Here is a 55,939-nt window from a genome sequence, read left to right as displayed (position 1 = left end):
CCGCCGGCGAGAACGCGGGCGGGGTCGCGGTGAGGCTCGCCCCGGCCGCGATCAGCCACCACGCCGCGAGCCCGGCGACGCCGCCGATGAGGTGGCTCCCGACGATCCGGGTGGCCCGCTCACGCTCGCTCCGGCGGTCGAACGCGAGCAGGAACGCCGACGGCCCGAGGCTCGGGAAGACGAACGGCTGGCCGGTCCCCCACGCGATCGCGCCGAGGACGGTGAAGAGGAGCCCGGCGTACAGACTGGTTCCGACGCGGCGTCGCATGACCTGCCGGTCGGGCGTGAGCCCACAAAGCGCCGGCGGTTCGCCGTCGAGTGGCCGGCGCGCGCGATTCTTTTGGCGACAGATATCGTTGGGCCGGTTATCACCTGAGTTTGACTGCCGAATCTGATCTCGTCTGACTGTCGAACAGCGATGAAAACCGGCCTCAGTCCAGCCCGCCGATGTGCTCCGCGAGCCGTAGCGACAGCGCCGCGATGGTCAGTGTCGGGTTCATCGCCCCCGCCGTGACGAAGACGCTCGACGAGGAAATGAACAGATTGTCGAGATCGTGCGTCCGCAACTGCGGGTTCACCACGCTCTCGGTCGGGTCCTCGCCCATCCGTGTGGTTCCCATGTGGTGCGACGCGTAGCCGGGATTCTCGGGATCAGTCGTCTCGATGTCCGTCGCGCCCATCGATTCGAGGATGCGCGTGCCGATGTCGATGGCGCGTTCCAGCGTTTCGACCTCTCTCTTTCCGACGTCCAGCGCCACATCCGGGACGGGGTTGCCGTGGTCGTCCGTCTGGCTTTCGTCCAGCGCCACGCGGTTGCGCTCTCGCGGGAGCATCTCGACGAGCGCGCTTATCGTCAGCCGCCAGCCGTCCCACTCGGGACCGCCCTTGACCGACAAGTCATCGCCTGCGAGCGGATCGGCGATGTTTCCGGCGAGGCTGTCGAACCCGCTGAGCACGTCGGTTGGCTCGGTCTGACTCCCCTGCTTGAACTCCAGTTTGATGCTTCCGGGCGTCGTTTCCTCGTGGTCGTAGAACTGGTGAGATTCGAGCGGCCACCAGAAGATGGGTTCCTGACCGTCGGGCTTCGGTATCGTCCCCCGGACGCTTGCGATGGGATGTTCCATGAAGTAACTGCCCACCAGACCGCTGGAATTCGCCAGTCCGTCGGGGTACGCCTCCGAAGTCGAGGACAGGAGAAGGCGCGGGATCTCTACCCCGCCACCCGCTAGCACGAAGTACCGGGCCTCCTGACGGAGTTCCATCGCGTCGGGCGTGTTGTATACCGCGGCTTCGACGGTCTCCCCCGCGTCGTCGTGTTTAAGCGATTGAACGGGTGCGCGGTCGACGACGCGCGCGCCGGCCTCCTCCGCCTTCCGGACGTGCACGTCGCCGCTGTACTTCGCGCCCGAGGGACAGACCGGGATGCAGGTGCTGTAGCCAATGCACGGACTGCGGCCGTCGTACGCCTCGGAGTTCCGGGCCTGCGGAGCCGAGTGTAGCGTTATCCCGAGGTTCGAACACGCTTCGACGTAGCGCGAGTCGGCCGGTCCCGTGGGGAACGGCGGGAGCGGATGGTCCAGTTCACGCGGCGGGGAGAACGGGTTGTCGTCGCCGCCCGCGACGCCCAGTTCCGTCTCCGCCGCGGCGAAGTACGGGCGCAGGTCGTCGTACCCGAGGGGCCAGTCGCTCGCGAGGCCGTACCGCGAGCGCATCGCGAAGTCCTTCTCGTGGAGGCGCGGGGTGTACCCCGCCCAGTGGAGCGTCGTACCGCCGACGCCCTTGACGCGCCTGTGATTGAGGTCGTAGTCCTTCGGCCCCGAAGAGGTGAACGCGTCGCGTTCGCCGCCCATGTCCCAGACGGACCGTGCGCTGTCGGGACGGAGCGCACGCTCCATTCGATCGATTCGCGAATCGAACTCGAACCGGGGTCCCGCTTCGAGGACGACCACGTCGAGTCCCGCCGTCGCCAGCGAGTGCGCGAGGAGTCCGCCGGCGACGCCGGCACCCACGACGCAGACGTCCGCCCGCGGCGACGGAGAGCGATCGACCTGAGTCGGTCGTCCGTCGTCCGCGCTCATGGTTCCCCCGTGTGGGAAGCGAACCCGCCGGGGAAGCCGACCGGGTTGCCGATACCGAACGGTTCGGTCCCGGCGGGGCGGGTCAAAAGCGCGTACAGGACGGAGTTGACGAGGTGATAGCGGACGCGTTCGGCCAGCGTCCCCTCCGGTCTCGACTGAACTCGGTTCACCCCGAGCGCCGCCAGCAGACGTTCGCCCTGCGCGCGGGAGAGCGCGCCGAACGACGCACCGAAGTGGCGGCGCGAGCGGCTGTCGAGCTCGGACAGGGCCGTGACGAGCCCGCGAATCCGGCTCTGGTTCAGTCTGACGACGTAGGCCGAAATCACGTGTTCGACGTCTTCGGGAGCCGCCGGGTGGACGATATCGGCGACGGTGAGCAGGCCGTCCATTCCGGCGTCGGAGAGCGGGCCGTCGCTCGTCGTCCGGTCGAGCAGCTTGTAGACGCCGAGACCGCTCACGGAACTCGCGCCGACCAGACCGAGGAGGGCTCGCCGTCTGGTCAGTCTCATCGGGCGGGGACCTCCGATCGCTCCGACGGCCAGACCAAGAGTATCACGAGCACCGACAGGAGCACCGCGCCCAAAAGCACCTGCAGCCGACCCGCGCCGGGGCCGAACAGCGTCGGCTGTCGCAACAGCAGGACGAACTCTAGGTCGCGGCTCGTGAACGGACCCGCGGGGATCTTCTCGAACGTCCGGTAGCCGACGCTCGCCACCGTCCCGACGACGACCCATCCGACCGTTACGGCGGCGACTCGGCGGCGGTCGGGCTGTCGGTCGAATCGCCGTCGCGGGGTGGCTGTGACACCGAGCGCCGACGCGCCGGCGGACCCGGCCCGCCCGAACAGCCCGGCCAGCGGGAGCGCGAACGGGGCGCTCAGGAGGACGAACTCGGCGAACGCCGCGGGCGCGGCGACGAAGAACGGCGTTCGGTGGACGAGCTCGCCGCCCCATCCGGAGATGGCCGCCGCGCCGGCCGCCGCGAGGGCGACGACGAGAACGAATCGACCGAGACCGATTCGCTCGCGGACGGACGAGACGGAGACGCGAGGAGCGTCGGCGTCGAACCCCCGGAGGAGTGTGCACGTTGCGTAGCCCAAATACAGGTGTGCACCCGCGCCGACGAGGGTTCCCGGTCCGAGCGAACCCGTCGCCGCATCGCTCAGCACGCACCCGAGTGGAATCCCCCACAGCGCCGCAGGCCCGACCGCCAACAGCACCGGAACCGGGAGCGCAGCGGTCAATTCGACGACCGAGAACGCCGGAACCGACACGACTCCGGAGAGTGCCCGCTCTCCCAGCGTGACGAGGAGGTAGAGCGCACCGACGGCAGCGACCAGTGGAGGGGAACCGCGATCGGAGAGGAGCCCCCGAGCGATCCCGTCGTTTCGCATACCGGGAATGGTACTTCACATGTCAAAAAGGTTTGTAGGGTCCCGCGCTACCGATCGCGATACGCGAACCCGAACGCCTAATTACGCCCGCGCCGCCCGTGGTGACATGTTCGCGACGCTGCCGGACGCCCTCCGCCTGTTCGTCGTCCCCGTCTTCGCGTGGGCGGCCCTGCGGGACGTCCGGACTCGACGCCTCCCGAACCGGCTGTGGCCGCCGCTGTACGCGTTCGGAGCGCTGCTTTTGATCTGGGAGACCGCCCGGCTGTGGCCCCTCGCGGGGCTCGACGGGCGGCTGTTCCTCGTTCAGGCCGCGATCAGCCTGCTGTTCGTCGCCCCGCTGGGCTACGCGTTCTGGTACCTCGGCGCGTTCGGCGGCGCCGACGCGAAGGCGCTGATCGCGATCGCGGTCCTCTTTCCCACCTTCCCGGAGTACGCCGTCGCCGGAGCGGAACTCCCGCTCGTCGAGACCCAGATCGGCGTGTTCTCGCTGACGGTGCTCACGAACACGGTCCTGCTCGCGCTCGCGTACCCGCTCGCGCTCGCCGGGATCAACCTCGTCCGCGGGGAGCGCTCGGCGACGATGTTCCTCGCGCGGCCGGTGGCGACCGACTCGCTGCCGGACCGCCACGGGCGCCTGTTCGAGGACGACGCGGGGACGACCCGGAACGGCCTCGATCTGGACGCGCTCCGGATGTACCTGCGCTGGCGCGGGCTGACCCTCGCGGACCTGCGCGCGAACCCGGACCGCCTCCGCGACCCCGACAGCGTCGGCGAGACGCACGACCCGACCGACGGCGGAACCCACGTCGGACCGCGGACGGACGGGGGGGTCGTGACCGGGGGCGGCGGCGAAGGAGACGCCGACCGCTCCGGTGCCGACCATCCCGACGGCCCGTGGGCCGCCGAGCGGTTCTTGGAGGAGATCGACCACGGCGCGTACGGCACCGACGCCGAGACACTCCGCGGCGGACTTGCGGTCGTCGCCCGGAAGGACCGCGTGCTGGTGTCCCCGGGGATGCCGTTCGTCGTCCCGATGGCAGTCGGGCTGATCGTCTCGCTGACCTTCGGTGACGCGCTGTTCGCGGTGCTGGGGGTGGTCGGGTTGGTTTAAGAGGGGTTTGTTGAACCCCTCAACGGGAGACATGTCCGAACCGGTTCCGGTCGGTAAAGGGCGAAGCGCATACCGCTCACGACCGCAGGTGCCGGGAAACCAACTGGAATCCCCCTATCACCACCACCACCCAGAAACAGACCGCAGCGACAACTGCCAACATACCACTATCATCCTGTGCAATCAGTACCAGCATACCACCTCCAGCGATGGCCATAGCTACGCTACTTAGGATAATGCGTCTATCCGATTCACCTGAACCCGCCATACAATAGTATTAGATAAGCCACCAATAACTCTTGTTCAGTACGCAGCCCCCAACGAACGGCTGATGCTGCGTTCGGTCTGATGTGTGGGATCCCGACACAGCACTTTACGAGGGAACTCGGTCCGCCCGAGACGCCCAGCGCGGATTCAGCTCCCGGCGCGGAGGTCGCCGACCGTGAGCACCCGGGTTCCAACGGGCCGTTTCACGAACTCGCCGACCTCCCGGCCGAGCAGCTCGCTGACCCCGCGCTGCGCGGCGATGTCGAGAAGCCGCTGGTCGATCAGCCCGTCGACGACGACCGTGTGCGGGGCGGTCTCGGCGCTTTCGACCGCACTGAAGGCGTCGTCGGCGTCGACCTCCGCGAGGACGCCGCGGTCGTCGCCGAGCAGCCGGGCGCGGTCGCTGCCGGCGTCGACGACCTCCTGTACGTGTTCCTCGATGGAACGCGGCACGTCGTCGAGGGGGGCGTCGGCCGCCCTCCCGTCCTCGCGCTCCGTCTCGGCGTCGGGCTCCGTATCCGCCGTGTCCGCGTCGGCGGACTCGGAATCGTCGAAGCCGCCCTCGGCGGTGTCGTCGGCCTCGGCGGTATCGTCGCTGTCGGCCTCGGGACTCTCACCGACCTCCTCTGTGTCGATCGCCGCGGGCGACGGCGCATCCTCGACCGCCTCCACGAGTCCGCCCGCCGCCGCACCGCGAGCCTCGTCGGCGACGACGCCGGCGTCGCCGTCGTCGCCGGGCTGATCGGCCTCGGTCGCGGTTTCGGAACCGTCCCCGTCAGCGGGCTCGGACGCCCCGCCGGGGAGGCCGGTGCCGTCGCCGTCGAGGGGCGCGTCCCCCGAGTCGTCCGCGGCCGCCTCGCGGAGGTTCGGCTCGTCGGCGAGGCTGCTGTACGGCACCTTTCCGCGCAGCGCCTCGAAGACGCCGTTGCGGTCGAGGTCCTCGACCGACTCGCCGGGCGGCGCGAACGCGACGTAGTCCACGTCGCCCACCTGCGCGAGCTCGCGGAGGATGAGTTCGCCGCCGCGATCGCCGTCGAGGAACGCGGTGACGGTGCGGCCGGCGGTGAGGTCCGCGACCGCGTCGGGGACGTTCGTCCCCTCGACGGCGACCGCGTTCTTGATGCCGCAGTCGAGCAGCGTCAGCACGTCCGCGCGCCCCTCGACGACGATGACGGCGTCGGAGTCGCCGACGCGGGGGCCGGCGGGGAGCCCCTCGTAGTCGACGATCCCCTCGACGCGGGCGGCCTCCCGGACCTCTTCGAGGATGTCGTCGCTCGCGAGGTTGGTCTCCTCGAAGCCGCCGGCGACGAGTTCCTTGGCGCGCTCGACGACCTCGCGGCGCTTCGCCGCCCGCACGTCCTCGATGCTCGTTACCTCGACGGAAGCGTGGCAGGGGCCGATGCGGTCGATCGTCTCCAGCGCGGCGGCGAGGATCGCGGTCTCGACCTTGTCGAGGCTCGACGCGACCGTGACCTCGCCGAACGACTGGCCGTTCTCGGACTCGACGGCGACGTCGATCCGGCCGACCCGCGAGGACTCTTGGAGATCTCGCAGGTCCAGCTCGTCGCCGAGGAGCCCCTCGGTCTGGCCGAACACCGCGCCGACGACGTCGCTCCGCTCGACGACGCCGTCGGCCGCGATGGTGGCGTGGATGAGGTATTTTTCGGTGTCTTTCATGATGGGTGAATGGTGATGATCGGGCGGAGCCGGCCGCCCGTGCGTCGTTGTGGCCGTCGGCGAAAATAGTTATCGCACGCGCCTGCGTCGCCTCCGTTTGAAGAAAAATTCTCTTCGGTAGTCACAATCGAACCACACCGACACTATTTAGTCGCCGAATTCCAACATCGTTCCACATGAGTCGATCACGGAGAGATTTCGTGTGGATACCGACGTTCGCGGTCCTCGTCGCCTTCGCGGTGCCGTGGCCGCTGTGGGGAGTCGATCGGGTCGTCGCCGGGCTGCCGGTGTGGATCTGGTGGCATGTGGCGTGGCTCGGGCTGTGTGCCGTCCTGTTCTCGCGGTTCGTCCGCAGCGGCGCGTGGGAGCGCGGCATGGGTCGCCGCCCGGAATCGGAATCCGGTTCGACGCCCGGGGGTGACCGGCCGTGACGCTCGGCCTGTCGCTCGGGGTCGTCGTCGGCTACCTCCTGTTCGCGCTCGCGGTCGGGCTCGTCGCCTACCGCGTCTCCGAAGCCACCGCCGAGGACTACTACCTCGCGAACCGGTCGATCGGGACGGTCGTGCTGCTGTTCACCACGTTCGCGACCCTGCTCTCGGCGTTCACCTTCTTCGGTGGCCCGAACCTCGCGTTCGCCGCCGGTCCGGAGTGGCTGATCGTGATGGGGACCCTCGACGGGGTGCTGTTCGCGGTGCTGTGGTACGCGATCGGCTACAAGCAGTGGCTGATCGGCGACCGACACGGGTACGTCACGCTCGGGGAGATGCTCGGGGACCGGTTCGGCTCCGTGGGCCTGCGCGCGCTCGTCGCCGGTGTGAGCCTCCTCTGGCTGTTCCCGTACGTGATGCTCCAGCAGATGGGCGCGGGCGAGGCGCTCGTGGGGCTCACCGGCGGCGCGGTCCCCTACTGGGGCGGCGCGGCGCTGGTCACCGCCTTCATGATCCTCTACGTCGTCCTCGCCGGGATGCGGGGCGTGGCGTGGACCGACACGGTACAGGGGCTGTTCATGCTCTCGGTGGTCTGGATCGCCGCCGCGTGGGTGGTCTCGGCGGTCGGCGGCGTCGGCGCGGCCACCGGCGCCATGCTCGATGCCCGACCCGAGTTCGGGGGCTTCGGCGGCGGGACCTACACGCCCGGCTTCATCATTTCCACCGCGATCACCATCGCGTTCGGCGTGACGATGTTCCCGCAGATCAACCAGCGCTTCTTCGTCGCGAAGTCGGGCGAGACGCTGAAGCGGTCGTTCGTGCTGTGGCCCGTGTTAGTCCTCCTCCTCTTCCTCCCCGCGTTCATGCTGGGCGCGTGGGCGGTCGGGATGCCCGTGGAGGTGCCCGCGGGCGCCAACGTGCTCCCGGTCGTGTTGAACGAGTACACGCCGGCGTGGTTCGCGGCGCTCGTGATCGCGGGCGCCATAGCCGCGATGATGTCCTCCTCGGACTCGATGCTGCTCTCCGGGTCGTCGTACTTCACCCGCGACGTGTACCGACCCCTCGTCAACGCCGACGCCTCCGAGCGCCGCGAGGCGTGGATCGCCCGGATCGGCGTCGCGGCGTTCGCGCTCGCCGCGTTCGTCGCGAGCCTCTTCCGTCCCGGGACGCTGATCGAGGTCGGCGACACCGCCTTCTCCGGGTTCGCGCTGCTCGCGCTCCCGGTGATCTGCGCGCTCTACTGGGATCGGACAACGCGCACCGGCATGATCGTCGGCGTGTTCGTGCCGCAGGTCGCGTACCTCGCCGTGGTGCTGTCCGCGGTCGTCGGCGTCGTGCCGACGCTGCCCCGCACCGTCGCCGGCGGCTGGGACGTGGCGCTCGGGCTGATGGCGCTGTCGGCGCTTCTCACCGTGACCGTCTCGCTGCTCACGGTCCCGACCGAGGAGAGCGACGCCTCGCGGTTCGCGGTCGTAAGTGACTAATCGCACCTGTGTCGGGGCGTTACCGTTCCGCGGTTCGTGTCTCGTCGCCGACGCCACGGCGACCCACGCCCGAACGGTCCACGGCGGCGACCGGATCGACCCGGAGACCTCCCACCGCGTCGCGCTCGCGCACCTCGACGGCGAGTTCGCGACGGTCGTCGAGAGCGGCGATCTCCTTCGCAACTGACCGAAAGCTCATATCCCTCCTCGAAGAACCCCCACCGTGTTCCACCCCGGACAGGACGCGGTCCGACTGATCGGCGACGGTCCGACTGATCGGCGACGGTCCGACTGATCGGCGACGGTCCGACTGATCGGCGACGGTCCGACTGATCGGCGACGGCGACGTGGTCGGGTCGGTCCGCGTCGCCGACCTCGACTGAGTCCGCCGACCACGTCGTAGTCATCGACTCGGCTGCGTCCGCCGACCGCGAGCGTGGAGACGTCCGCGCGTCGACCGGCGATCGGACCCGCACGCTTTTGCGCCCGGCCGCCGTAGCTCCGGTATGCAACGCGGCCGTCGGAAGCCGGACTGGCTGAAGTCGCGTCCGCCGTCCGGCGCCCGGTTCACGGAGATCAAGGAGCGCCTTCGCGAGCGCGACCTCCACACGGTGTGTGAAGAGGCCAACTGCCCCAACATGGGCGAGTGCTGGTCGGGGGGTGCGAACGCGCCCCCGAACGGCGAGGCGGCGGACGCCGCCGAGGGCGGCCCCGGTACCGCGACGTTCATGCTGATGGGCGACCGCTGCTCGCGCGGGTGTAACTTCTGTGACGTGGAGACGGGCGGGATGGAGCCGCTGGACCCGGACGAGCCGGCGAACGTCGCGGACGCGGTCGTCGAGATCGGACTCGACTACGTCGTGCTCACGTCGGTCGACCGCGACGACCTCGCCGACGGCGGGTCGGCGCACTTCGCGGAGACGATCCGCGAGATCAAGCGGCGAGACCCTGAGATCCTCGTCGAGACCCTCATTCCCGACTTCCGGGGCGATCCCGATGCGATCGACCGGATCGTCGACGCCGGACCGGACGTGATCGCTCACAACGTCGAGACGGTCGAGCGGCTCCAGTGGCCGGTTCGGGACCGACGGGCCAATTACGAGCAGTCGCTCGCGGTACTCGACCGCGTCGACCGCGAGTCGGACATCTACACCAAGACGAGCCTCATGCTCGGCGTCGGCGAGTACGACCACGAGGTGTACCGCACCCTCGGCGACCTCCGCGAGGTGGGCGTCGACGTGGTCACGTTCGGGCAGTACCTCCAGCCCTCGCGCTCGCACCTCGACGTGTTCGAGTACGTCCACCCCGACGCCTTCGAGACGTGGCGCGCGGTCGCCGAGGCGGAGTTCGACTTCCTCTACTGCGCCTCTGGGCCGATGGTCCGATCGTCGTACAAGGCCGGGGAGCTGTTCGTCGAGGCGCTGCTCCGGGAGGGGCGAGCCCCCGAGGAGGCCCGGCGACACGCGCGGGCCGCGGGCGGCGACTAGTGGCAGATCGGAAGTGACAGATCGGAATACACCGCGCTTCGACAGCTGTCAGGCGTTTTCGAGGTATCGACTTTTGTCGAAACAGCGAGTTATTTACCTCTCCATGTCCGAACGTGCGTCAGTGAGACGCACACATGGGTACAACTGAATCGTCGATCGTCGACTCGGCGCGGGCTAGGCCGGGGCTTCTCCTCGTTTCGGTCCTCGGCGGCCTGCTGCTCGTCGACCTCGTCGCGAAGCTCCTCGGGGTCTCGATCGGTCCCGTCGGCGGGGCGGTCTCGTTCGATCGGCTCGGCTCGAACCTCTGGAACGGGATCGTGATCGGACTCGTGATCGGGCTCGCCGGGATCGGGCTCTCGATGACGTACAGCATCCTCTCGTTCGCGAACTTCTCGCACGGCGACCTGCTCAGCACCGGGGCGTTCACCGGCTGGGGCGTCGCGTTCCTGATCGCCGGCTTCGGCGAGATCCCGGTTCGGGCGCTGTTGACGGTTCGGGACGCCGGGGGCGCGACCGCCGGCGACATCGGGGCACACGTCCTCTCGACGCCCGTCGCGATACTGGTCGGACTGCTCGCGGCGTTCGCGATCACCGCCGTCGTCGCGCTGGCGCTCGACCGCGCGTTCTACAAGCCGATGCGGGACCGCGACGGCATCTCGATCCTCATCGCGTCGATCGGCGCCGCGCTGATCGTCCGATACGTGATCCAGTTCGTCTACGGCTCCGATCGGCGCGGCGTCACGGCGAGCATCGACGCCTCGAACCTGGCGTTCGGCCCGCTCGGGCTCTCCGTCAACGCCCACGAGCTGACCATCGTCGTCGCCGCAATCGGGCTCATGCTGGCGATGCACTTCATGCTCCAGCACACGAAGCTCGGGACCGCGATGCGGGCGATGGCCGACAACAAGGACCTCGCGCTCGTCACCGGCATCCCGGCCGAGCGCGTCGTCACCGCCACGTGGATAATCGGCGGCGGGCTGGCGGGCGCCTCGGGGTACCTCTACGTGCTGCTCCGCGGAACGATCCAGTTCGACTTCGGCTGGCTGCTCCTCCTCCTCATCTTCGCGGCCGTGATCCTCGGCGGGATCGGCTCTGTGTACGGCGCGATCGCCGGCGGGCTCGTCATCGGGGTCGTCTTCACCACCTCGACGGTCTGGATTCCGTCCGACTTCAACGAGGCCGCCGCCTTCGCCGTGATGATCACCATGCTCCTGTTGCGCCCCGAGGGGCTCTTCGGAGGTGTGACGACCGCATGACCGGCGCCTCGTCACCGTCGGACGACGGGGACGCGCCGGATGGGGGGCCGACCCCGGAGAGCGCGACCGCCGCCCTCATCGACGCCGCGCGCCGCAGCGACCTCGGGATCGTGCTCGGAACGCTGCTTCTCGTGTACCTCGCCGCGACCCTTCTCACCTTCACCAGCGGCCTCAACAGCGTCGTCGGGCTGATGCGGACCCTGACGTTCCTCGGACTCGTCTACGCGCTCGCCGCGCTCGCGCTGAACCTCCAGTGGGGGTACGCCGGGCTGTTCAACATCGGCGTCGCCGGGTTCATGGCGCTCGGCGTCTACACGATGGGGATCGTCGTCCGATCCCCCGACCCGGCGTTCGGTCCGCCCGGGTTCGGGCTCCCGCTCCCTGTCGGCATCGTCGCCGGCATGCTGGTGGCCGCGGTCGTCGGCCTGCTGGCGGCGCTTCCGGCGCTCCGGCTCAAGGCCGACTACCTCGCGATCGTCACGCTCGGCATCTCGGAGATCATCCGGCTGTTCCTCCAGTCGAGCGCGTTCGACACGTTCCTCAGGGAGACGCTCGGCGTCGGCACCGGCGGCGGTCGCGGGATGGGGATGCCGCAGAATCCGATCCGCGGGCTGTTCCTCGTCGACGGACAGGCCGGGATGCCGACGCCCCTCGGCGACCTCGTCTTCGGCGTCCTCGGGGAGGGCGGGCTCGGGATCTCCAACACGATCCTCATCGACTGGGGGTACATCGCCGTGCTCGCCGTCTTCGTGATCGGCTTTTACGCCCTGCTCGAACGGCTCGGCCGGTCGCCGTTCGGCCGGACGCTCAAGGCCATCCGGGAAGACGAACTGGTCGCCGACTCGCTCGGGAAGAACGTGGACCTGATCAAGGTGAAGGTGTTCGGCATCGGCTGCGCACTGATGGGGCTCGCCGGGATTCTCTGGTTCGGCAGTCAGGGCAACGTCTCGCCGACGCCGCAGTTCATGCCCGTCCTGACGTTCTACGTCTTCATCGCCGTCATCATCGGCGGGTCCGGATCGAACACCGGCGCCGTCCTCGGCGGGATCGTCTTCGCGACGGTGCTGTTCGAGGGGCCGCGTCGCGTCGGGGCGTCGCTGCGCGACGTCATCGACGCCGAGACGCCGCCATCGTTCGGGGACGCGCTCGCCACGTTCGACCCGACCGCGTTCCTCGCGTACGCGACCGACAACATCGCGCCGCTCCAGTTCGTCTTCCTCGGGCTCATCCTGGTGTTCATCATGCACCGGCGCCCGGACGGGATACTCGGCGACCGGATCGAGACGGCCGCGGCCGTCGATCTCTCCGAGCGGCCCAGCGGGGGTGAGACCGATGAGTAGCGACATTCCGGACGCGTCCGACGTCGCCGACGCGGCGGACGCGGCGGACGAGGTCGACGCGTCCGACGCGGTCACCGACGAGCCCGAGGCGAACGACAGCGCCGTCGAGGAGGCGGCGAAGCACACGCCGTCCGGGGCGCCGCCGCTCCGCGTCGAGGGGCTCGTCAAACGCTTCGGCGGCGTCACCGCCGTCGACGGCGCCACCTTCGAGGTCGAACAGGGGTCGCTCACCGGGCTGATCGGCCCCAACGGCGCCGGCAAGTCGACCACGTTCAACTGCATCACCGGCGTCCACGAGCCGACGGCGGGATCGGTGTACTTCAACGGCGAGGACGTTACCGGGCTGAAGCCGTACCAGATGGCGCGGAAGGGGCTCGTTCGCACCTTCCAGATCGCCCGCGAACTGGAGGAGATGACCGTGCTGGAGAACCTGATGCTCGCGCCGAAGGGCCAGATCGGCGAGTCGGCGATCCGGGCGGTCACGCCCGGACTCCGCGGCGAGGTGATCGAACAGGAGGAGTCGATCCGCGAGCGTGCCTGGGAGACGCTCGACTTCTTCGAGATCGACCACCTCGCGACCGAACACGCCGGCAACCTCTCCGGGGGCCAGCGGAAGCTCCTGGAGATGGCGCGGGCGCTCATGACCGACCCGGAGGTGGTCCTGCTCGACGAGCCGCTCGCGGGGGTCAACCCGACGCTGGAGGAGAAGCTCCTCGACCGCGTCCACCGGCTGCGCGAGGACGGCTACACCTTCCTCCTCGTCGAACACGACATGGACGTCATCATGAACAACTGCGAACACGTCATCGTCATGCACCAGGGCAGCGTTCTCGCCGAGGGGACCGGCGACGAGATACGGAACGACGAACGGGTCATCGAGGCCTACCTGGGGGAGGACGTATGAGCGCCGAATCCGCGGCGGACGCGGCGACGGCGGAGGGGGAGGGGAAGGGGGAGTCAGCCGACGGCGACGCGGGAACGGCCCACACGCTCGACGGCGACGCGATCCTCCGGATCCGCGACCTCGACGCCGGGTACGGCGACCTCCAGATCCTCGACGATGTCGACCTCGACGTGGCCGACGGGGAGTACGTCACCATCGTCGGGCCCAACGGCGCCGGCAAGTCCACCGTGATGAAGACCGTGTTCGGGCTCACGACGCACATGGACGGCACCGTCGAGTTCGAGGGCGAGCCCATCCACGGGCTCGCGCCCGAGCAGATCATCCGCGAGGGGATCGGGTTCGTCCCGCAGACGGACAACGTGTTCCCGGGGTTGAGCGTGCGAGAGAACTTGGAGATGGGCGCGTACATCCTTGACGAAGTCCCCGAAGACCAGATCGAGGCTATCTACGACCGCTTCCCGATCCTCCGGGAGCGCAAAGACCAGAAGGCCGGGACGCTCTCCGGCGGCCAGCGGCAGATGGTCGCGATGGGGCGGGCGCTCATGCTCGACCCCGACCTGCTGCTGCTCGACGAGCCGTCGGCGGGGCTCGCGCCCGACCTCGTCGACGACATGTTCGACCGGATCGACCGGATCAACGACTCTGGCACGGCGGTACTCATGGTCGAGCAGAACGCCAAGGAGGCGCTGCGGCGCTGCGACCGCGGATACGTCCTCGTCAACGGCGAGAACCGGTACACCGACCGCGGCGAGGTGCTGCTCGGCGACGAGGACGTGCGGCAGGACTTCCTCGGCGGGTAGCCGGCTCGCCTTTTTCGCCGCAGAGCTCACCGGCGAGCGCCGCGGCTCACGCGCGACAGAAAAATCGGAAAACGAACCGAGCCGAACCGCCAACTCTCCTACTGGTTCAGCACGCTCGACCACTGGCTGGTGTACGTCGCCTGTGCGGGCTCGAAGGAGACGCGTTCCCCGATCGTCCCGCCGTTCTCCTCGAAGGCGGCCACGTACTGTTCTTCGAGCGACTGGCCGTAGGCGTCGTTGAGGTACAGCGTCCCCGAGGACTCGGCGCCGACCATGTCGCCCCTCGCGAGTTCGGCCATCGCCGGTCCCTGTAGGAGGTCGGAGGGCGCGGTTCGGAAGATGTAGCCGTTGTCGTCCAGGTCCGTCACGTCCGGGCTCGTCGAGGACGGCGAGACGCCGACGACTCCGTTGGGGATCAACACTTGGTCGGCCACCTGGATGTTGACGTTCGAGGAGGCCGGCCCGACGACGGCGCCGAAGCCGGCGTCGACGAGCGCGTTCGCGCCCGAGATGCCCGCCTGCGGGTCGGTCTGCGTGTCCTCGACGCGGGTGTTCACCGTGACGTTTAGGTCGGCATCGTTGATCTGCGTCGCCGCGAGCAGCGCGCCGTCGCGGATCGGAACACCGAGGGGGCCGAGGTCACCGGTCTCCGGCATCAGCACGCCGATCTGCGCCTCGAACTCGTCGACGCCGACTGGGTCCGCCGCCGTCGCGTTCAGGTCCTCGTCCGAGAGCTCGTTGCCGAACTCCAGGGTGTCGAGCGTGACGATATCGCCGTCTTGGAAGTCCTGCACGTCGTACGCCGCGGTAGCGATGTCGCCGTTGACGTCGAAGTCGACGCTCGACGACGCCCCGACGTAGTGGACGGGGTCGCCCGCGGCGACGGTCTCGACCGCCTCGGGGAGGTTCTCCGGACCGAACTCCTCGCCGCCGGGGTTCGCGACGGTCCGGATGCGGTCGCGGATGGCCTGTCCGTCGTTCTCGCCCGCGGCGGTCGCCGCGAGGATCTCGACCGCCATCGCGTCGTAGGCCTGCGCTGTGAACACGCCCGGCGCGCTGTCGTACTCCTCCTCGTACGAGCTGGTGAAGAACTCCGCTCCCGGACCGCCCGCGGACGGCGCGGTCCCGATGACGTTGTTCATGTCGTTGTCGACCTCGCCGGGGAGGTCGCCGTCGATCAGACCGTCGGGCACGATGATGTCGAGTTCGGGCACGTCGCTGGCGAAATCGGAGTAGAAGTCGCGGAACAGCTGAATGCCGGACTCCGGGAAGCCGACGACCATCACGGCGTCGGGCGCGCTGCCGCCGTCGCTGCCGTCGGACCCGCCGCTGCCGTCGGAGCCGTCTCCTCCGTCGCTGCCGTCGGACCCGTCGCTTCCGTCGCCGCCGTCGCTTCCGTCGCCGCCGTCACCGTTCTCGGTCGAACAGCCGGCGAGTGCCGCGATGCCGGCGACTCCGGCGCCCTTGAGTACGTCGCGTCGCTGTATACTTCGCTTCATTCTGTTACGCCATACCATACGTGTGTTTATAAGTGTATCCACGCCCACAAATACCACAGCGGATCGATCGATCTCCGCTTCAGGGAGCGTGACCCGTTCGAGACGCCGGCCGTCGGCGTCCGGGCCGATCACGGATCGGCTCGAAACCGGCGTTCGTTATGGAAATCAGTCATGTCTCGGTGCCGGGCGCGGCGAGCGGTCCGCCACGCACGGACGGGCGTCAGTACCCCTGCGCGTTCCCGTCCTTCCGCGGCTCGGTCGCTGCCGAGAGGACGCCGTCGCGGGACCGCGCGATCTGCGCGCCGCCGAACATGGCCGGCGGGAGCGTCAACACGTCGTGTCCCTTCCGGGCCAGTTTCGCGGCGGTTTCCCCGTCCGCGTGGGGTTCGAGCGCCAGCTCGCCGCTCTCCCGGTAGCGCCACCGCGGCTCGTCGAGCGCCCGCTGGAGCGGCATCCCGTAGTCGACGAGGTTCGAGACCACCTGCACGTGCCCCTGCGGTTGCATGTACCCGCCCATCACGCCGAAGGCGGCCCAGTCGTCCTCGCCGAACCGGATGAGTCCGGGGATCAGGGTGTGGAACGGTCGCTTCCGCGGTTCGAGTCGGTTCGGGTGATCGGGGTCGAGCGAGAACGACGCGCCGCGGTTCTGGAGGGCGATCCCCGTCTCGCCCGCGACGAGCCCGGAGCCGAACCCGGCGAACCGCGAGTTGATGTACGAGACGACGTTCCCCTCCTCGTCGGCGACCGTCAGCAGGACGGTGTCGGCGTCCTCCGCGTTGGCGTCCGGAACGCCGAAGCTCACGTCGTGGTTGGCGGTCTCGCCGATCTCGGCCGCCCGGCGCTCCGCCCAGTCCGCGGACGCGAGCGGCGGGATCTCCTCGTAGGACGGGTCGGTGATGTAGCGGTGGCCGTCGTGGAAGGCTACCTTCAGCGCCTCCGCGAAGTAGTGGACGCGCTCGGGGGCGTCGTAGTCGTACTCGCCGGCGCCCACCTCGGCCGCGACGTTGAGCGCCTCCAGCGCGATGAGCCCTTGGTTGTTCGGCGGGAGTTCGTACACCTCCGCGCCGTTGTACGTCGTCGAGACCGGGTCCGACCACTCGACCTCGAAGCCCGCCAGATCCTCCATCGTCAAGAACCCGCCCGCCGCCCGAACCTCCGCGGCGACCGCCTCGGCGATCTCGCCCTCGTAGACGGCGTCCGCCCCCTCCTCGGCGATCAGCTCCATCGACTCGCCGAGCCGGGGGAGCGTCACCCGCTGGCCGACGGCGGGCGACTCGCCGCCGAAAAGGTACGCCTCGCGGGCGTGGTCGCTCTCGAACAGCTCCTCGCCGTGGGTCCACGCGTCCGCGATCACCTCGCTGACCGGGTACCCCTCCGTCGCGTAGCGGATCGCCGGCCGCAGGAGGCGGTCGAGGCCGAATTTCCCGAACCGCTCGGCGGTCGCTTCCCACCCGCGTGCGGTTCCCGGAACCGTCACCGTCTGCGCCCCCGTTATCGGCATCTCGACCGCGCTCGGGTCGTCCTCATCGACGTCATCGTCGGCCGCGAGCGCCTCCCGGACGTTCTCGATCGTCGCGTCGGCGGGCGCGCCGCCGCAAGCGCGCATGGCGCCGACCTCTCCGTCGGCGGTGCGGTATAACGCGAACACGTCGCCGCCCAATCCCGTCGACGTGGGCTCGACGACGTTGAGCGCGGCGGCGGTCGCCACCGCGGCGTCGAACGCGTTCCCCCCGTCGCGCAACACCTCGATCCCCGCCTCGCTCGCGAGCGGCTGGCTCGCGGCGACCACGCCGCGCTGTCCGTACACCGTCGACCGCCGGGAGCCGAACCGGTCCACGTCTGGGTCCATGGTTGCGCGTCCGCCGGAGCGGGGTTAAACGTCCCCCCGGACGGGTCCGGTGTTCCCGAGGAACGCGAACGGGTGAGAAGCGAGAGTCGACCCGGACGCGGCGGCTCCCACGCACCACACCCCGGAGCGCGACGCGGACGACGCGTACCCGATCGACGAGCCTCCCGCTGTTTCGCGCTACTGGCGGTGCGTCCGTCTTTCCGGGTTGTCGGCCGAATGCCCGAGGTTTGATCGAGGCACTTCACGCGAGGCATCGACGACACGAACCGAGCGAATACATCAATATTCGCTATATCGATCTTCCGTTGACCGGCCGCGACCCGTTTCGTGACGCTGGACGATACGCTCCGCACCGACCGCGTATCGGGAGGGCGCCGCTTGCGAGAACCGGGCGGCTCTGTCGGACGCCACCGGATCTGATTGAGCGGTTACGCACGTCGTATCGGCTTTGAGGCTCCATAACTAATGGCGCGTCCACCGCACTACTCGCATGGACGCCACAATCGCGACGGCCGTCGATCACCAGTTGCCGTCCCTGTTCGGAAACCCGGTTCCGCTGCAGTTTTCCGGTGACTTCCTTCAGTGGGCGGTGGTGTTCTTCGTTATCGCGATCGTCGCGGCGGTCGTCGGCGCGCGCGGGGTCGCCGGCGTCTCGATGGCCGTCGCGAAATGGTTCGTCATCATCTTCCTGGTGCTGGCCGTGATCTCGATCGTCCTCTGAGCGTCCGATGGTCCCCCGCGCCGTCGTTCGCGGAACGCACGAAACGGATCGGCCTCGGCACTCATAGGGCTCGTCATCGCTGGTGCCGAGGCAGCTCGGAGCGGTGCATCGTCATCGGCCGGTGGCTCGTAGTCGGCTCGTCGCCTAAAAGGGCCGGGTCGGAGCCGTCGCCGTCAGTACCCGAGGTCCTCGTAGTCCCGCGGCTCCTCGCTCGGGCCGAGCCGCAGGAACCGGAGTTCGCGGACCCCGCGAACCGTCCGTCCGGCGTCGACCGGGGCGACGAACCGCGGGCGGCGGGCCGGCGGCAGGGGATCGCCCGCGCGTTCGACCGCGAGCACGGCGTCGAGCGCGGTCCGGATCGGCACGCAGACGGCGTACCCGTTGGCGCCGACGCGGACGTGAGTCGCCTCGGGGTCGATCGCCACGTCCGGCCGGTCGAGCAGCGCCGCCACCGGGAGCCCGCGCCAGACGCCGCCCCAGCGCTCCCCGCTGGCGCAGAGGAACTCCTCCTCGACGCGTTCGAGCTCTCCGTCGTCGACCGCGTCGCAGACCACCGTCCCGTCCGCGAGCCCGCGCAGCCGCACCGCGATCGGAGACGCCGCGTCCGGGCCCTCCCCGCGTTCGCGTGGGCGCATGGTCACCGGTAGGTGACCCGGCCTTACAAATCGGCCGCACGTTTTCGGGATCTGGGCATCCCGCGTCGACGAGCCGGGGGAGCGAGGCCGATCCGGACGCGCCGCTCGTCGATCGAAAACTCGGAACGGGGTCGGTCACTCGCTGCCGTGACACGACCCTGCGTACGCGTTCCACCGGCCGGTTCCGTTCGGGATCCGCCCCGCGTCCGTCGGGTCGAACGTCGCCGCGGAGCGCGCGACCGCCTCGGCCGCGGTCGGCAGGTCGTCGCTCGCCTCGCAGTCGTCCGCGGCGTCGTCGGTCGACGCCGCCGGTTCCGTCTCGATGCTCGTCTCGCGCGTGCTCGGACCCTCGGGACCGACCGCCGCCTCCGATTCCGAGCCTGGGTCAGCCGTGTACTACGGGTGGCACGTCCGGCCCGACGAGCGCATCCTTAATAATTGTTCATTTTTGTTCGAGCCTTGCGGGCGGCGGGCTCCGTCCCTCCGCCTACTCGAACGACTCGGGCTCGATCCCGGAGAGACGCATCGCGTTGCCGGTGACGCCGAGGCTCATCCCCATGTCGCCGACGACGACCGCGACCGCGACGCTCACGAGCCCCAGCGGCACGCCCAGCGCGAGCAGGAACTTCACGCCGAGGCTCGCCCAGATGTTCTGGCGGATAACTCCGTTGGCGGTGTGCGACAGCGCGTACAGGTACGGGAGCTTCGCCACGTCGTCGCCCATCAGCGCGATGTCGGCGGTCTCCAAGGCGGTGTCCGTCCCCGCGGCGCCCATCGCGACGCCGACCTCGGCGGTCGCCAGCGCGGGCGCGTCGTTGATCCCGTCGCCGACCATCGCCACCTCGCCGTACTCGGCCTGTAGCGACTCGACCGCGTCCACCTTCTCCTCGGGCAGGAGCTCGGCCCGGTACTCGTCGACGCCGACCGACTCGGCGATCGCCCGCGCGGTCCCCTCGTTGTCGCCGGTTAACATCACGACGCGCTTCACGCCGAGTTCCCGGAGACGTTCGACCGCCCGCTTCGAATCGGACCGCACCTCGTCGGCGACCGCGACCGCTCCGGTCAGCTCCGTCGCCGTCCCGACGAGCACCACCGTCTTCCCCTCCCGTTCCAGCGCGGCGAGGGCGCCCTCGGCGAACTCGCCGGGGGCGGTGTCGGCAGCGTCGGGAGCGCCTTCAGCGACGACCCCGCCGTCGGTCTCCGCCCGCGCCCGCGACAGGTCGAATCCGAGCTCCTCGAACAGCGCGGGCTTCCCGGCGTAGTACGTCTCGCCGCCGATCTCGGCGCGGATACCCTTCCCGGTCAGGCTCTCGAAGCCCGTCGGCTCGGGGAGGTCGGTCACCCCTTCCCGGTCGGCGCGGTCGAGCACCGCCGCGGCGATCGGGTGCTCGCTCCGGCGTTCCAGCGCCGCGGCCCGCCGCAGCAGCGTCGCCTCGTCGGCGCCGCCCAGCGGAAGCAGGTCGGTGACCGCGAGCTCGCCCTTCGTGAGCGTGCCGGTCTTGTCGAGCGCGACGGCGTCGACCTCGCCCATCGCTTCGAGGTGGTTGCCGCCCTTGATCAGCACGCCGTTTTTCGCCGCGCTCGTGATCCCGGAAACCACTGAGACGGGCGTCGAGATGACGAACGCGCAGGGGCAGGCGATCACCAGCAGCGTGAGCCCGCGGACGAACCACGTCCCCCAGTCCGCGGCGAACGTGATCCCGTAGCCGGCGACGTCGACCGCGATCGGCTCCGCGATGACCAGCGGCGGCACCGCGGCGGTCAAGATCGCGAGCACGACCACGACTGGCGTGTAGTACCCGGCGAAGCGGTCGACGAACCGCTCGGTCTCGGTCTTCTCGGCCTGCGCGCCCTGCACCAGCTCGATGATCCGCGCGAGCGTCGAGTCGCCCGCGGTCGAGGTCACCTCGATCTCGAGGTACCCCTCCTCGTTGATCGCGCCCGCGAACGCCTCGTCGCCGGGGACCTTGTCGACGGGGACGCTCTCGCCCGTGATCGGCGACTCGTCGACCGCGCTCTCGCCCTCGATCACGGTCCCGTCGAGCGGGACCTTCGCGCCCGGCCGGACGACCACGGTCTCGCCGACCGCCACGTCGTCGGCCGGAACGGTCACCTCCCCGTCGCTTCGCCTGACGGTGGCCTCGTCCGGCGACAGCTCCATCAGCTCTCGCAGCGAGTCGCGCGCCCGGTCCATCGCGTAGTCCTCCAGCAGCTCGGCGACGCTGAAAAGCACCGCTAGGGTAGCCGCCTCGACGAAGTAGCCGATCCCCGTCGCCGCGATGATCGCCGTCCCCATCAGCAGGTCGATGTCGAGGCTCCGGTTGCGCGCCGAGTAGTAGCCGCCGCGGATGACGGGAATCCCGCTCGCTGCGACCGCGCCGAGGAACAGGACGCCCGAGACGCGGATCGGGTAGCCGAGCACGCTCGCGACGACCGGATTCTGCGCGGTCAGGACGAACTCGAACAGGAGCCCGAGCGTCACGAGCCCCGCGCCCAGCCACGTCTTCTTCGCGCGCGGCGTCGTCCAGACCTCGGCGGGGGGCGCGACGGCGACGCCGCCGGAGCCCGCGTCGGCGTCGGCGGCACCCTCAGCGTCGTCACCGCTCTCTTCACTCCTTGACCGTCCGCCGGTGACCTCGTAGCCGGCGCCCTCGATCGCCGCGACCACGTCGTCCTCGTCGACGACCTCGGGATCGTACGTCACGGTCGCCGTTCCCGCGGTCGGGTTGAGCGCGGCGTCGGTCACGCCGTCGAGGCGCCCGAGCGCGTTGTCGACCTTGCCGGCACAGGAGGGGCAGTCCATTTCGGGGACCGCGAGGCTTACGGTCAGCTCTCGGCGGTTCCCGTCTCCGCTCGACCCTCCGCCAGCGGTCGTCCCGCCGGCGGTCGTCTCGCCGGCGGTTGTCTCGCCGGCGGTCGTCTCTTCGCTGTCGTTCGGGCCGTCTCTCATTACGCTGAGAGAGGGGACGTATCTCGATAAGCCTTAGTTGGAATATTCCAACACGCAGGGATCGATCGGACCGGGCGACACCGACCCCTGCCGTCTCACTCCGATCCCGGCGCGGCGTCGACGACCCGCCCCTCGGCGACGTGCGCCTTCGCGAGCCGCTCTTCGGCCCGGCGGAGCCGGTAGGTGAGCGTCGAGCGCGGCACGTCGAGGTGGTCGGCGAGGCCACCGACATCGACCTCGCGCGGGGACTCGTAGTAGCCGTGTTCGACGGCGGCCCTGAGCGCGGCCTCCTGTTCGGGAGTGAGGCCGATCTCGCTTCCGTTCGCTCCCGAACCGCCGGTCGCGCCGGAGACGCTCGCCGTCTTGAGCAGTTCGGTCCGGGCGGCGTCACCGACGGCATCTCGGAGCGCGTCGAAGAACGTGCCCACGTCGCCCTCGCCGGAGTGGATGAGCCGCCAGGTGTAGTGGCGCCCCTCGTGGCGCGTCTCGAACAGGGCGCTCTCCCCGAGGTGGTCGCGCGCGATGTGCGGGACGGACGCGCAGACGGGCGTGGGCTCCCAGTCGGTGTACAACACCAGCGCGTCGTCCGTGTGATCGAGGACGCGGGTGGTCTGCGTCGCGCCGCAGTGTTCGGTCGCGAGGCAGTCGGCGTAGTAGTCGCCGTCGAGAAAGGCGGCCTCGACGTCGTCGAGCGCGGCCGGGGTGCCGGCCGCGTGGTCGACGCGCCAGAGGTGGTCGTCGGTGGCGTGCACCGACAGCGACCGGACCCGAGCGCCGGGGTGGTCGGCCAGCGCGTCGGCCACCCTGTTGCGCCCCGACTCGTACTCGAGGGCGAAGACGAGTTCGCGCATACCGGACAGTAGGCGCCCGGTGGACATAAGGCGTGGGCTCGCCCGCAACCGCGCTTATTCGAAGTCGCCGCTGACGATGTCCGCGACCCGCTGGCGGTCGAACAGCTCGCCGTCGACCCCGTACACCTGACCGGCGGCCCGCTCCGTCAGCACGAGGTTCGTGATCGGTCCCTGGTAGAGCGACCCCCCGCGGTACACGTCCCCGTTCTCGACGGCGGTGAGTCTGCTCGCGACGTTGTGGTCCTCCATGAACGAGACCACGGTGTCTTGGAACTCCGTCTCGGTCTTGGCCTCGTTGCCGCGGAGCAGCAGCACGTCGGGGTCGATTTCGAGCAGCGTCTCGTAGTCGACCTGCCCGCGGTCGCTGTGGAAGTCGCGGACCTCGGTCGTGGCGAAGGCGTCCTCGACGCCCAGGTCGCGCCACTGCTTGAAGCTGGTCCCCTCGTCGATGAGGTACGGGGAGAACGCCGTGGGCTCGTCCACCGGCTGCGGCCACATGACGGCCACGGACGGGCGATCGCCCTCCGGCGGAACGACCTCGTCGAGCTCGTTCTGGAACTCCTCGTGAACCGTGTCGAACGCTTCGTAGCGCTCCCGCTCTTGGAAGACCTCGGCGAGGTTCTCGAAGGCCTCGTACAGCGTGAGGTACTCGTAGTCGTGCCACTCGTAGCCGCGGGAGAAGATGCTGTTGCCGAAGAACGGGGTCCCCGCCGACTCGATCTGATCGATGTCGTCCTGTTCCCAGTTGCTGGTCCGACCGAGGATGAAGTTCGGGTCCATCACGAACACGTCCGCGTCCTCACCCAGCGCGAGGAAGTTCTCGACGTCCAGTTCGCTCTCCCACAGCGATGTCATTCCGCTCTTGTCGACGCTCAGTCCGGGAATCTCCTCGTAGTACTGCGTGTGGTAGCGCGACGTGAGGTACACGGCCTCCGGGGGGTCCTGTCCGAGCGCGATCCCCATGTCCGCCCAGCTCCCGTTGTTAGCGACCCACGTCTCGGGGACCTCATCGAACTCGACCGGTCCGACCGGCTCCATCGTCACCGTGTACGCCTCGGACGCGGATTCTCCCCCGGACTCGTCGTCGGCTCCATCGCTCCCGTCGCTCCCGTCTCCGTCGTTCCCGCCTCCGTCGCTCTCGTTTCCGGCGTCACCGTCTCCCCCGCCCGTCGAGCCCGAGTCCGCGCTGTCGGTACACCCGGCGAGCAGCCCGGCGGCGACGATCGAGCCGCCGTACGTCACGAAGTCCCGCCGAGTCGGCCCGCTCCGTCCCGCCTGTTCTCCCGTCGCGTGGTCTTCTGCCATGTGTTTTAGGCCCGGCTAAAACGTAATAACCGCTCCGATTCTTAGGCGGACCAAAATTGTGGGGCTCGCGTGACCCGTGGTGTACCCAGCTAGGCCCGTGCTCCGAGACGGGACCGCCGCCATAGCCATTTCGTATATCGAAAGTCAGTTTATACGTCCGGTGGCCGAACGTGTTCGGGGGCGTTTCGCGGCCGTGGGAACCCTCGAAACCGGGTTCGGTGGGCCGTGTGTACCTCGGGTATGGTCGAGAAGACGGACCGAACCGGCGGATCGGGCGGGGCGCGCTCCGCGGACGGCCGACGCTTCGAGGTGTTCGTCCGCGAGGAGGAGGCGGACCCGCTCCGCCACGTCGGCACCGTCGCCGCGCCGACCCCCGACGCCGCCCACGAGGAGGCGAGCAAGCTCTTCGCGTGGTACGCCCGCGACGTGTGGGTGTGTCTTGCCGACGAGACGCACCGGTACTCCGCCGAGTCGCTCGCGGACGAGGAGGGCGGCGAAACGAACGGCGAGGGCGACGCCGACGAACTCGCCGGCGACGCCGACGAGCCGCGGGTCTACGAGGAGACGGAGGGGACCCCGACGGTCTCGTGCGGCGGGGCGCCTGCGGCCGACGCGGTCGACACCGACGACGCGGAGGGGCCCCGATGATCTCGGTCAGCAAGCTCCTCTGCGACCTCGACGCCGAGAGCGACGGGCTCCGATACGACGCGGCCGACGGCTCGAAGGAGCCCCAGATCACGGACGACAAACAGCGGCGCCCGGTCGTCGTCTGGAACACCACGAAGCGGTGTAACCTCTACTGCGAGCACTGCTACGCCGCGGCCGACCAGGAGGGAGCGCCGAACGAGCTGTCGACCGCGGAGGGGAAGGCGCTCATCGGCGACCTCGCCGCGTTCGGCGTGCCGGTGCTCCTGTTCTCCGGCGGGGAGCCGCTCGTTCGCGAGGACCTCCCGGAGCTGATCGAACACGCCGCCGACAGCGGGGTCCGGCCCGTGCTCTCGACGAACGGGACCCTCCTGACCCGCGAGCGCGCCCGCGAGCTGAAGGGGGCGGGGCTCAAGTACGCGGGCGTCTCGGTCGACGGCCTCCCCGAGCGAAACGACCGCATCCGCGGCGAGGAGGGGGCGTTCGACGCCGCGGTCCGGGGGATCGAGGCGTGTCTCGACGTGGGGCTCAAGACCGGACTCCGGTACACGATCACCGAGCACAACGTCGAGGACCTCGCTGGCGTCGTCGACCTGCTCGTCGACGTGGGCGTCGACCGGTTCTGCTTCTATCACCTCGATTACGGCGGGCGCGGCGCCGACATCTCCGACGTGGACCTGAGTCCCGAGGCGACCCGCAAAGCGGTCACCGACCTGTGTGACCTCACCCGCGAGTACCACGACGCGGGCGAGGAGATCGAGACGCTGCTCGTCGGTAACTACGCCGACGCGGGCCACCTCGTCGAGTACGCCGACCGCGAGATGGGGACCGACCGCGCGCGGCTGATCTACCGGTACCTCCAGCGCAACGGCGGCGACCCCACCGGCGAGCGCGTCGCCGACGTGGACCCCGTCGGCAACGTCCACCTCACGCAGTTCTGGCAGGGGTACTCGCCCGGCAACGTCCGCGACCGGTCGTTCGGCGCGATCTGGTCGGACGAGTCGAACCCGCTGCTCGGGGCGCTCCGCGAGCGCGAGGACCGGCTCTCCGGGAAGTGCGCCGACTGCGCGTACCGGAGCGTCTGTCGCGGCGGCTCGCGGCTCCGCGCGCTGGCGGCCCACGACGACCCGTTCGCGCCCGACCCGAAGTGTTACCTCACCGAGGACGAACGCCACGGGAACGCGGCGCTGAGCCGGATCGGCGGCGGCTCCGCGGCCGACGCGGACTGAGCTATCGGTCCGGTCGGTCGCTCTCGGCGGCCGGTGCTCGGTTGCGCTCCTCGGACGGGTCTTCCGCGGTCACGTAGGTCTCTCCCGCGGTGACGTGGGTCTCTCCCGCGGTGCCGTACTTCTCTGAGAAGCGCTCGTCGGAGAGTTCGCCGCGCGCGACGCCGATCGCGTCGCGGACGAGCTCGACCGTCACGTCGTCGTGCACGGGATGGGGGACGATCGCGTCGGACCCCTTCGCCGCGTCGCGTCCGGAGTCGCTTTCCGGCGGGGATCGAGGGTCGGTTTGGGAGTCGCTCATGGATCGACTCTCGGTCTCCGGCTCCCTCCGTGCCACGCTTTATCGATGGATAATTTTAAAAACGAACGCCGGGAAGCTCACCCCTCGACCTCGTCGAACACGTCGGTGACGAGCTTCGCCTGTGCGGTCCGGAGCCGCTGTGAGAGCGCGGACTTGCTGATGTCGAGTTCGGCGGACAGTTCGCCGAGCCCCACGTCGCGGTCGTCGTCGAAGTAGCCGCGGACCACCGCGAGTTCGAGCCCCTCCCGCTGTTTCGGGGTGAGCGCGGAGAGGTCGAAGGTCACCTGCTCGGTCGCCTCCGGCCCCTCGACGACCGCGAGCCGGACCAGCCGGACGTGGTCGAGGACCTCCCTGAGCGCGCCGACCACGTCGCGGACCGTGTTCCGGTCGTCGACGTAGGTGGTCACGAGCACCGTTCCGTCCTCGACCCGCTGGACGTGCGGGACGCAGCCGAACCGCTGGAAGATCCGGCAGAGACAGTCGTCGGAGACCTCGCCGCGGGCGCGCACCAGCCCGTCGTCGTCGGTCGGTTGCACGTCGACGGTGCACTCGTGGCCCACGGCGTTGACGGCCACGTCGCTCGCGTCGAGGGTCTCGGAGACGATGGGGCAGTCCCAATCGTCGTTCGGATCGATGTCGAGGTCGACGCGGAGCCGGCGTCCGTCCCCTGCGACTTCGGCCATGGGGTCGCTTGTCCTCCCGACGGCTTAGACGCCCGGCGGATCTTCAGTATCCGGGAACGCGCGCGCGGCGGGTGACGGCCAGCTTCCCCCGGCGTCCGCGCCCGATCCCGCGCCGTTTATGTGCCGCGCCGCGGTGGACTAAGACGACGTGCGCGAGACAGCACGCGGCGCCCTCGAACTGGCACGCCCGGGCAACTGCGTCGCCGCCGCGGTCCTCACGGCGACCGGCGCGTTCGTCGCCGGCGCCGGCGACGCGCTCGCTCCGGCGGCGATCGCCGCGGTCACCACCGCCTTCGCGGTCGCCGCCGGCAACGCGATCAACGATTACTTCGACCGCGAGATCGACGCGATCAACCAGCCCGACCGCCCGATCCCCCGCGGCGCGGTCTCGCCGCGGGGCGCGCTCGGGATCTCCGGCGTCTGGTTCGCGGTCGCCGTCGCCCTCGCGCTGACGCTCCCGCCGCTGGCGCTCGCGCTCGCCGCCGTCAACCTCGTCGCCCTCGTCACCTACACGACGGTTTTCAAGGGGACGCCGGGGCTCGGCAACGCTCTCGTCTCGTACCTCGTGGGCTCGACGTTCCTGTTCGGCGGCGCCGCCGTCGGCCGCCCCGAGGCGGTCGTCGCCCTCGCGCTGCTCGCGGCGCTCTCGACGTTCGCCCGCGAGGTGATCAAAGACGTCGAGGACGTGGTCGGCGACCGCGAGGAGGGGCTCCGCACGCTCCCCGTCGCGATCGGCGAGCGGCGGTCGCTGTGGGTCGCGACCGGGTCGCTCGTCGTCGCCGTCGCCGCCAGCCCGTTTCCGTACCTCTCGGGGACGTTCGGCGGCGCCTACCTCCTCCTCGTCGCCGTCGCCGACGCGGTCATGCTGTACGCCTGCCACGAGGCGTTCGCCGACCCGACGGCGGCCCAGCGGCGATTCAAGTACGGGACGTTCCTCGCGGCGGTCGCGTTCGTCGTCGGCCGGGCGGCGCTGCTCGTTTAAGCGGATAGCCGAAGTGGCGCGGCCGACGGCGCCGCACCCGACGGCGCTGCACCCGACGGTGGCGCGGCCGACGGCGCCGCGGCTGGCCGGGTGAGGTCGCCGAAAATCCGCGACGCGGAAACCCGCGAACCGCTCGACGACGGACGGTTAGGTGACGGTCACGCGACGTTGAAGCCCTTGTCGCGGAGGAAGTCCTCCACGCGACCCGAGTGGTTCCCCTGCAGCTCGATGGCGCCGTCCTCGACGGTGCCCCCGCAGGCGAACTTCGACTTGAGATCCGACGAGAGGGAACTCAGGTCGACGTCCTTCGGGTCGAATCCTTCGATGACCGTTACCTCCTTACCGTACCTGCGCTCGTCGATGCGGATGCTGATCTGCTGGGACTCCTTCGCGACGTCCTCGCAGACGCAGAGTTCCTGGGGCAGTCCGCACGTCGAGCAGACTTCCGACATTACGGCCGAAACTACAGGGTGCCCGTATTAAATAGTGTCGGGAGTGCGGGCGCCGCGCACGCCGAGCGCGGTCGCCTCCCGCCCGCGACTTCAGTTTCCGCCGAACAGCCGGCCGATCACGGGCGTCCGCTCCAGCGCGAGCCGGCGGACCGTCCGCCGCGCCTCGTCCGCCTCCACACGCGTCACCGACTCGGCGTACGCCGCCCGCTCGTACACCTCGCCGACCGCTCGCACCCGCTCGTCGCCGTCGCGGAGCGGGAGGGCGTCGAGGTACGCCCGCGGCGTCTCCCCGGGGCGCCGTTCGCGGTAGCGTCGCGCGAGCAGCCGTTCCAGGTCCGCGAACGCCCGCTTCGCGTCCTCGACGGGCTCACCGCGACCCAAGGGGACCCGAACGCGGACGGCGTGGCGCGCGCGCTCGGCGAGGCCGAGCCGGCGGGCGCCGGCGACCCCGACGGTCACGACGAACAGCCAGTACGCGGCGGCTTCCCGCGAGGGGAGCGGGAGCCCGCCGTCGCCGCCCTCGCCGGCGCCCGGTTCGGCGCCGCCAGCCGGCGTTCCGTTCCGGACGAGCCGCTCCCGCGAGATCCCTTCCTCGACGGCGGACGCGTCGGTCCCGTTGGCGTCCGGGAGCGCGTCGTCGCTCCCGTCGCTCCCGTTGCTTCCGTTCGCGTCCGCGGGCGCGCCGCCGTCCGCGTCGGGTGTCGCGTCGGGCACCGGCAGCGGCGTCGGCTCGTCGCCCTCGTTGCTCGGGTCCGACTCCTCCGTGTCGACGCCCGCCTCGCCGGTCTCGCGGGCCTCCGCGAGGCGCTCGCTCCGGGCCTCGTCGCGCTCGCTCGGCGGAGTGGGGTCGAACTCGACCCAGCCGTGCTCCGGGAAGTACACCTTCACCCACGCGTGGGCGTCCTGTCCGCGGACGACGTACCGGTCCTCGCCGACCCGCTCGCCCTTGGAGTAGCCGGTCGCGAACTGCGCCGGAATCCCCTGCGAGCGCAACATCGCGACCATCGTCGTCGCGAAGTACGTGCAGTAGCCGGCGTCCATCTCGAAGAGGAACGCGTCGGCCACGTCGCCCTCGGGCTTCTCGACCGCGAGCGAGTAGTCGTACTCCTCGATCAGGTACTGCTCGATCGCGGCGGCCTTTTCGTAGGGGCTCTCGGCGTCCGCCGCCTCGACGATCGCCTCGGTGCGCTCGTCGACGCGGTCGGGCGTGCTCTCCGGGAGCTGGGTGTACCGCTCCTCGATCGCGGGGTCGTACGCCGTGCTGGCGTTCCGGAGTGCGGCCGGCTCCGCGTCGAGCACCCGGCTCTCGACGGTCGTCGCCTCGCCCGGGCGCAGCGCGGCGCCGAGACGGAGCGTCCCGCGCTCGTCGACCTGCGCCGTCGAGGCGCCCGAGCCGCGTACGTCCACGGCCTGCCACGGCGCGGGCAGCGCCGTCGATTCGGTCCGCGCCGTGACCGTGACGTTCGCGGTCGTCGTCTCGCCCGGGGGACCGTCGAGTGGTCCCTCCAGCGTCGACCGCTCGCCGGAGCGCACCCAGCCGTCGCCGGTGTAGGTGTCGTAGGCCGCGACGTGCCAGTTGGACGCGACGGGGCTGTCGATCTCGTACCGGACCTCGGGCGAGAGCCGGATCGGTCCCACCAGTTCGACCTCATCGCCGCCGCTGACCGACGACTCCAGCGTCCGGCCGCGGTCGGCCCCCCACGGCTGCGCCGCGCCCGCCGGAAGCACGGTGATCGTCGCGCTCACGAGGATCATCGCCGTCAGCACGGCAGCGAGCCGGTCGCCGTGGCTTCGGAGCGCGCCGGGCGTCGACAGCGTCGAGAGCCCGGCGGCGAGCGCGGCGCCGGCGACGCCGACCAGCGCGGCCACCTCCCCCGCGTCGCCGGTGCACACGAGGAACCCGAGCGTGCCGCCGGCGGCCGCGGTCGCGCCGACGTGTTGCCCTCGGCCGGCGAGGTACGCGACGAGGAACGTCGGCACCGGCGCGACCGCGAGCACCCAGGCGTCCGCGAGCGCGAGCCGGAGGATCGAGAGCCCGGTCAGGAGCGACACCACGTCGAGCGCGACGCTCTCGACCGAGAAGAGCGCCCGCCGGCTCGCGGGGACCGCGAAGTAGTAGCCGGCGAGTCCCGCGGCGAAGAGGACCGCCGTCAGCCGCACGGCGGTGCGCTCGGTGACGACGCGCGAGAGGACTGCGCCGGCGACCCCCGCGACCGAGACGGCCGCGGCGGTCCGCGCCGTCCCGCCGACCACGTCGGTCGCCTCGAAGAACACGCCGAGGTACGCCGCGGTGACGAGCGCGACGCCGACGACCGCGGGGTCTGCCAGCCCGCTCCAGTCGTCCGCGGGGGCGTCGGCGTCCTCGCGGCCGAGGTCCGGCAGCGCTCCCGACGCCCGCCGCCTCGCGGCCTCGACCCGCCGCCGGTCGCCGGACGTGCGACCGCTCATCGCCCGCGCACCTCCGGTTCGGGCGGGGAGACAGCCCCTTCCGGCGAACGCTCCGCTCCCGGATCGCCGCCGGCCGCCGACGCCCGGAGGTCGTCGACGGCGACGGTTCGCCCTCCAGTCCGGTACCGCGCGCCGTCGGCGTCGGCGATCACCGCCACGTCGGCGTCGTCGACGGCGACCGGGCCGGGACCGGTCACCGCGGCCAGTTCGAGGGCGGCGCGTCGCCCCTGCGGTCCCGGCCGGGCCGACACGCTCCCGGCCGGCAGCGTCAGATCGACCGGAACCCCGTCGTCGAGCAGCGCGAGCGCGAGGCTGGCGGCCGCGCTCGCGAGGGCGTCGGCCCCCTCGCGCGTTCCGATCGTCGCGCCCGCGATCGACACCCGCCCGCGCCGCGTCTCCGCGGCGAACTCCTTGACCACTATCTCGTCGCGCTTCGCGGTCGTCGGCCAGTGCACGTCCCGGAGGGCGTCGCCGCGGGCGTACTCCCGCAGGCGGTCGAACTCCTCGCGCTGCCGGCTCACGCCGACCGCGTCGGCGGCGTACAGCTCTCCGCGGAAGCGCGCCGGAATCGGGTGACAGACCGGGTACGCGGTCACCGCGTCGGTGTCGTCGACGACCACCTCGCGCTCGAAGAGCCCGAACACGTCGGTCGCGGTCACCGTGGCCGGCCCCACCTGTCGTTTCCCGCGTCGCAGGTACCGGACGCGATACGTTACCGGTCCCTCCCCGATCGACGCGGGGATCGGCGTTTCCGTGGCTTCCAGCCCGTCGTCGGTCTCGTCGGCGATCGCCGCCAGGTGGGTCCCGGACGCCCCCGGGGTCGCCGGTCGAAGCTCGATCCGGACCTCGCGGCGCTCGCCCACGAACCCGTCTTGGGGCGGGACCCGCCGCACCTCGGGGTCCGCGACCCGCGCCAGCTGGACGTAGCCGGCGACGAGGGCGACGATTCCCGGGAGGACGACCGCGTCGAGCGCGCGCCCGCCCGCCGCCAGCCCCAGCAGGCCCCCGATCACGCAGACCGCGACGACGACGCGGCCGCGCCGGGTGAGGGTCGCCTTCGGCATCGGTTCACTCCACGGGGACCCGGTCGAGCGCGTCGGCGACGATCTCCGCGCCGTCGACGCCGCCGGACTCCGACCGGATCCGATGGGCGAACACCGTCGGTGCCTCGGCCTGCACGTCGTCCGGGATCACGTACCCCCGGCCGGCGAGCGCGGCCCGCGCCTGCGCGGTCCGCAACAGCGCGAGGCTCCCGCGCGGGCTGACGCCGAGGCGGGCGTGCCGCCGGGTGTGGACCGCCAGCCGCGCCACGTACCGACGCAGCTCCTCGGTCGCCTCGATCGCTCCCACCGCGTCCCGGGCGCGTCGAACGTCCTCGACCGTCGCGACCGGCTCGACCGACTCGACCGGGTGGTCGCCGGCCATCCGCCCGATGATCTCGGCCTCCTCGTCGGTGTCGGGGTAGCCCAGCCGGATCTTCTTGGTGAACCGGTCGATCTCGGCGACCGGCAGGTCGTACGTCTGGCCGGGCTCCACGTCGTTCTGGGTCGCGATCACGCAGAACGGGTCCGGAAGGGCGCGGGTCTCTCCGTCGGTGGTCACCTGCCGCTCCTCCATCGCTTCGAGGAGGGCCGACTGCGTCTTCGGCGGCGCGCGGTTGATCTCGTCGCCGAGCACGACGTTCGCGAACACCGGCCCCGGCTGGAACTCGAACTCGTCGGTGCGCTGGTCGAACACGTTGACGCCCGTCACGTCGGAGGGAAGCAGATCCGGGGTGAACTGGACGCGCTTGAACGAGCCGTCGACCGAGCGCGCGACCGCCTTCGCGAGGGTCGTCTTCCCGACGCCGGGCACGTCCTCGACGAGGAGGTGGCCGCGGGCGAGCAGGGTGACCACGACGTGCTCGACCGCCTCCCGCTTCCCGACGATCACCGCCTCGACGCTGTCGGCGACGCGATCGGCGAGGTCGGCCACCGCCGCGGGCTCCATCGCGGCCCCCTCCGCGGCGTCGTCCGGGGCGTTCACCGCCGAGGCGGCGGTCCCGGAGTCGCCGTCCCCGTCGCTCCCGCCGACGCCCGCCCCCAGCGGGCCGGTCTCCCCCGGATCAGTCATGGCACCGTTTGTCGTCACGGACCGCGAACCGCGGTCCACGTGTCGCGACCCGGTCCGGGCGCGCGTCGGCGTGTCGCATCCGATTCGGGCGCGCGCCGTCCCGCCGGAGGGCGACCATGTGTGTGGTACCCATTGACATCGGTATGGATCGGATTAGAGTGGAAGCGGCATATGCGTTCCGCCGAGGTGTCGGCGACAAACGCTCCCGGACGCGGATCCGGCGACCCCCGCGAGCGACACCCCCGACTCTAGAACCCGACCGCCTACAGCTCTCGCACGTTCCGCCCGCCCGACTCGCCGAACGACTCCGCGCCGGTGACCGGGTCGCGCTCGTAGACGACCTCGCCGCGGACCGTCGTCAGCTCCGGGAACACGCCCAGTAACCCCTCGAAGGGCGTCCAGCCGGCTGCACCGTGAAGCGCGCCGGCCTCGATCTCGCGGGGGTTCGTCAGGTCGACGAGGACGAGGTCGGCGTCAGCGCCCGGCTCGATCCGCCCTTTCCCCTCGATCCCGAAGATCGACGCGGGGTTGGCGGCGACCACGTCGCGGACGCGCTCCAAGGAGAGGTTCCCCTTCCGGACGGACTCCAGCAGAAGCGGATAGAGGGTCTCGACACCCGGCACCCCGCTGGGCGCGTCGACGAGCCCCTGCCGCTTCTCCGCGACCGTGTGGGGCGCGTGGTCGGTGGCGACCACGTCCACGTCGCCGTCGCGGAGTCGCTCGAAGACGGCCGCGCGCCGCTCCTCGGAGCGGAGCGGGGGGTTCATGCGCCCGAACGTTCCGAGGCGTCCCGCGTCCTCGCGCGACAGGAAGAGGTGGTGCGGCGTCACCTCGCAGGTCGGCGGGGCGTCCCCGGTCGCGTTCTCTCGCGCGTCGACGACCGCGTCTATCCCCTCGGGCGTCGACGTGTGCGCGACGTGGACCTTCGCGTCGCTCTCGGCGCCGGCGTCGAGGGCGCGCTCGACCGCCGCGGCCTCGGCCTCGGCGGTCCGGTAGGCCGACCACGCGTCGGCGCTCGCGGCGGTGCCGATCCCGCCGAGGTCGCCGTCGAGCGCGTCGTCGTCGAACAGCGTCTCGTCCTCGGCGTGGACCGTGACGGGCACGTCGCGGGCCGCGGCCTCGGCGAGCGCATCCTCGTACAGGTCCACGGCGATCCCCATGTCCCCGGTCGAGTCCGCGAGGAACACCTCGCCGAGCGCGAACAGGGGGCGCTCGAAGAGGCTCTCGGGGTCCCAGCCGGCGGTGACGCCGCCGTTGATCCCGTAGTCGACGAGCGAGGGCGCGGCGAGGTCGGCCTTCTCGTCGAAGGCGTCGCCGTCGACCGTCGGCGGCGAGGTGTTCGGCTGGTCGACGACGGTCGTGACCCCGCCCGCGGCCGCGCCCCGCGAGCCCGAGGTCCACGTCTCCTTGTGGCTCGCGCCCGGCTCGCGGAAGTGGACGTGGACGTCGACGGCGCCCGGCAGCAGGTGGCGCCCCCGCGCGTCGACGACGCGCTCGCCGGCGTCGGCGTCGAGCCCGCGCTCGACCGCCTCGATCGTTTCTCCCCGGACCCGAACGTCGCGGACCCACCCGTCGGCCAGCTCCGCGCCCGTGATGAGCATCGTGTCGGCCGGTCGGGGCGAGCGGGATAAACGCTGGTGGTTCCCGCCGGCGGCGACGGCGCAGCCGCCGGATCGCCGCGGTCGCCGCGGTCGCCGCGGCCGCCGCGGTCGCCTCTCGTCCCCCGTCGCCGGAAGCGGCGCCGAGGTCGGCGAACTACTCCGCGTCCCGGGCCGCGATCGCCAGCGACGCGGTGACGGCGTCTCCGACACCGCACCCGAGCGCGTTGACGACGAGGGAGACGCCGACCGCCTCCCCGGCTCCCAGCTCCGAGATTGTCGTCGCCGTCCGGTCCGGACTCCGGATCTCGGCCAGCACGTCCCCGGTCCCGTCGATCACCTGAAACGCGAAGCGCGTCCCACCGGCGTCCGAGCCGGTGCTGGTCGGAGTGAACGCGAACGAGACTCGCTTCGCCGCCGCCGACCGGTTCGCGAGCAGGAAGGCGCAGTCGAACTCGGTCGCGGTCCGACCGGGCTCTCGCTCACTCCCACCGCGTAGCCGTTCGGGATCAGACCGACGAGCCCTCGCGAGTCGTCCACGACGGTGATGGTTACCGCTCTGCCCCCCAGTTAGACCGCGCTGAACGCCCCGAAACCGGTGACGCGGTCCCGCTGGCGACGGCCGCGCACAGCCCGAGTAGCACCTGTCTCCGGTTCATCGTATCCGGATCTCGTGTGACGTGTCTGCGTCGGCTCAGTACGCGGGCTGCGTCGGGCCCGCGAGACCGGTCGAGCTACTCCACCCCGGGGTCGGCGGCGTTGTTGGCGCTGACGACCAGCTCCTCCGCGAGATCGGTATCGTGAGCCGTCTCGTCGTCCCGGGTGTCGACCTGCATGGAGACGTACACGGACTCGCCCGGCGGGATCGCCTCGTCGGGGTCGTTGTCGTTGTTGAAGCTCAGGGCCTGCTTGGCCCCGCTCTGTCCGTCCGTCGGATCGTCAAGGTCGAGGGTGGCGGTGTTTGTGGCCGTGGCCCCGTCGACGGTGCTGGGGTCGTCGGGTCCCGAAACGGGCCCGTCGTCGCCGCTGATCTCGGTCGCCGACCCCTGCAGGTAGACGGTCGCGCCCGGGTTGCTCGACTCGGTGTTCAGTCCGATCTCGATGTCGAGCGTCTGTCCGCTCTGGTTGTGAACGACGAACGCCGACTGGTCGGTGCCGCCGTTATCGGACACCCACGGCGCCCCGTTGCCCGCCGCATCCGGGTCGGTGTCGCTGTCGTGCAGGCTCTCGAAGTCGATCTGGTCGCCTTTCGCCTCGTCGTTCATCGCGCCGAGCTGGTACCGGGAGTCGTCGTTGACTCCGCTCCCCCCCGCGTTTCGGCCGAGGTCGATGTACAGCTCGCCGTTTTCCTCCCCGATCTTCCCGCCGACGCCGCGCGCGCCGCCGGGAACGAGCTGGATGTACGCGTTCGCGTCGTTCGCCACGGTGACGTTCGCGTCCCGTGCCATCGACGCGCTCGTGAACGCGCCTGTACCCATCGCGGCCGCGCTTCCTGAAGCCAATGCGCCCAGTCCGACGACGAATTTGCGTCGTTCCATGTCGTATCTCACCTGTGTTCACACACCCCCGCAACCGGGCCTTCCGGCCGGAAGTGCTTGGGAAACCCATGCAAGGGGAGGTACTTCGTTATGAGATCCTCGACACGATCCCGAGCGCGACTCGTCAGGTCTTCGAGGACAACTCGTCGCGGACCGATCGTCTCCCGTTGTTCCCGCCGGTCGGATCTGCGGGTCGTATCGCGCCTCAAGCCGGTCTTCAGACAGTCGTTGATGCGCAGGACCCGTCGCCGATCGAATCGTATGGGGTCTCATACTCCGGTTCAGACCCTCCTCTCGCGAACGATGAGGGGACCCATCCGCTCATCGGTCGAAGGATTATAGATAAACTATCCTACCACTTTATGCCATATCCTCCCATACGATACAAGCGAGATTCGCCGGTTCGGGTTGGGGGCCTTCGGCCGGCGAAAGGGGTTCACAGCAATGGTATCCACTCTCACCACGGCGGACGGATCGAACTCGAACGGGGGTGAACTGTCCGAAGACGAGATCTTCGAGGTGCTCTCGAACCGTCGGCGACGGTTCGTCATCCACGCGCTCAAACGCAGGGAGGGGGCGGTCGAGGTCTCCGACCTCTCCAGGCACGTCACCGCCTGGGAAGTCGGCGTCGAGCCGGATGAGGTCACGTACGAGGACCGCCGAAACGTGTACAGCACGCTCCAGCGCACCCACTTGCCGAAACTGGAGGAGAAGAACGTGGTGACGATCGACGAGGAGGAGAACCTCGTCCGGGCGACGCCCGAACTGGAGAACCTGGACATCCACGTCGAGGTGCTGAAAAGCAGGGAGATCCCCTGGAGCCTCTATTACGTCGGGCTCGCGGGCGTTGCGGTCTCGCTGCTTCTCGCGGTCGCGACCGACACGCCGGGGTTCGCAGCGCTCGCTCCGCTCGACGTCGGGATCTTCACAGTCACCGTCTTCAGCGTGTCGTCGATCGTCCACCACGTCGTCGGGCGACGCGCCCGCCTCGGCAACACGGGGAAACCACCCGAACTCCGCAAGCGCCAATGAACGAACGAGCCCGCGAATGAGCACGATCACCCGACCGCCGCCGTCCCGCGTGAGCGTCCTCCGTGCCCTGAGCATCCTGCTCGCGTTCACGGCGGCGGTCGGGCTCGTCTTCGGCACCGCCGGCTTCTCCGCGATGGACGCCGATCGCGGGCTCGCGGTCACCGTCACCGACGACGAGCGAGCGTACCTCGGCTACGAGCCGGTCGCCGACGAGAACGAGGCGATCACCGAGAACACGTCCACGGTGCTCGTCGAGTACCGCAACCGGTTCGGCGTCCGCCTCGATAGCTTCTCGGTCGACGTTTCGAGCGAAGACGCGGGGGCCGGTCCCACGGTCGAGGCCTTCGGCGCCCCCGATCACCTCGATCGGGGGTCCGCCGCTCCCGTCAGCGTCACGCTGGAGTGTTCCACGGAGCAGACGGTCGCGCTCGAGTTCGAGGCGACCGGCAGCGGTCCGGGGGCAAGCGTCTCGCTGGACCGCACCCTCAACGTGACGTGCGTCCCCGAGAGTGAGGCACCGGGGGGCAGGGGCGATCGCGCCCGAGGCGATGGTGAGAATAACAGCCGCTAATCACCCTCACAACACCGCCATCTCTCCCAGCTCCGGCGCGCTCGCCGCGAACCCGTCCGCACGGAGGTCGGCCGCGAACGCCTCGCAGCGGTCGCCGTGGGTCACGAGGACGCGCGCCCCGCGGTAGGCGTCGAGGAACGCCTCCAATCCCCCGCGGTCGGCGTGCGCGGAGAAGTCGAACGACGCCACCCGGGCGCTGACGGGACGCACCGTCCCGTTTATCGCCAGCCGGCCGTGCTCCTGTAGCTCCCGGCCGGGCGTCCCCTCGACCTGATACCCGGTGAGCGTCACCGCGTTCGTCGGGCTGCCGCGTATCTCCGGGAGGTACGAGTGGACGGGACCGCCGGCGAGCATCCCCGAGGTGGTGACGATCAGCGCGTTGTCGCGAGCGATCCGCTCGCGCTGGCCGTCCCGCCCGGTGACGAAGCGCGCGGCGCCCTTGGCTCGGCGGAGCGCCTCCGGATCGCGCAGGAACTCGGGGTGTCGCCGAAGGAGCCGCGTCACCCCGACGCCCATCCCGTCGACGTAGGGCGTCAGGTCGTTCGCCTCGGCGACGAGCATGAGCTCCTGTGTCCGCCCGATGGCGAACGCGGGCGCGACGACGGTGCCGCCCTCCCAGATCGTCGTCCGCACGCGCTCCGCCCAGCGATCCTCGACGGCGCGGCGGTCCTCGTGGGTCACGTCCGCGTACGTCGACTCGCAGATGACGACGTCGGCGTCGGGTCTGGCGATCGTGCCCGAGACGAGCCGCTGGTCGTCGGTGTGGAAGTCGCCGGTGTACAGCAGGCGAGTATCGCCGTCGTCGACAAGGACGTGCGCCGATCCCGGGATGTGGCCGGCGTTGAACAGCGTCACCTCGTATCCGCCGCCGTCGACGCCGCCCGCCACCGCGAACGGCTCCGCGTAGGCGTGACGCTCCTCGACTTCGCCGAGCCGCGCGACGTGCTCCTCCGAGAAGGGACAGCGGGGGCTGTTGCCGTGGAGTTTCAGTGTGTCGCGCGCCAGCGTCCGCGCGAGTTCCGCGGTCGGGGGCGTCCAGTGGACCGCCGGCCGCCGGTCCCCCTTCAGGAGGGCCGGCACCGCGCCGACGTGGTCGAGGTGGCCGTGCGAGACCACCACCGCGTCGGGCTCGGGGTCGCGGAGGGGGTACTGCGGCGGGTCCGCGGTCAGCAGACCGTAGTCCAAGAGCAGCGCGTCGTCGACGAGGACCGCGCTCCGTCCCACCTCGCGGGCGCCGCCGAGGAACTCGACCTCCATCGCCGGACGCTACTCGTCCGCCGCGTTAGTGCTCGTCGGTCCGGGCGTCGGCAGCGGGCACCGAGACGCGGCCTCAGTCGAGCCGCTCCGCGGCGTCCCGCTGAACCAGCGGCTCCGCGTTCTCGGCGGGGAGGGTCACGACGTCCTCGCTCGCGAGGTCGTACTCCCGCTCGTCGACTCCGAAGATCGCCCCCACGTCGCGGGTGATCCTGACCGTGGCACGGTCGGTGGCGTCGGAAGCGGCGGCGTCGGAACTGTCGGTGGCGTCGGGAGCGGCGGCGTCGGAACTGTCGGTGGGGTCAGGAGTATCGGTGGGGTCAGGGGCGTCGGCGGATTCAGGAACGTCGCCGGCCCCACCGTCGTCGCCCCCAGCCGTCTCAGCCCCCTCGTCGGTGTCCGCGCCCGGCGCTCCGGGGGGTGCGGGCTCCGGCGGGACCGGAGTCGGACCGTCGCTCGCGGCCGGACCGGCGTCCGCGGGCGGGGCGTCGGCCGGCCGCGCTCCGCCGTCGGTCGTGGCGTCGAGGGCGTCGGTCACCTCGCCGTCCGACCCGCCCATGGCGCCCGCGAGCGCGTCGGCGCTCCCCTCGGTCCCCGCCGTTTCCTCCGTTCCGCCGTCCCCCTGCGGCGGCGTTTCCGCCGGAGGTTCGGGCTCCGGCGCGGACGGTGCCGGGTCCGCCTCGTCGAGCGCGGCCGGCGCCTCCCGGGTCGTCGTCGCGTCTCCGGATGTCATCGCCTCCCGGGTCGTCGTCGCGTCCCCCGCTGGCTCCGCGCTTTCCGTCGGTACCGGGTCGGCCGAGTCCGGGGGCGCCTCGCCGGCGAGCACGTCGAGCACGCGCGACTTGTTCTCGCCGATCCGGTCGACGAGGTCGTCGAAGAGCCGTCGCTCCTCCGTGGTCATCCCGTCGGCGTCGACCGGCATGTCCGCCGCCGCGAACGACGCGAGCTTGACGACCTTACCGACGCGGCGCTCGTACACCGCCTCCGCGACCTCTTCGGCGGTCTCGACCTCGTCGGACATCCGCCGCACGTCGTCGTCGGAGAACGGCTTGTCGACCTGCTCGGCGCGGCGGTCGCGGGCCGCGCGCAGGTCGGCGACGTAGGCGGCGACGTCGTCGTAAAAGGAGTCCCGCAGGTGCTGGAGGCTGTCCTTGCGGCGTTCCTTCGCCTGCGCGGATCGAAGCTCGTCGAGGTTCATTTGTCGTCCGTCATCGTTCGGGGGCTTTCCGCGCCTCGCCGCGGGCCATCAGGAAGATTCCCGCGAACTCCGGCACGGCGTTTCTACCGGGTTCAACTCTAACGCGCTCGCCGTTTAATTCTACCGTCCGATCGGCGTCGGTTTCGATCCGGATCTCGCGCCCGACGAACCGGTCCGGGACCGCGTCCCGGAGCGGGTCGAACTCGTCCAGCTCGTCGCGGTCGATCGGGGTGACGACGAGCCCGGAGCCGCCGTGCAGCGTGCCCGGCAGGCGGATGAGTCGCCGCGTGTCGGTAGTGACCGGCTCGTCGATCGGCGCGGTGTCGGTCGCGGTCACGCGCGCGGCCAGCGCGGAGACGAGCCGGCGGACGCCCGGCCCGCCCGCCTCCACGTTGCCCTCGCGGACCGCGGTGGGGTTGCGCTCGAAGGCGCCGAGGATCGTCTCCGCGCGCCCCTCGCCGATCCCCTCGAGCTCCATCAGCCGCTCTCGGGCCTCGCCCTCATCCATGTCGCGGAGGTCGTCGGCGTACTCGATCAGGGCCTCGTGGACGCGCGCCCCCCAGCCGCCCTCGGTCCGGAGGACGCGCTTCGTCGTGCCGCGCTCGGAGACCGTCCGGATCAGCCCCTCCGTGTCGAGGTCGATCGCGCGGACGTAGTCGACGATCTCGCGGCGCGCGTCGCTGTTCAGCTCCCGGACGCTCTCGTCGCGGACGTGGACGTGGTAGCCGCGGCCGCCGGAGAAGACGACGGTGAGGTCGTCGAACGCGAAGTCGTCGTCGAGGAAGTCGAGGAGCCGCAGGAGCGCCTCCTTGCACTCGGCGAGCATCTCGGGGTACGAGGTGGTCTCCGGGTCGACCCCGGGGAGGTGGTCGGCGTCGAGGTCGAAGACGAGGTCGGCGGAGCGCCACCCCTTCCCCGACATCGTCGACGCGCCGGGGTCGTCGTAGCGGGCGGCCGAGAAGTACGCGTGCCGGGGCGCGTTGTCCGCGAAGAACGTGTCCACGTCGCCCAGATCGTACAGCGACTGGTGCCGGAGCATCGTCGTGCCCGACCCGGGAGTCCACGGGATGTGGCCCCACTCGCGGAGGTTCGCGTCCGGCGGGAGCGCCGGCGAGGCCCGGCGGTAGTAGTCGCCGAACCGGCCCTTGAGGTACTCGCGCGTCCGGTCGTCCATCGTCTCATCGGGTACCGGCGGTCGACGTATCAACGTATCGTTCGCGGTCGCCGCGGGCGGGGACGGCGGCTCCCCGGTCGTTCCCTTCGGTTCACTCCCCCGTGAGCGCCTCGCTCGCGGGCGCGAAGTCGATCGTCTCTCCCCGCCCCTCCTCGCTCGCCCGCTCGTAGAGCATGTTCGCGGCTGCGACCGTCTCGATCCCCGTCCCGCCGGAGTCGAACACCGTGACCTCGTCGTCGCCGGTCCGGCCGGGATGCCCTCCGGCGACGATCTCACCCAGTTCGGCCGCGACGTGGTCCTCGTCGACCAGCCCCGCCTCGATCGCCGCGAGGAACGACCCGGCGTCCTGCGTGGCGCGCGCCCGGAGGTCGGGGACGTAGGTCGCCCGCGCGACGAGTTCGGGCGGCAACTCGTTCTTCTCCGGGTGGTACTGGCCCATCGCGGTGACGTGGGTGCCGGGCTCGACATCCGCGTCGTCGATCACCGGGTCGCTCGCGGTGGTCGCGGTGATGACCACGTCGGCGCCGGCGAGGGCGTCGCTCGCGCTCGCGACCGCCGACACGTCGGCGTCGAGCCGACCGTCGAACGCCGCGGCGAACGCCTCGCGGTTCTCCGCGGTCGGAGAGAAGACGCGGACCGCCTCGAACTCGCGGACGGTCGCGGTCGTCGCGAGTTGACCGCGGGCCTGCGCGCCGCTGCCGATCACGGCGAGTTCGGTCGCGTCCGCGCGGGCGAGCGCGTCGACCGCGGTCGCCCCCGCGGCACCCGTCTTAAACGGGTTCATCGAGGCGCCGTCGAGCAGCGCCAGCGGCTCGCCCGACTCGGCGTCGAAAAGCGGCGTCATGAACCACGCGTCGCCCGCACCGAAGCCGGCGGAGTAGGAGTACCCGCCCATCGCGCCGGTCTCCGGAAGCACCGCGGCGTAGGTGGTGAACATTCCCGGCGGCTCGCGGTTGAACAGCTTCGTCCGCGGCTCCGCGGGCGCGCCCTCGCCGATCTGGCGGTAGGCGTCGCGGACGACCGCGACGTAGTCGGCCGGCTCGGCGAGGTCGTCGACCTCGGCGCTCGTCAGGAACAGGGCGTCGGTCATACCGATCCGGTCGGGCGCGGGGGACTAAACCGTACAGGGAACCGGAACGGTCGATCAGCGATTCGCGGTCGGTGCGACGGGACGGTCCCGTCAGTCGGCGCCGCCGGTCCGCGATCGGCCGACCCGTGACTGACCGGTAGAGCGTCCCGCGGCGCGGTCGGTCCAGACGCGCGCCTCGTTCGTGACTGGGGCCTTGACGAACATCGCGTGGGCCACGATGGCCCCCGCGACGAGTGCGCCCCCGGGAAGCGCGGCCGTCAACGACAGCCCGACAAGGTTCAACACGGCGGTCACACCGATCAACGCTGCCGGATGATCGCATAAGGTATGACGGCGTATTCGTCGGTGATCGGCGAGTGGTGACGTGGCGGAGATGGTCGGGTGGCGATGGTCGGGCGGAGATCGCGCTCGGAACGGGTGTGAAAAGCGAGTTCGAGACTGCGAACGCGGCGGTCGAAACGTCGACGCGACCGTCTTTGAGCGTGAACGCGGCCGCTTACCGGAGCTTGAAGTACAGCGCGCGCCAGCCGCCGAGCACGACCGACCCGAGAACGAGCATGACCGCCGCGAACGTCAGGGCGGCGCTCCCGCGGAAGACGAACTGGCGGAGCGCGAGCCCGACGACCGCGGCCGGTATCCACGACCGAATGACCAGCGGGACCGACGACTTCGCGGTCTCGACGGCGCCGGCCGAGTACGCACCGATCAGGGGCGCGACGAGCACCCATCCGATCAGGAACGGCGCGTACACTTCGAGCAGGTACAGGGGGTTCGCGGACAGGTACTCGACGTTGCTGTGGTTGAGCGCGCCGATCGTCAACAGGACGATCAGCGCGATCAGGTCGCCGACCGAGAGGGGGACGGCGTCGCGGTCGAGGCGTGTTGTGAGGAACGACGAGTCAGCCATATCGACCCGTCGGAGCCCCCCCTACTTTGTACGTACGGATTCGGTCCGGCGGTCGAGCGGGGCCGCCGAGCGCGACGCCGCCAAGCGGTATCGCGCCGAACGGTATCGCGCTAGTCGTACAGCGGGTGCTCCTCGCAGAGTTCGACGACGCGCTCGCCGACCTCGTAGATCACGTCGTCGCTGTCGACGTTGTCGACGACGCGGTGGATGAGGTCGCCGACCTCCCTGATCGCGTCCGCGTCGAAGCCGCGGGTCGTGAGCCCGGCGGTGCCCGCGCGAACTCCCGAGGGGTTGAACGGTGATCGCGTCTCGCCGGGGACCGTGTTCCCGTTGAGGACGATGTTGGCGGCCGCGAGCGCGTCCGCGGCGTCGCCGCCCGGAAGGTCCGGGTGCGAGTCGCGGAGGTCGACCAACACGAGGTGGTTGTCGGTGCCGCCGGAGACGAGGGAGAAGCCGTGGTCCTGCAGCGTCTCGGCGAGCACGTCAGCGTTGTCGACCACGTTCTGCGCGTACTCGTCGAACGAGGGGTCGAGCGCCTCCTTGAACCCGACCGCCTTGCCGGCGATGTTGTGCATGAGCGGCCCGCCCTGCCCGCCCGGGAACACGGCTTTGTCGACGTCGTCGGCGAACTGCTCGTCGCACAGCACGATCCCGCCGCGGCCGGCGCGGATCGTCTTGTGGGTGGAGCCGGTGACGAAGTCGGCGACGCCGACCGGGGAAGGGTGGACTCCCCCGGCGACGAGCCCGGTGATGTGGGCGATGTCGGCGAGGTGGTAGGCGTCGACCGCGTCGGCGGCCGCCTGAATCTCCTCCCAGTCGACCGTGCGCGGGTACGCGGAGTAGCCGGAGACGACGATGTCGGGCTCGAACTCCTCGGCGGCCTCGCGGAGCCCCTCGTAGTCGATGTAGCCGGTGTCGGCGTCGACCTCGTACTGCTCAACCTCGTAGATCTGCCCGGTGAAGTTCGCGGGGTGACCGTGCGAGAGGTGACCGCCGTGGTTCAGGTCCAGCGAGAGGATCTTGTCGCCGGGGTCCAGGACGGCGTAGTAGACGGCCTGATTCGCCTGCGTCCCGGAGTGGGGCTGGACGTTGACGTGGTCGGCGCCCCACAGCTCCTTCGCGCGCTCGATCGCGAGCTCCTCGACCTCGTCGGCGTACTCGCAGCCGGCGTAGTACCGCCCGCCCGGGTAGCCCTCGGCGTACTTGTTCGTGAGGACGCTCCCCTGCGCCTCCAGCACCGCCTCGCTGACGTGGTTCTCGCTGGCGATCATCGCGAGCGTCTGCTCTTGCCTGTCGCGCTCCCCGGCCAGCGCGTCGGCGACCGCGGGATCGACCTCCCGGACGTGCTCGTGGTCCATGTAGGAACCCCCGTCCGATCGCGCATTAATCCTTGCGTCACGTCGGTGGGCACGCGTCTCGTTCGGTACGCGAGGTCGGTGGGCACGCGTCTCGCTCGGGGACCGATGGCGAAACCATGAATCCGCCATTTTCAGCGATTTCGACGGCTGAATTCGCGTTGTTCACTCTCCCAATCCCGTTAATATTAAATATGTAACTGGCTTTCATACGGGAAGACAGATGGTATCGAATTTACTGGAGGCAGACATCGAGAACGTTCTCGACGCGGCGTTCGCGGGGGAGGACGAGCAGCTGCTCGTCGTCGACCCGTCCGCGGAGACGATCGTCTCGCTGGTCGAGGCGGCGGCCAGCCGCGACGACCTGCCGGAGATGTCGATGCTCGCCGCCGAGGGGACGCTGAAGGACGTGCTGGACGACTTCCTCGTCGCGTCGAAGGCGGCCGACCTCGTCGCCGAGGGCGCGCTCGACCTCCGGGTGCTCGACGAGGCGGTCGACAACGTCCTGCTGGTCTCCCCGTCGCGGGTCGTCGCGCTCGTGAGCACGGGCGACCGCGTCGCCGCGCTCGCCTCGGACGACGACGAGTTCGTCGCCGAGGTGTTCGGGACCCACGGCGACGCCTTCGACGACGCCGACACGTACGGCCTCCGCACTCCGGCGATCAGCCGCGTTCGGGAGACGATGGCGGCCGAGATCGGCGAGGCGACCCGCGAGGACTTCGACGCGGTGCTCGCCGCCATAGGCTCCGCGGACGACGGGAGCGCCCTCGACGAGGTGGCCGTCTCCCTGCTCGTCGCCGCGAAGAACGACGTGCTCCTGTACGACATCTCGAAGTGGGGCGAGGACGTGGGGATCGCCTCGAAGGCGACGTTCTCCCGCACGAAGACCCGGCTCGAAGACCTCGGGATCATCGACACCGAGAAGGTCCCGATCGACGTCGGCCGCCCCCGCCTCCGGCTCAAGCTCGGCGACGAGCGCCTCCAGGACCTCGACGCCGACGAGGTCGCCGACGAAGTCGCGGAGATGCTGGCCTAATCAGCCGGACGACCGAGATTCGGCCAAATTCCGTTCCGCCGCGTCACCCGCGGCTTTTTTTCGCTCCTTCGCCTCGGGGGAGACATGGACATCGGACTTGTCGGCGACGGTCCCGCGGTCGAGGCGGTCTCGGCCGCGCTCGGCGACGTCGACGTGAACGTGATGCCCGTCGAGGCGGGGCTGCTCGACGGGTTCGACCTCGCCGTCGTGGTCGACACCGCCGGCTCGGAGACGTTCGCGGTCGCCGACGACTACCTCGACCGCTGGGTCGCGATCGAGGTCGGCGGGCTCGGCGGCGTCCCGCTGGAGCCGGTCGACGCCGCGGTATCAGCCTTCGACGAGGCCTGCTACGACTGCCTCCGGCGACGCGTCGCGGCCGGCGGGGTCGAGGCCGCCGACGCGTCGGCCGGCCGCCGGTCCGCCGTGCGCTACGCCGGCGCGCTGGCCGGCCGGCGGGTCATCCGGCTGCTCGCGGGCGACCCGGTCGCCGACACGGTCGCGGAGGTTCCGGGCGCCGAGCGGACCCTCCTCCCGGTTCCCGGCTGCGACTGCGGCGACGACCCGGGCGACGCGCTGCCCCGCGAGGGCGAAGAGCAGTCGCTGTCGGACGCGATCGACCGCGCGGAGCGGGCGGTCGACCCCCGCGTCGGCCCGCTCTCGGAGGTGGGCGAACAGGAATCGTTCCCCGTGCCGTACTACGTCGCGCGGGTCGCGGACACGACGCCCTTCTCCGACGCGCGCGCGGCCGAGTTCGGCGGCGGCGTCGACGCCGGCTGGGACGCAGCGTTCATGAAGGCGCTCGGCGAGGGGTTAGAGCGGTACGCCGCCGGCGTCTACCGCGAGGGGTCGTTCACGCGCGCGCCGGCCGCGAACGTCGCGAACCCCGTGGCGCCCGACGCGTTCGTCCGCCCCGAGAGCGCGGAGTCGTACGCCCGCGACGACCGGCTCCCGTGGGTGACCGGCGAGGGCCTCGGCACGGACGAGGTCGCGAGCCTCCCGGCGGAGTTCGTTCAGTTCCCGCCGCCGGAGAACCGGTATCGGCCCGCGATCACGACCGGGCTCGGCCTCGGCAACTCCGGGCCGCACGCGGCGCTGTCGGGGCTCTACGAGGTCGTCGAGCGCGACGCGACGATGACCAGCTGGTACTCGACGGCCGACCCGCTCGGGATCGAGGTCGACGACGAGGGGTTCGCGGAGCTGGAGAAACGCGCCCGCGCCGAGTCGCTGTCGGTGACTCCCCTCCTCGTCACGACCGACATCGACGTGCCCGTCGTCGCGGTCGGCGTCCATCGCGAGGGTGACTGGCCCCGGTTCGCGGCGGGCTCCGGCGCCGACCTCGACCCCGCCGCCGCGGCCCGGAGCGCGCTCGCGGAGGCGCTCCAGAACTGGACCGAGCTCCGGTCGATGGGTCCCGACGCGGCCGCGGAGCAGGGGGCGGCGATCGGCCGCCACACCGACTTCCCGGACGAGACGCGGGCGTTCTTCGACCCGGACACGAGCGTCCCCGCCGCGTCGCTCGGCGACCCGGAGCTGTCCGGAACCGACGAGCTGGCCGCCGTCGTCGACCGCGTCGAGACGTTCGGGCTGGAGCCGTACGCCGCGCGGACGACGACACGGGACCTCGCCGCGCTCGGCTTCGAGGCGGTCCGCGTGCTCGTCCCCGACGCGCAGCCGCTGTTCACGGGCGACCCGTTCTTCGGCGACCGTGCCCGCGACGTGCCCCGGTCGATGGGGTTCGAGCCCGATCTGGAGAAGGCGTATCACCCGTTCCCGTGAATCGATCGCGCCCTCCGCCTCTTCCCCGCCCCTCGCGCTTGCCCCCTCGCGCTTGCCCCCTCGCGCTTGCCCCATCCCGCCGGTTTAAGCCGCTTCCGGACGCCCGCTCACCCATGGACGTACTCCCGGACGCGGATGTCGAGGAAGTCGAAGCGATCGACGGCGTGTTCCTCACGCAGGGCGCCGCCGGCGACGAGACGAGCATCCAGCGGTTCGTCATCGAGCCCGGCGCCGAGGTCCCCGAGCACGACCACCCCCACGAGCAGGTCGGCGCGATCACCGAGGGGGCGATCACCTTCGTCGTCGACGGCGAGGAGCGCGTCGTCGAGGCGGGCGACACGTACGTGATCCCCGGCGGAGAACCGCACGCGGCGCGCAACGACACCGACGAGCGAGTCGTCGGCTACGACATCTTCTCGCCGCCGCGGACGAACCCGGACTGGCAGGAGTAATCGTTCCGGACCGGCGATGGCAGGTTGTGCGGTGGCGCGTGCCGACGAGCGCCCTCGGGCGCGAGTCGCACGCGCGAGGGACGCCGCGAGCGCTGACAAGCGCGAGCGGCGAGGCTGGGGAGGCGTGAGGTGCAGGACGGTGCTGTGCGGGGTGGGACTCAAAGGGGCAGCCGGCGAGGCGGGCGCACGCTCTCTGCGCGCTTCAGTCGCTCGCGTTGCTCGCTCCTTCCAGTGCTTGCGTCGCCTGCCCCCGCCTCGCCGGCTGGGGCTTTGGAGGTGTTCACCGACGATCCGCCAGTAATCACTTAGAACCGATCACGTCGATCGCAACGACCCAATCCACGATCCACATACCGGGGCAACGCCCGCCACAGTCACGCACCCTTTATCAGCCGCCCCCGAAACCGAAGATATCTATGGCACGCGCGAGCGCCGGGGCGCGGCTCCACTTCGGCTTCTGTAACCTCAGCCTCTCGCACGAGCGGCTGTACGGCGCCCTCGGGCTCGGGCTCGCGGAACCGCGGGTGGTCGTCGACGCGGAACCCGCCGAGTCGGTAACCGTCGACGATGAGACGCGGACAACCGATACTGCAGTCCACGATGACGCTCGCGAGTACGCCCGCACCGCCACCGACCTCCTCGGCGTCGACGGCGCCGGCGTCATCCTCCGCGAGACCCTCCCGCGCCACGCCGGCCTCGGAAGCGGCACCCAGCTGGCCGCGGCGACGCTCGCGGCGGTCGCGACCGCTCACGGAAAAGAACCTCGCGTCCGCGAGCGCGCCCCGGCGCTCGGCCGCGGCGGGCGCTCCGGCGTCGGCGTCGCGACCTTCGGGGCGGGCGGGTTCGTGCTCGACGCCGGCCACCCCACCGCGCGGTTCACCACCGACCGCCCCGCCGACGGCGAGTGGACCGTCCCGCCGGTGGCCGCCCGCCACGCCGTCCCCGACGACTGGCGATTTCTGCTCGTGCGCCCGGACGCCGACCCCGGTCGGAACGGCGACGCCGAGGACGACGCGATGCGGACCGCGGTCGAGCGCGCGGAGCCCGGCCTCGCGGATCGGATCGGGGGGATCGTCACCCGGCGCGTGCTCCCCGCGATCGCGACCGGGAACGCCGAGCGCTTCGGCGCCGCGGTCGCGGAGATCGGCCGGCTCAACGGCGCGTGGTACGCCGACGAGCAGGGCGGCGTCTACCGCCCCCCGGTCGGCGACGTGGTGGCGTCGCTGTCGGAGTCCGCGGCCGTGTTCGGCGCCGGACAGTCGTCGTGGGGACCGACCGTGTACGGGGTCACCGACGCCGCGAACGCGAGCGCGGCCGGGGAGGCCGGGGAACGCGCCCTCGACGAGGCGGGCGTGGGGGGGACGGTCTCGGTCGTCGAGGCGGCCGAGGGCGGGGCGCGGGTGACGGGAGACGGCGACGGACGGGAGTGAGCGAGCGCGGACCGCGAACGAGCAACAACACTAAGCGGAGCGGCCTCCCCATACGGGATATGCCGAGTCTTCCGTTCGGCGTCGCCCGGCTCGACTCGATCGTAGAGGGCGGGGCGCCGCCGGGGAACGTCGTGTTGCTCGCGGGCGAGTCAGGCGCCGGCGCGCGCGAGTTCCTGTACACCAGCGCGGCGATGAACGCCCTCGGGCGCGCCGACGCGGAGCTGTTCGACCTCTACTACGGCGACCTCCCGAACGACGCGGCACTTCCGGACGAGGTCCACTACATCTCCTTTACCGCCGACACCGACGCGATCACCCGGGAGATGGGGTACACGATGGCCGACGAGATCGTCGACGCCGCGATCGACGGGATCGACTTTCAAGACCTCTCGGCCGAGTACTTCCAGCTCAGCCCGATCCCGCGCGACTGGTACGAAGACGAGACGGCGTCGATCACGGAGCTGGGCGACCGCGGCGAGTACGAGGACGTGCTCACCGCGTTCGGCGACTACCTCTCGGCGCACGCCGACGACAGCCTCGTCTGTATCGACTCCGTGACCGACCTCGTCTCGATGGTCGACGACGACGACACCGAGTGGAGCGACGTGGCGATGGTGATGAAGGGGCTCAAGAAGGCGGCCTACGAGTGGGGCGGGCTCATTCTCGTGTTGGTGAACACCGACTCGATCTCCGACCGCGAGTTCGGCGCGCTGATGGACGCCGCGGGCGGTACCCTCCAGTTCACGTGGGAGAGCGGCGGGTCCCAGCGGGCCCGGACCATGTTCGTCCGCGAGTTCCGCGGCGTGCTCTCGCGGCTGGAGTCGGAGAACATCGTCCGCTTCGAGACCGAGATCCACGAGGGCGGCTTCGACATCAGCGACGTGCGCAAGATCCGGTGAGGGCGGAGGCATCCGCGACCACGCGGTGTCCGCCCCCGTCCGAACCGAAACAGGCGCCGTCCCCGAGTATCGATCCGGAGAACGACGCGACAGATTACTTAAGTCTCCTCCCGAAAGGGAGCGTAGATGACGGAGGACTCGCGATGAGCGACCTCGATCCGACCGACGGCGGCGACAGCGCCGCCGCGGCCGCGGCCCCGGCCGCGGCGGCCGCCGACGAAGTCGACGTCGGTCGCGAGGAGCTGCTGAAACGCGCCATCGTCGCGCTCGCGGAGTCCGAGGGGATCGACGTCCCGGACGCGGAAGAGGTGGCGGCGATCGAGTCGCGGCTCGACGACCTCGACGCCGAGGTCGACGAGAAGGTCGAGGATCTCCGAGAGCGCTTCGTGGAGCTGTACCGCGATCTGGAGTCGAAGGCGCCCGCCGACCACGTCCACGAGGAGACGGCCGAGCGGCTGGACGCAATCGCGGCCGACCTCGACGCGGCCGCCGACCGCCTCGACGAGCTGGAGACGGAGGCGGCCGCGACGGCGACCGTCGGGGAGGCGGTCGACGAGACGATCGACGCCCTCGACGAGCGCCTCGCTCGCGTCGAGTCTCGGATCGACATGGTCGACGAGCTGGACGCCCGGACCGAGGGGCTCGACGACCGCGTCGGCGACCTCGACGAGATCGAGGAGAAGCTCTCGCGGGTCGCGAGCGCGGTCGTCAGGGTCCGTCGCCGGCTGGAGGCGGCCGAGCGCGACCGCGCCGACCGCGAGCGCCTCGACGCGCTGACCGCCGCCGCGAACCGCGAGGGGGTTCGGAAGGCCAAGTGCACGAACTGCGGCGAGACCGTCGACCTCGGTCTGTTGACGGCGCCGGAGTGCCCGCACTGCGGCCGCCGGTTCGAGGAGCTGGAGCCGAACCCCGGATTCCTCGGTACCTCGCGGCTGGTCGTCGAGGACCGGCCGGCGCTCGACGGCGACGTGGACGGGTCCGCGTCCGGCACCGCGGGCGCGCCGGACCGCGGGACGGGCGCCGAACCCGGGAGCGACGTGAGCGCCCGCGAGACCGACGGGGGCGGTGAAACGTGACCGAGGACGACGCGGACGGAGTCGACGACGCGGACGATCTGTTCGACGGCGAGGCGATCGACGGGGGCGACGAGATCGACGACCCCTTCGCCCGGTTGGACGGGGACGCGTCCGGCAAGGACACGCCGCAAGAGAGCCCGCCGCAAGAGAACGCCGGCGCCGAGGACCCGCTTTTCGGCGAGGCGAAGAGGGAGACGGCGGATCGCGATCCCGTCGACACGGGGGTCGACGACGACGCCGCGTTCGGTTCTCCCGCCGCGGGCGCGGAGCGGACGGGCGCAGACGACCCCTTCGACGAACTCGGTCCGGCGAGCGGCGAGACCGACGCGGACCTCGACGACGCGTTCGAGCGGATGGACGTCGGCGGCGCGGCCGAGGAGGACGTCTGGGACTCGCTCGACGATGACGGGGAGGGAGGGAGCGCCCCCGTCGGCGAGTTCGGCGGTACGGTCTCGGAGCCGGACGCGGCGGCATCCGGCTCCGGGGAGCGGTTCGTCGCCGGGGAGTCCGGCGTCGAGCGCGTGATCTCGAAGCGGACGTACTGCCAGCAGTGCCCGCACTTCTCGGCGCCGCCGGAAGCCGCCTGCGGCCACGAGGGGACGAGCATCCTGGAGGCGGTCGGCTTCGACGAGTTCCGGGTCCGAAACTGTCCGATGGTCGACGACGACGATCCGACGTTCGACGCCGACCGCGGGGAGTAACCCAAATCGGGTACGTCCCGGCCGAGCGAGACCGCAAAACGGTTTCTGAACACCCTCAAGGGTGTCGGGTCCCGAGGAGGTCCGTCCGTGGAAACAGCTCGACGATCGGACGGGAGGGGCGTCGCGTTCGGGTCGGGAGCGCTCACCGGGGCGATAGGGGATTCGATTACGGTGATCCCGCTCGTCGTCGCGCTCGCGCTGCTGACTGACGTGTCGCTTCCGCACGCGCTCGCCGCGTTCGGCGCGTTCCAGATCGTCTGGGGGATTCGGTACGGGCTCCCGGTATCGGTCGAGCCGATGAAGGCGCTCGCGGCGCTGGCGATCGCCGGCGCGCTGACGTACGCGGAGCTCGCGCTCGCCGGGTTCGTTCTCGGCGTCCTCCTCCTCGCGATCGGGCTCACCGGGACGCTCGCGCGGGTCGAACGCTGGATCGGCGAGCCGGTGATCCGCGGGGTGCAGTTCGCGGTCGGGTTAGTCCTCCTCGAAACCGGGATCGACCTCGCGCTCGGCGACCCGGTCCTCGCGGCCGCGGGGGTGGCCATCGCCGCGGCGGCCGCGCTCGCGGGTCACGGCAAGGCGAGCGCCCTCGCGGTGGCGGTCGTCGGAATCCTGATCGCACTCGTCACCGCCGGGGTCCCGGCGCCGCGGTGGCCCGGGGCGCCGCCGGCTCTGTCTCCGCAGGTGCTCTCCGGCGCGGTCACTCGGAGCACGGCCGACGGGGTCGCCGCGCAGCTCGCGATGACGATCGGCAACGCCGCGCTGGCGACGTCCCTGCTTTTCGCCGACCTGTTCGACGCCGAGGTCACGCCCGACGAGCTGTCGACGAGCATGGGCGCGACGAACCTGATCGCGGTTCCGCTCGGCGGGATTCCGATGTGTCACGGCTGCGACGGCGTCGCCGGCAAACACGCGTTCGGCGCCCGGACCGGCGGCGCGAACGTCGTCCTCGGCGTCGCCTACCTCGTCGCCGTTCCCTTCGCGACCCCCGCGCTGCTCGACGCCTTCCCCGTGGCGATGCTCGGCGCGCTGCTCGCGATCGTCGCCGTCTCGCTCGCGCGCAACGCCCTCGACTCCGAGAACGTCGCGCTCTCGGTCGCTATCGGGGTCGTCGCACTGACGACAAACCTCGGCGTCGCGTTCCTGCTCGGGGTCGTCGTCCACCTCGCGTGGGAGCGCGTTACCGAAGGCGACGGCTCGTAGAAGGAAGGCGCGCGTCTCGTTCGGTCGGACCGATCAGTGCGAGTGTCGGACCGATCAGTGCGAGTGGCCGAGCGCGTCTTCGAGCGACTGCCCGAAGCGCTCCTCGAACAGCTCCGCGGCGGTGTCGTTCATCTCCGCGATGTCGTCCGGGACCTCGCCCTCGCTGTGGTGGGCGATGACGTGGGCCTGCTGGGCCATGGCCTGTACCACCACGTCGCTGACGACGCGGGTCGGCGCCTCGCCCTGCTGGCTGAGCACGTCGACGAGGTCGGCGGGCAGTTCGAACGACTCCTCGTTGCCGTCGGGGTCGGTGACGGTGTAGGTCTCGGTGTCTCCCATACCCCTCGGTCGGGGGCCGTGCATAAGGGTCTGTGGAAAACGGACGCGGGCCGCCGATAGCCGCTTCGCGTCGGGTCGCGATCCACCCTCACCCGTGCGTCGAGATGGCCTTCACCGAGAAGCCGGAGCCGACGATGGTCGCGAGGTACACCGCGATGGCCGTGACGACGATCGACCCCCCGGAGGGGAGCCCGAGGCCGATCGAGACGGCGAAGCCGCCGATCACGGACAGCTGGCCGAATATCACCGCGAGGTACATCGTCTCGCGGAAGCTCCGGGCGACCTGGGAGGCGGCCGCGACCGGGACGACCAACATCGCGGCGACGAGGATCACGCCGAGCACCTGCATCGCCCCGACGACGACGACCGCGGTCAACACCACGAGCAGGGTGTTGTAGCCGGTGACGTTCAGCTGGGCGACCCGCGCGGCCTGCTCGTCGAAGGTGATGAAGAGGAGCTGCTTGTACGTCAGCGCCACGCCGGCGACGACGATCAGGGAGAGCGCCCCCATCAGCCGCGCCCCCTCCGGCGTGACGACCGCGAGGTTCCCGAACAGGTACCCCCGAACGTTGACGCCGGTGAGCCCGTCGCCGTAGCTGATGATCAGGGTGCCGACCGCGAAGCTCCCGCTGAGCATGATCGCGATCGGCACGTCGCCGTAGGCGTCGGTGCGCTCGGTGAGCCACTGGACCACGAGCGCGCCGAGAATCCCGACGACGAGCGCGACGAGCAGCAGCGACCCGTCCCAGCCGGTCGAGGAGGTGACGAGGATGCCGATCGCGACCCCGGCGAAGGCGGTGTGCGCGAGCGTCTCGCCGATCAGCGCCATCTCGCGGTGGACGAGGAAGGAGCCGACGAGCGGGGCGACGACCCCGACGAGCACGCCGGTCGCCATCGACTGCCACATGATCGGGTGTCGGAACACGTTCGTGCCGAACGCGGCGTCCATCCCGCGCCCGAGCGAGCGGAATGCGGCGTACAGGTCGCTGACCACCGGGAGGTCCTGCCCCCAGTAGAGCAGGACGAACCCGAGCATGGCGGCCGCGACGACGCCCGTGATCCCGATTCCGACGAGTTCCGCGGTCCGGCGGAGCCCGCGGTCCTGACCGAGTCCCCGATCGGGCCGGGACGGGCCGCCGTCGTCCGCAGGCGTGTCCCCGCTCATCAGTGGTGGTGGTGGACGACCTGTCCGGCCGTGCCGTACGCCTCCGCGAGGGCGTCGCTCTCGACGAACGACTCGGTGTCCCCGTGGTGGTACAGCTCGGTGTTGATACAGGCGATGCGGTTCGCGCGGTCGGTGACGACGCCGATGTCGTGTTCGATGAGGATGATGGTGATCCCCTCGCCGTTCAGCTCGTCGAGGAGGGCGTAGAAGGCGTCGCGCGACTCGGCGTCGACGCCGACGGTCGGCTCGTCGAGCGCGAGCAGGTCCGCGTCGCTCGCGAGGGCGCGCGCGATGTACGCCCGCTGTTTCTGCCCGCCGGACAGCTCCGACACGAGCCGGTCGGCGAGGTTCCCGATGCCGACCGTCTCGATCGCGTCGGCAACGGCGGTGCGGTCGGCCTCGGAGAGCCGCCCCCGGCCGGCGTGCGCGAACCGGCCCATGGTGACGCACTCGCGGACGGTGACCGGCATCGCGCCGCCTCGGCTCGTCGCCTTCTGGGAGACGTAGCCGATACGGCCGCCGTCGTCGAACTCTTCGACGGGGCGGCCGAACAGCTCGACCGACCCCTCGTCGGGCTCGTGGAGTCCGAGCATGAGGTGGAGCAGGGTGGTCTTCCCGGAGCCGTTCGGCCCGACGAGCCCGAGGAAGTCGCCCTCCTCGACCGTCAGAGAGACGTCTCTCACGGCGACGGTGTCGCCGTAGGAGAACGTCACGCCGTCGAGGTCGACGATTGCGGTCACTGCGTGTGTCCGATCTGGGTCGCCCGCACGTTTAGCTCTTTTAGTCCGCCGTTGCTGTCGCCGGTTCGTCCGCCGTCGACGCGCGCCGGCAGTTCGGCCGACGAGCAGGCGTCCGTTCCGCTCACTGCGCCCCGAACGCCCGCTCGAAGGCGGGGACGTTGATCTCGGTCATCTGTTCGAGGTAGCCGTACCCGGCGTCGTTCCACTCGCGGGTCGTTCCCCCGGCGGGCGTGACGGGGACCGCCTCCGTGGCGTCGCTGTTCTCGACGATCGACTCGGCGAGCCTGGGCGACTCGAAGCGGTCGTACAGCACCGCGTCGATCCCCTCCGCGTTCACGAGTTCGATCGTGTCCGCGATCTCGCTCTGCGTCGGCTCGTTCTGCGGCGAGACGCCGACCGGCGAGTGGAGCCGGAACCCGTAGCGCGCCTCTAGGTACTGGAAGGAGTTGTGGCCCGCCATGACCGCCACGTCGCGCGCGGCCTCGTCGGCGATCGACTCGAACGCGGCGTCGACCGCGTCGAGA

Annotated in this window: 54 protein-coding genes and 1 pseudogene (2 of these 55 running past the window's edge); 23 read left to right on the top strand and 32 right to left on the bottom strand. The window is 70.7% G+C overall.

The features are described 5' to 3' along the window. From ESO89_RS04485 to ESO89_RS04470, 4 genes are all read right to left on the bottom strand, one after another. Positions 1–268 carry the 5' portion of an HPP family protein gene (locus ESO89_RS04485; RefSeq protein ID WP_128904480.1) on the bottom strand. The gene continues 254 nt to the left of window position 1, outside the view, so the window shows 268 of its 522 coding nt (coding positions 1–268); the start codon lies at positions 266–268; its stop codon lies off the left edge, out of view. Between the two features lie 163 nt (positions 269–431). Then, positions 432–2,078: a GMC family oxidoreductase gene (locus tag ESO89_RS04480; protein ID WP_128904479.1), complete on the bottom strand. Its 1,647-nt coding sequence runs from the start codon at positions 2,076–2,078 to the stop codon at positions 432–434. Beyond that, a complete protein-coding gene (locus ESO89_RS04475) occupies positions 2,075–2,587 on the bottom strand; it encodes a hypothetical protein (protein WP_128904478.1) in 513 nt (170 codons plus the stop codon). Before ESO89_RS04475 ends, ESO89_RS04480 begins: the two co-directional genes overlap by 4 nt. Next, a complete protein-coding gene (locus tag ESO89_RS04470) occupies positions 2,584–3,471 on the bottom strand; it encodes a hypothetical protein (protein ID WP_128904477.1) in 888 nt (295 codons plus the stop codon). Before ESO89_RS04470 ends, ESO89_RS04475 begins: the two co-directional genes overlap by 4 nt. Positions 3,472–3,577: 106 nt before the next feature. On the opposite strand from ESO89_RS04470, the gene ESO89_RS04465 reads away from it, so the two are divergent. Further along, on the top strand, positions 3,578–4,582 hold the full coding sequence (locus ESO89_RS04465) for an A24 family peptidase (protein ID WP_128904476.1): 1,005 nt from the start codon (positions 3,578–3,580) through the stop codon (positions 4,580–4,582). A gap of 414 nt (positions 4,583–4,996) precedes the next feature. Here the strand turns inward: ESO89_RS04465 and dnaG are convergent, their stop codons facing one another. After that, positions 4,997–6,526 carry a DNA primase DnaG gene (gene dnaG, locus ESO89_RS04460; protein ID WP_128904475.1) on the bottom strand — a complete coding sequence of 510 codons (1,530 nt, stop codon included), beginning with the start codon at positions 6,524–6,526 and terminating at the stop codon, positions 4,997–4,999. A 176-nt stretch (positions 6,527–6,702) separates the two neighbouring features. Between dnaG and ESO89_RS04455 the strand changes: the two genes are divergently transcribed. The 8 genes and pseudogenes from ESO89_RS04455 (at position 6,703) to ESO89_RS04420 (ending at position 14,225) form a co-directional block, all read left to right on the top strand. Continuing rightward, a complete protein-coding gene (locus ESO89_RS04455) occupies positions 6,703–6,957 on the top strand; it encodes a DUF3311 domain-containing protein (protein WP_128904474.1) in 255 nt (84 codons plus the stop codon). Then, complete coding sequence (locus tag ESO89_RS04450; protein WP_128904473.1) at positions 6,954–8,438, top strand: sodium:solute symporter family protein; 1,485 nt, start codon at positions 6,954–6,956, stop codon at positions 8,436–8,438. The genes ESO89_RS04455 and ESO89_RS04450 overlap by 4 nt, the downstream gene beginning before the upstream one ends. Positions 8,439–8,478: 40 nt before the next feature. Beyond that, a pseudogene (locus ESO89_RS04445) lies at positions 8,479–8,625 on the top strand (cysteine hydrolase); the annotation flags it as partial. A 319-nt stretch (positions 8,626–8,944) separates the two neighbouring features. Further along, positions 8,945–9,925, top strand: a complete 981-nt coding sequence (gene lipA, locus ESO89_RS04440; RefSeq protein WP_128904472.1) for a lipoyl synthase — start codon at positions 8,945–8,947, stop codon at positions 9,923–9,925. Between the two features lie 134 nt (positions 9,926–10,059). Beyond that, positions 10,060–11,181, top strand: coding sequence for a branched-chain amino acid ABC transporter permease (locus ESO89_RS04435; RefSeq protein ID WP_128904471.1), 1,122 nt, complete (start codon positions 10,060–10,062; stop codon positions 11,179–11,181). Then, positions 11,178–12,521: a branched-chain amino acid ABC transporter permease gene (locus ESO89_RS04430; protein WP_128904470.1), complete on the top strand. Its 1,344-nt coding sequence runs from the start codon at positions 11,178–11,180 to the stop codon at positions 12,519–12,521. Before ESO89_RS04435 ends, ESO89_RS04430 begins: the two co-directional genes overlap by 4 nt. Beyond that, positions 12,514–13,425, top strand: coding sequence for an ABC transporter ATP-binding protein (locus tag ESO89_RS04425; protein WP_128904469.1), 912 nt, complete (start codon positions 12,514–12,516; stop codon positions 13,423–13,425). The genes ESO89_RS04430 and ESO89_RS04425 overlap by 8 nt, the downstream gene beginning before the upstream one ends. Further along, complete coding sequence (locus ESO89_RS04420; RefSeq protein ID WP_241686102.1) at positions 13,422–14,225, top strand: ABC transporter ATP-binding protein; 804 nt, start codon at positions 13,422–13,424, stop codon at positions 14,223–14,225. The genes ESO89_RS04425 and ESO89_RS04420 overlap by 4 nt, the downstream gene beginning before the upstream one ends. A gap of 98 nt (positions 14,226–14,323) precedes the next feature. Here ESO89_RS04420 and ESO89_RS04415 read toward each other — a convergent pair whose 3' ends face one another. Further along, the gene (locus ESO89_RS04415; protein WP_128904468.1) at positions 14,324–15,724 is read right to left on the bottom strand and encodes an ABC transporter substrate-binding protein; all 1,401 of its coding nucleotides are present in this window, start codon (positions 15,722–15,724) and stop codon (positions 14,324–14,326) included. Positions 15,725–15,944: 220 nt separating this feature from the next. Beyond that, positions 15,945–17,573 carry a gamma-glutamyltransferase family protein gene (locus tag ESO89_RS04410; RefSeq protein WP_128904467.1) on the bottom strand — a complete coding sequence of 543 codons (1,629 nt, stop codon included), beginning with the start codon at positions 17,571–17,573 and terminating at the stop codon, positions 15,945–15,947. 490 nt (positions 17,574–18,063) lie between these two features. Here ESO89_RS04410 and ESO89_RS04405 point away from each other — a divergent pair, with 490 nt between their 5' ends. Further along, positions 18,064–18,294, top strand: a complete 231-nt coding sequence (locus tag ESO89_RS04405) for a DUF1328 domain-containing protein (protein WP_128904466.1) — start codon at positions 18,064–18,066, stop codon at positions 18,292–18,294. A gap of 173 nt (positions 18,295–18,467) precedes the next feature. On the opposite strand, the gene ESO89_RS04400 is transcribed toward ESO89_RS04405, so the two are convergent. From ESO89_RS04400 to ESO89_RS04385, 4 genes are all read right to left on the bottom strand, one after another. Next, positions 18,468–18,929: a molybdopterin-dependent oxidoreductase gene (locus ESO89_RS04400; RefSeq protein WP_128904465.1), complete on the bottom strand. Its 462-nt coding sequence runs from the start codon at positions 18,927–18,929 to the stop codon at positions 18,468–18,470. 487 nt (positions 18,930–19,416) lie between these two features. Then, positions 19,417–21,879, bottom strand: coding sequence for a heavy metal translocating P-type ATPase (locus tag ESO89_RS04395; protein WP_206731725.1), 2,463 nt, complete (start codon positions 21,877–21,879; stop codon positions 19,417–19,419). A 95-nt stretch (positions 21,880–21,974) separates the two neighbouring features. Next, positions 21,975–22,730 carry a helix-turn-helix domain-containing protein gene (locus ESO89_RS04390; RefSeq protein WP_128904464.1) on the bottom strand — a complete coding sequence of 252 codons (756 nt, stop codon included), beginning with the start codon at positions 22,728–22,730 and terminating at the stop codon, positions 21,975–21,977. 54 nt (positions 22,731–22,784) lie between these two features. After that, positions 22,785–24,035, bottom strand: coding sequence for an ABC transporter substrate-binding protein (locus ESO89_RS04385; protein WP_128904463.1), 1,251 nt, complete (start codon positions 24,033–24,035; stop codon positions 22,785–22,787). A 240-nt stretch (positions 24,036–24,275) separates the two neighbouring features. Here ESO89_RS04385 and ESO89_RS04380 point away from each other — a divergent pair, with 240 nt between their 5' ends. Next, a complete protein-coding gene (locus ESO89_RS04380; RefSeq protein WP_128904462.1) occupies positions 24,276–24,683 on the top strand; it encodes an Htur_1727 family rSAM-partnered candidate RiPP in 408 nt (135 codons plus the stop codon). Further along, complete coding sequence (locus ESO89_RS04375) at positions 24,680–25,909, top strand: TIGR04347 family pseudo-SAM/SPASM protein (protein ID WP_128904461.1); 1,230 nt, start codon at positions 24,680–24,682, stop codon at positions 25,907–25,909. Before ESO89_RS04380 ends, ESO89_RS04375 begins: the two co-directional genes overlap by 4 nt. Position 25,910: 1 nt before the next feature. Here the strand turns inward: ESO89_RS04375 and ESO89_RS04370 are convergent, their stop codons facing one another. Continuing rightward, positions 25,911–26,207 (bottom strand): hypothetical protein, encoded by a 297-nt coding sequence (locus ESO89_RS04370; protein ID WP_128904460.1) that lies wholly within the window; start codon positions 26,205–26,207, stop codon positions 25,911–25,913. Positions 26,208–26,284: 77 nt separating this feature from the next. Next, the gene (locus ESO89_RS04365; protein ID WP_128904459.1) at positions 26,285–26,890 is read right to left on the bottom strand and encodes a helix-turn-helix domain-containing protein; all 606 of its coding nucleotides are present in this window, start codon (positions 26,888–26,890) and stop codon (positions 26,285–26,287) included. A 148-nt stretch (positions 26,891–27,038) separates the two neighbouring features. Here ESO89_RS04365 and ESO89_RS04360 point away from each other — a divergent pair, with 148 nt between their 5' ends. Next, positions 27,039–27,872: a geranylgeranylglycerol-phosphate geranylgeranyltransferase gene (locus ESO89_RS04360; RefSeq protein ID WP_128904458.1), complete on the top strand. Its 834-nt coding sequence runs from the start codon at positions 27,039–27,041 to the stop codon at positions 27,870–27,872. A 158-nt stretch (positions 27,873–28,030) separates the two neighbouring features. Here the strand turns inward: ESO89_RS04360 and yciH are convergent, their stop codons facing one another. The 7 genes from yciH to ESO89_RS04325 form a co-directional block, all read right to left on the bottom strand. After that, positions 28,031–28,324, bottom strand: coding sequence for a stress response translation initiation inhibitor YciH (gene yciH / locus ESO89_RS04355; RefSeq protein ID WP_004596695.1), 294 nt, complete (start codon positions 28,322–28,324; stop codon positions 28,031–28,033). A gap of 90 nt (positions 28,325–28,414) precedes the next feature. Further along, positions 28,415–30,772: a transglutaminase domain-containing protein gene (locus tag ESO89_RS04350; protein WP_128904457.1), complete on the bottom strand. Its 2,358-nt coding sequence runs from the start codon at positions 30,770–30,772 to the stop codon at positions 28,415–28,417. Further along, a complete protein-coding gene (locus ESO89_RS04345; RefSeq protein ID WP_128904456.1) occupies positions 30,769–31,836 on the bottom strand; it encodes a DUF58 domain-containing protein in 1,068 nt (355 codons plus the stop codon). The genes ESO89_RS04350 and ESO89_RS04345 overlap by 4 nt, the downstream gene beginning before the upstream one ends. A 4-nt stretch (positions 31,837–31,840) precedes the next feature. Beyond that, positions 31,841–32,884: an AAA family ATPase gene (locus ESO89_RS04340; RefSeq protein ID WP_128904455.1), complete on the bottom strand. Its 1,044-nt coding sequence runs from the start codon at positions 32,882–32,884 to the stop codon at positions 31,841–31,843. Positions 32,885–33,147: 263 nt separating this feature from the next. Continuing rightward, positions 33,148–34,485, bottom strand: a complete 1,338-nt coding sequence (locus tag ESO89_RS04335; RefSeq protein ID WP_128904454.1) for a dihydroorotase — start codon at positions 34,483–34,485, stop codon at positions 33,148–33,150. A gap of 154 nt (positions 34,486–34,639) precedes the next feature. Beyond that, positions 34,640–34,822, bottom strand: a complete 183-nt coding sequence (locus tag ESO89_RS04330; RefSeq protein ID WP_128904453.1) for a hypothetical protein — start codon at positions 34,820–34,822, stop codon at positions 34,640–34,642. A 394-nt stretch (positions 34,823–35,216) separates the two neighbouring features. Further along, positions 35,217–36,020, bottom strand: a complete 804-nt coding sequence (locus tag ESO89_RS04325) for a hypothetical protein (RefSeq protein WP_128904452.1) — start codon at positions 36,018–36,020, stop codon at positions 35,217–35,219. A 444-nt stretch (positions 36,021–36,464) separates the two neighbouring features. On the opposite strand from ESO89_RS04325, the gene ESO89_RS04320 reads away from it, so the two are divergent. Together ESO89_RS04320 and ESO89_RS04315 are read left to right on the top strand one after the other, a co-directional pair. Next, positions 36,465–37,052, top strand: a complete 588-nt coding sequence (locus ESO89_RS04320; RefSeq protein WP_128904451.1) for a DUF7344 domain-containing protein — start codon at positions 36,465–36,467, stop codon at positions 37,050–37,052. 16 nt (positions 37,053–37,068) lie between these two features. After that, positions 37,069–37,623, top strand: a complete 555-nt coding sequence (locus ESO89_RS04315; RefSeq protein WP_128904450.1) for a hypothetical protein — start codon at positions 37,069–37,071, stop codon at positions 37,621–37,623. Positions 37,624–37,629: 6 nt separating this feature from the next. Here the strand turns inward: ESO89_RS04315 and ESO89_RS04310 are convergent, their stop codons facing one another. From ESO89_RS04310 to glyA, 7 genes are all read right to left on the bottom strand, one after another. Further along, positions 37,630–38,880 (bottom strand): MBL fold metallo-hydrolase, encoded by a 1,251-nt coding sequence (locus ESO89_RS04310; protein WP_128904449.1) that lies wholly within the window; start codon positions 38,878–38,880, stop codon positions 37,630–37,632. Between the two features lie 73 nt (positions 38,881–38,953). After that, a complete protein-coding gene (locus ESO89_RS04305; RefSeq protein ID WP_128904448.1) occupies positions 38,954–40,075 on the bottom strand; it encodes a DNA replication complex subunit Gins51 in 1,122 nt (373 codons plus the stop codon). Between the two features lie 10 nt (positions 40,076–40,085). Next, positions 40,086–41,249 (bottom strand): DNA primase small subunit PriS, encoded by a 1,164-nt coding sequence (gene priS, locus ESO89_RS04300; protein ID WP_128904447.1) that lies wholly within the window; start codon positions 41,247–41,249, stop codon positions 40,086–40,088. 91 nt (positions 41,250–41,340) lie between these two features. Further along, complete coding sequence (locus ESO89_RS04295; RefSeq protein WP_128904446.1) at positions 41,341–42,339, bottom strand: ornithine cyclodeaminase family protein; 999 nt, start codon at positions 42,337–42,339, stop codon at positions 41,341–41,343. A gap of 90 nt (positions 42,340–42,429) precedes the next feature. Further along, entirely contained in the window at positions 42,430–42,678 is a 249-nt protein-coding gene (locus ESO89_RS04290; protein ID WP_128904445.1) for a hypothetical protein, read from the bottom strand. 157 nt (positions 42,679–42,835) lie between these two features. Further along, entirely contained in the window at positions 42,836–43,246 is a 411-nt protein-coding gene (locus ESO89_RS04285; protein ID WP_128904444.1) for a DUF3054 domain-containing protein, read from the bottom strand. A 110-nt stretch (positions 43,247–43,356) separates the two neighbouring features. Then, the gene (glyA, locus tag ESO89_RS04280) at positions 43,357–44,604 is read right to left on the bottom strand and encodes a serine hydroxymethyltransferase (RefSeq protein ID WP_128904443.1); all 1,248 of its coding nucleotides are present in this window, start codon (positions 44,602–44,604) and stop codon (positions 43,357–43,359) included. A 220-nt stretch (positions 44,605–44,824) separates the two neighbouring features. On the opposite strand from glyA, the gene tbsP reads away from it, so the two are divergent. From tbsP to ESO89_RS04240, 8 genes are all read left to right on the top strand, one after another. Next, entirely contained in the window at positions 44,825–45,637 is an 813-nt protein-coding gene (gene tbsP, locus ESO89_RS04275) for a transcriptional regulator TbsP (RefSeq protein ID WP_128904442.1), read from the top strand. 84 nt (positions 45,638–45,721) lie between these two features. After that, positions 45,722–47,413 carry a YcaO-like family protein gene (locus ESO89_RS04270; RefSeq protein WP_128904441.1) on the top strand — a complete coding sequence of 564 codons (1,692 nt, stop codon included), beginning with the start codon at positions 45,722–45,724 and terminating at the stop codon, positions 47,411–47,413. Between the two features lie 113 nt (positions 47,414–47,526). Beyond that, on the top strand, positions 47,527–47,865 hold the full coding sequence (locus ESO89_RS04265; RefSeq protein ID WP_128904440.1) for a cupin domain-containing protein: 339 nt from the start codon (positions 47,527–47,529) through the stop codon (positions 47,863–47,865). 416 nt (positions 47,866–48,281) lie between these two features. Beyond that, positions 48,282–49,295: a beta-ribofuranosylaminobenzene 5'-phosphate synthase family protein gene (locus tag ESO89_RS04260; RefSeq protein WP_128904439.1), complete on the top strand. Its 1,014-nt coding sequence runs from the start codon at positions 48,282–48,284 to the stop codon at positions 49,293–49,295. 59 nt (positions 49,296–49,354) lie between these two features. Beyond that, positions 49,355–50,194, top strand: a complete 840-nt coding sequence (locus tag ESO89_RS04255; protein WP_128904438.1) for an RAD55 family ATPase — start codon at positions 49,355–49,357, stop codon at positions 50,192–50,194. A gap of 143 nt (positions 50,195–50,337) precedes the next feature. After that, positions 50,338–51,270 carry a hypothetical protein gene (locus tag ESO89_RS04250; protein ID WP_128904437.1) on the top strand — a complete coding sequence of 311 codons (933 nt, stop codon included), beginning with the start codon at positions 50,338–50,340 and terminating at the stop codon, positions 51,268–51,270. Beyond that, positions 51,267–51,971, top strand: a complete 705-nt coding sequence (locus ESO89_RS04245) for a hypothetical protein (protein WP_128904436.1) — start codon at positions 51,267–51,269, stop codon at positions 51,969–51,971. Before ESO89_RS04250 ends, ESO89_RS04245 begins: the two co-directional genes overlap by 4 nt. 87 nt (positions 51,972–52,058) lie before the next feature. After that, entirely contained in the window at positions 52,059–53,171 is a 1,113-nt protein-coding gene (locus ESO89_RS04240; protein WP_128904435.1) for a putative sulfate/molybdate transporter, read from the top strand. Between the two features lie 54 nt (positions 53,172–53,225). Here ESO89_RS04240 and ESO89_RS04235 read toward each other — a convergent pair whose 3' ends face one another. The 5 genes from ESO89_RS04235 to ESO89_RS04220 all read right to left on the bottom strand — a co-directional run. Then, complete coding sequence (locus tag ESO89_RS04235; protein WP_128904434.1) at positions 53,226–53,510, bottom strand: DUF7545 family protein; 285 nt, start codon at positions 53,508–53,510, stop codon at positions 53,226–53,228. Positions 53,511–53,598: 88 nt separating this feature from the next. Continuing rightward, a complete protein-coding gene (locus tag ESO89_RS04230) occupies positions 53,599–54,675 on the bottom strand; it encodes a metal ABC transporter permease (RefSeq protein WP_128904433.1) in 1,077 nt (358 codons plus the stop codon). Further along, the gene (locus ESO89_RS04225) at positions 54,675–55,415 is read right to left on the bottom strand and encodes a metal ABC transporter ATP-binding protein (protein WP_128904432.1); all 741 of its coding nucleotides are present in this window, start codon (positions 55,413–55,415) and stop codon (positions 54,675–54,677) included. Before ESO89_RS04225 ends, ESO89_RS04230 begins: the two co-directional genes overlap by 1 nt. Continuing rightward, positions 55,412–55,540 (bottom strand): hypothetical protein, encoded by a 129-nt coding sequence (locus ESO89_RS19155; protein ID WP_277750252.1) that lies wholly within the window; start codon positions 55,538–55,540, stop codon positions 55,412–55,414. The genes ESO89_RS04225 and ESO89_RS19155 overlap by 4 nt, the downstream gene beginning before the upstream one ends. Next, a protein-coding gene (locus ESO89_RS04220) for a metal ABC transporter substrate-binding protein (RefSeq protein ID WP_128904431.1) crosses the window boundary here: on the bottom strand, positions 55,537–55,939 show its 3' portion. Its footprint extends 578 nt past the window's final position; 403 of the gene's 981 nt are visible here — the last part of the coding sequence; its start codon lies off the right edge, out of view; it ends in the stop codon at positions 55,537–55,539. The genes ESO89_RS19155 and ESO89_RS04220 overlap by 4 nt, the downstream gene beginning before the upstream one ends.

This window comes from Halorubrum amylolyticum (assembly GCF_004114995.1).
GTDB lineage: Archaea > Halobacteriota > Halobacteria > Halobacteriales > Haloferacaceae > Halorubrum > Halorubrum amylolyticum.
Note: the sequence above shows the minus strand (reverse complement) of the source record. Positions and strands in the feature narration are given on the sequence as shown.

Bases quoted from the DNA above. Each gene is read 5' to 3' on its own strand.
- ESO89_RS04480 (WP_128904479.1), bottom strand. From the start codon at position 2,078: ATGAGCGCGGACGACGGACGACCGACTCAGGTCGATCGCTCTCCGTCG.
- ESO89_RS04475 (WP_128904478.1), bottom strand. From the start codon at position 2,587: ATGAGACTGACCAGACGGCGAGCCCTCCTCGGTCTGGTCGGCGCGAGT.
- ESO89_RS04470 (WP_128904477.1), bottom strand. From the start codon at position 3,471: ATGCGAAACGACGGGATCGCTCGGGGGCTCCTCTCCGATCGCGGTTCC.
- ESO89_RS04465 (WP_128904476.1), top strand. From the start codon at position 3,578: ATGTTCGCGACGCTGCCGGACGCCCTCCGCCTGTTCGTCGTCCCCGTC.
- dnaG (WP_128904475.1), bottom strand. From the start codon at position 6,526: ATGAAAGACACCGAAAAATACCTCATCCACGCCACCATCGCGGCCGAC.
- ESO89_RS04455 (WP_128904474.1), top strand. From the start codon at position 6,703: ATGAGTCGATCACGGAGAGATTTCGTGTGGATACCGACGTTCGCGGTC.
- lipA (WP_128904472.1), top strand. From the start codon at position 8,945: ATGCAACGCGGCCGTCGGAAGCCGGACTGGCTGAAGTCGCGTCCGCCG.
- ESO89_RS04435 (WP_128904471.1), top strand. From the start codon at position 10,060: ATGGGTACAACTGAATCGTCGATCGTCGACTCGGCGCGGGCTAGGCCG.
- ESO89_RS04430 (WP_128904470.1), top strand. From the start codon at position 11,178: ATGACCGGCGCCTCGTCACCGTCGGACGACGGGGACGCGCCGGATGGG.
- ESO89_RS04425 (WP_128904469.1), top strand. From the start codon at position 12,514: ATGAGTAGCGACATTCCGGACGCGTCCGACGTCGCCGACGCGGCGGAC.
- ESO89_RS04420 (WP_241686102.1), top strand. From the start codon at position 13,422: ATGAGCGCCGAATCCGCGGCGGACGCGGCGACGGCGGAGGGGGAGGGG.
- ESO89_RS04415 (WP_128904468.1), bottom strand. From the start codon at position 15,724: ATGAAGCGAAGTATACAGCGACGCGACGTACTCAAGGGCGCCGGAGTC.
- ESO89_RS04410 (WP_128904467.1), bottom strand. From the start codon at position 17,573: ATGGACCCAGACGTGGACCGGTTCGGCTCCCGGCGGTCGACGGTGTAC.
- ESO89_RS04405 (WP_128904466.1), top strand. From the start codon at position 18,064: ATGGACGCCACAATCGCGACGGCCGTCGATCACCAGTTGCCGTCCCTG.
- ESO89_RS04400 (WP_128904465.1), bottom strand. From the start codon at position 18,929: ATGCGCCCACGCGAACGCGGGGAGGGCCCGGACGCGGCGTCTCCGATC.
- ESO89_RS04395 (WP_206731725.1), bottom strand. From the start codon at position 21,879: ATGAGAGACGGCCCGAACGACAGCGAAGAGACGACCGCCGGCGAGACA.
- ESO89_RS04390 (WP_128904464.1), bottom strand. From the start codon at position 22,730: ATGCGCGAACTCGTCTTCGCCCTCGAGTACGAGTCGGGGCGCAACAGG.
- ESO89_RS04385 (WP_128904463.1), bottom strand. From the start codon at position 24,035: ATGGCAGAAGACCACGCGACGGGAGAACAGGCGGGACGGAGCGGGCCG.
- ESO89_RS04380 (WP_128904462.1), top strand. From the start codon at position 24,276: ATGGTCGAGAAGACGGACCGAACCGGCGGATCGGGCGGGGCGCGCTCC.
- ESO89_RS04375 (WP_128904461.1), top strand. From the start codon at position 24,680: ATGATCTCGGTCAGCAAGCTCCTCTGCGACCTCGACGCCGAGAGCGAC.
- ESO89_RS04370 (WP_128904460.1), bottom strand. From the start codon at position 26,207: ATGAGCGACTCCCAAACCGACCCTCGATCCCCGCCGGAAAGCGACTCC.
- ESO89_RS04365 (WP_128904459.1), bottom strand. From the start codon at position 26,890: ATGGCCGAAGTCGCAGGGGACGGACGCCGGCTCCGCGTCGACCTCGAC.
- yciH (WP_004596695.1), bottom strand. From the start codon at position 28,324: ATGTCGGAAGTCTGCTCGACGTGCGGACTGCCCCAGGAACTCTGCGTC.
- ESO89_RS04350 (WP_128904457.1), bottom strand. From the start codon at position 30,772: ATGAGCGGTCGCACGTCCGGCGACCGGCGGCGGGTCGAGGCCGCGAGG.
- ESO89_RS04345 (WP_128904456.1), bottom strand. From the start codon at position 31,836: ATGCCGAAGGCGACCCTCACCCGGCGCGGCCGCGTCGTCGTCGCGGTC.
- ESO89_RS04340 (WP_128904455.1), bottom strand. From the start codon at position 32,884: ATGACTGATCCGGGGGAGACCGGCCCGCTGGGGGCGGGCGTCGGCGGG.
- ESO89_RS04335 (WP_128904454.1), bottom strand. From the start codon at position 34,485: ATGCTCATCACGGGCGCGGAGCTGGCCGACGGGTGGGTCCGCGACGTT.
- ESO89_RS04325 (WP_128904452.1), bottom strand. From the start codon at position 36,020: ATGGAACGACGCAAATTCGTCGTCGGACTGGGCGCATTGGCTTCAGGA.
- ESO89_RS04320 (WP_128904451.1), top strand. From the start codon at position 36,465: ATGGTATCCACTCTCACCACGGCGGACGGATCGAACTCGAACGGGGGT.
- ESO89_RS04315 (WP_128904450.1), top strand. From the start codon at position 37,069: ATGAGCACGATCACCCGACCGCCGCCGTCCCGCGTGAGCGTCCTCCGT.
- ESO89_RS04310 (WP_128904449.1), bottom strand. From the start codon at position 38,880: ATGGAGGTCGAGTTCCTCGGCGGCGCCCGCGAGGTGGGACGGAGCGCG.
- ESO89_RS04305 (WP_128904448.1), bottom strand. From the start codon at position 40,075: ATGAACCTCGACGAGCTTCGATCCGCGCAGGCGAAGGAACGCCGCAAG.
- priS (WP_128904447.1), bottom strand. From the start codon at position 41,249: ATGGACGACCGGACGCGCGAGTACCTCAAGGGCCGGTTCGGCGACTAC.
- ESO89_RS04295 (WP_128904446.1), bottom strand. From the start codon at position 42,339: ATGACCGACGCCCTGTTCCTGACGAGCGCCGAGGTCGACGACCTCGCC.
- ESO89_RS04285 (WP_128904444.1), bottom strand. From the start codon at position 43,246: ATGGCTGACTCGTCGTTCCTCACAACACGCCTCGACCGCGACGCCGTC.
- glyA (WP_128904443.1), bottom strand. From the start codon at position 44,604: ATGGACCACGAGCACGTCCGGGAGGTCGATCCCGCGGTCGCCGACGCG.
- tbsP (WP_128904442.1), top strand. From the start codon at position 44,825: ATGGTATCGAATTTACTGGAGGCAGACATCGAGAACGTTCTCGACGCG.
- ESO89_RS04270 (WP_128904441.1), top strand. From the start codon at position 45,722: ATGGACATCGGACTTGTCGGCGACGGTCCCGCGGTCGAGGCGGTCTCG.
- ESO89_RS04265 (WP_128904440.1), top strand. From the start codon at position 47,527: ATGGACGTACTCCCGGACGCGGATGTCGAGGAAGTCGAAGCGATCGAC.
- ESO89_RS04260 (WP_128904439.1), top strand. From the start codon at position 48,282: ATGGCACGCGCGAGCGCCGGGGCGCGGCTCCACTTCGGCTTCTGTAAC.
- ESO89_RS04255 (WP_128904438.1), top strand. From the start codon at position 49,355: ATGCCGAGTCTTCCGTTCGGCGTCGCCCGGCTCGACTCGATCGTAGAG.
- ESO89_RS04250 (WP_128904437.1), top strand. From the start codon at position 50,338: ATGAGCGACCTCGATCCGACCGACGGCGGCGACAGCGCCGCCGCGGCC.
- ESO89_RS04235 (WP_128904434.1), bottom strand. From the start codon at position 53,510: ATGGGAGACACCGAGACCTACACCGTCACCGACCCCGACGGCAACGAG.
- ESO89_RS04230 (WP_128904433.1), bottom strand. From the start codon at position 54,675: ATGAGCGGGGACACGCCTGCGGACGACGGCGGCCCGTCCCGGCCCGAT.